This window comes from Gilliamella sp. wkB308 (genome assembly GCF_001690185.1).
GTDB classification, from domain to species: domain Bacteria; phylum Pseudomonadota; class Gammaproteobacteria; order Enterobacterales; family Orbaceae; genus Gilliamella; species Gilliamella apicola_I.
In genome coordinates, this window is sequence record NZ_LZGN01000037.1 from 1 (window position 1) to 57,671 (window position 57,671).

General features: G+C 34.9%; 59 protein-coding genes, 1 tRNA gene, 1 other RNA gene, 1 pseudogene and 1 riboswitch (1 of these 63 running past the window's edge). Of the genes and pseudogenes, 21 read left to right on the plus strand and 41 right to left on the minus strand.

Going from position 1 to position 57,671, the window contains the following annotated elements; translation table 11 throughout:
* The 18 genes and pseudogenes from A9G10_RS06350 to A9G10_RS06435 form a co-directional block, all read right to left on the minus strand.
* Positions 1–417: pseudogene (locus A9G10_RS06350) on the minus strand (hypothetical protein); the annotation flags it as partial.
* Positions 414–1,070: a DUF2612 domain-containing protein gene (locus A9G10_RS06355; RefSeq protein WP_065557661.1), complete on the minus strand. Its 657-nt coding sequence runs from the start codon at positions 1,068–1,070 to the stop codon at positions 414–416. The pseudogene A9G10_RS06350 and the gene A9G10_RS06355, both read right to left, overlap by 4 nt.
* Entirely contained in the window at positions 1,063–2,184 is a 1,122-nt protein-coding gene (locus A9G10_RS06360) for a baseplate J/gp47 family protein (RefSeq protein WP_065558718.1), read from the minus strand. Before A9G10_RS06360 ends, A9G10_RS06355 begins: the two co-directional genes overlap by 8 nt.
* Positions 2,165–2,530, minus strand: a complete 366-nt coding sequence (locus A9G10_RS06365) for a hypothetical protein (RefSeq protein ID WP_065558719.1) — start codon at positions 2,528–2,530, stop codon at positions 2,165–2,167. Before A9G10_RS06365 ends, A9G10_RS06360 begins: the two co-directional genes overlap by 20 nt.
* Entirely contained in the window at positions 2,527–3,195 is a 669-nt protein-coding gene (locus A9G10_RS06370; protein ID WP_065558720.1) for a Gp138 family membrane-puncturing spike protein, read from the minus strand. Before A9G10_RS06370 ends, A9G10_RS06365 begins: the two co-directional genes overlap by 4 nt.
* Before the next feature lie 429 nt (positions 3,196–3,624).
* Positions 3,625–3,912 carry a DUF6694 family lipoprotein gene (locus A9G10_RS06375; protein WP_065558721.1) on the minus strand — a complete coding sequence of 96 codons (288 nt, stop codon included), beginning with the start codon at positions 3,910–3,912 and terminating at the stop codon, positions 3,625–3,627.
* Between the two features lie 60 nt (positions 3,913–3,972).
* Positions 3,973–4,806 (minus strand): phage protein, encoded by an 834-nt coding sequence (locus A9G10_RS06380; RefSeq protein ID WP_442903218.1) that lies wholly within the window; start codon positions 4,804–4,806, stop codon positions 3,973–3,975.
* Positions 4,751–5,107: a phage baseplate plug family protein gene (locus tag A9G10_RS06385; RefSeq protein ID WP_065558723.1), complete on the minus strand. Its 357-nt coding sequence runs from the start codon at positions 5,105–5,107 to the stop codon at positions 4,751–4,753. The genes A9G10_RS06380 and A9G10_RS06385 overlap by 56 nt, the downstream gene beginning before the upstream one ends.
* A 68-nt stretch (positions 5,108–5,175) precedes the next feature.
* The gene (locus tag A9G10_RS06390) at positions 5,176–5,898 is read right to left on the minus strand and encodes a phage baseplate protein (RefSeq protein ID WP_065558724.1); all 723 of its coding nucleotides are present in this window, start codon (positions 5,896–5,898) and stop codon (positions 5,176–5,178) included.
* The gene (locus tag A9G10_RS06395; protein ID WP_065558725.1) at positions 5,898–7,787 is read right to left on the minus strand and encodes a hypothetical protein; all 1,890 of its coding nucleotides are present in this window, start codon (positions 7,785–7,787) and stop codon (positions 5,898–5,900) included. Before A9G10_RS06395 ends, A9G10_RS06390 begins: the two co-directional genes overlap by 1 nt.
* Before the next feature lie 141 nt (positions 7,788–7,928).
* Entirely contained in the window at positions 7,929–8,345 is a 417-nt protein-coding gene (locus A9G10_RS06400; RefSeq protein WP_065558726.1) for a phage tail assembly chaperone, read from the minus strand.
* Positions 8,345–8,779 carry a phage protein gene (locus A9G10_RS06405; RefSeq protein WP_065558727.1) on the minus strand — a complete coding sequence of 145 codons (435 nt, stop codon included), beginning with the start codon at positions 8,777–8,779 and terminating at the stop codon, positions 8,345–8,347. The genes A9G10_RS06400 and A9G10_RS06405 overlap by 1 nt, the downstream gene beginning before the upstream one ends.
* Positions 8,780–8,788: 9 nt before the next feature.
* Complete coding sequence (locus tag A9G10_RS06410) at positions 8,789–10,300, minus strand: DUF3383 domain-containing protein (protein WP_065558728.1); 1,512 nt, start codon at positions 10,298–10,300, stop codon at positions 8,789–8,791.
* Positions 10,297–10,794: a phage neck terminator protein gene (locus A9G10_RS06415; protein ID WP_065558729.1), complete on the minus strand. Its 498-nt coding sequence runs from the start codon at positions 10,792–10,794 to the stop codon at positions 10,297–10,299. Before A9G10_RS06415 ends, A9G10_RS06410 begins: the two co-directional genes overlap by 4 nt.
* Before the next feature lie 300 nt (positions 10,795–11,094).
* The gene (locus A9G10_RS06420) at positions 11,095–11,574 is read right to left on the minus strand and encodes a lysis system i-spanin subunit Rz (RefSeq protein ID WP_081299104.1); all 480 of its coding nucleotides are present in this window, start codon (positions 11,572–11,574) and stop codon (positions 11,095–11,097) included.
* The gene (locus tag A9G10_RS06425; protein WP_065558731.1) at positions 11,571–12,011 is read right to left on the minus strand and encodes a D-Ala-D-Ala carboxypeptidase family metallohydrolase; all 441 of its coding nucleotides are present in this window, start codon (positions 12,009–12,011) and stop codon (positions 11,571–11,573) included. The genes A9G10_RS06420 and A9G10_RS06425 overlap by 4 nt, the downstream gene beginning before the upstream one ends.
* An 11-nt stretch (positions 12,012–12,022) precedes the next feature.
* Positions 12,023–12,349 carry a phage holin family protein gene (locus tag A9G10_RS06430; protein WP_218837354.1) on the minus strand — a complete coding sequence of 109 codons (327 nt, stop codon included), beginning with the start codon at positions 12,347–12,349 and terminating at the stop codon, positions 12,023–12,025.
* Between the two features lie 353 nt (positions 12,350–12,702).
* The gene (locus tag A9G10_RS06435) at positions 12,703–13,239 is read right to left on the minus strand and encodes an antiterminator Q family protein (RefSeq protein ID WP_065558732.1); all 537 of its coding nucleotides are present in this window, start codon (positions 13,237–13,239) and stop codon (positions 12,703–12,705) included.
* Positions 13,240–13,526: 287 nt separating this feature from the next.
* Between A9G10_RS06435 and A9G10_RS06440 the strand changes: the two genes are divergently transcribed.
* Positions 13,527–14,222 carry an XRE family transcriptional regulator gene (locus A9G10_RS06440; RefSeq protein WP_065558733.1) on the plus strand — a complete coding sequence of 232 codons (696 nt, stop codon included), beginning with the start codon at positions 13,527–13,529 and terminating at the stop codon, positions 14,220–14,222.
* 519 nt (positions 14,223–14,741) lie between these two features.
* Entirely contained in the window at positions 14,742–15,026 is a 285-nt protein-coding gene (locus A9G10_RS06445; RefSeq protein ID WP_143425967.1) for a hypothetical protein, read from the plus strand.
* Between the two features lie 96 nt (positions 15,027–15,122).
* Here the strand turns inward: A9G10_RS06445 and A9G10_RS06450 are convergent.
* The 5 genes from A9G10_RS06450 to A9G10_RS06465 form a co-directional block, all read right to left on the minus strand.
* Positions 15,123–15,210, minus strand: a tRNA-Ser gene (locus tag A9G10_RS06450).
* Between the two features lie 71 nt (positions 15,211–15,281).
* The gene (gene cydH / locus A9G10_RS13005) at positions 15,282–15,371 is read right to left on the minus strand and encodes a cytochrome bd-I oxidase subunit CydH (protein ID WP_143425968.1); all 90 of its coding nucleotides are present in this window, start codon (positions 15,369–15,371) and stop codon (positions 15,282–15,284) included.
* Positions 15,372–15,396: 25 nt separating this feature from the next.
* The gene (gene prc, locus A9G10_RS06455; protein WP_081299154.1) at positions 15,397–17,487 is read right to left on the minus strand and encodes a carboxy terminal-processing peptidase; all 2,091 of its coding nucleotides are present in this window, start codon (positions 17,485–17,487) and stop codon (positions 15,397–15,399) included.
* Positions 17,488–17,496: 9 nt separating this feature from the next.
* Positions 17,497–18,459 carry an RNA chaperone ProQ gene (gene proQ, locus A9G10_RS12495; RefSeq protein ID WP_081299107.1) on the minus strand — a complete coding sequence of 321 codons (963 nt, stop codon included), beginning with the start codon at positions 18,457–18,459 and terminating at the stop codon, positions 17,497–17,499.
* Positions 18,460–18,522: 63 nt separating this feature from the next.
* The gene (locus tag A9G10_RS06465) at positions 18,523–18,879 is read right to left on the minus strand and encodes a DNA-binding protein (protein ID WP_065558735.1); all 357 of its coding nucleotides are present in this window, start codon (positions 18,877–18,879) and stop codon (positions 18,523–18,525) included.
* Positions 18,880–19,056: 177 nt separating this feature from the next.
* Between A9G10_RS06465 and A9G10_RS06470 the strand changes: the two genes are divergently transcribed.
* Both A9G10_RS06470 and rnpB read left to right on the plus strand, forming a co-directional pair.
* Positions 19,057–19,398: a helix-turn-helix domain-containing protein gene (locus tag A9G10_RS06470; protein WP_065558736.1), complete on the plus strand. Its 342-nt coding sequence runs from the start codon at positions 19,057–19,059 to the stop codon at positions 19,396–19,398.
* 357 nt (positions 19,399–19,755) lie between these two features.
* Positions 19,756–20,147, plus strand: an RNA gene (gene rnpB / locus A9G10_RS06475) — RNase P RNA component class A.
* Here the strand turns inward: rnpB and A9G10_RS06480 are convergent.
* The 6 genes from A9G10_RS06480 to A9G10_RS06505 all read right to left on the minus strand — a co-directional run bounded on the left by A9G10_RS06480 (position 20,142) and on the right by A9G10_RS06505 (position 26,431).
* Positions 20,142–20,846, minus strand: a complete 705-nt coding sequence (locus A9G10_RS06480; RefSeq protein ID WP_065558737.1) for a DedA family protein — start codon at positions 20,844–20,846, stop codon at positions 20,142–20,144. The genes rnpB and A9G10_RS06480 overlap by 6 nt on opposite strands.
* Positions 20,847–20,872: 26 nt before the next feature.
* Positions 20,873–22,333: a metalloprotease TldD gene (tldD, locus tag A9G10_RS06485; RefSeq protein WP_065558738.1), complete on the minus strand. Its 1,461-nt coding sequence runs from the start codon at positions 22,331–22,333 to the stop codon at positions 20,873–20,875.
* Positions 22,334–22,427: 94 nt separating this feature from the next.
* Positions 22,428–23,903, minus strand: a complete 1,476-nt coding sequence (gene rng / locus A9G10_RS06490) for a ribonuclease G (RefSeq protein WP_065558739.1) — start codon at positions 23,901–23,903, stop codon at positions 22,428–22,430.
* A 27-nt stretch (positions 23,904–23,930) separates the two neighbouring features.
* Positions 23,931–24,416, minus strand: a complete 486-nt coding sequence (gene mreD / locus A9G10_RS06495; RefSeq protein ID WP_065558740.1) for a rod shape-determining protein MreD — start codon at positions 24,414–24,416, stop codon at positions 23,931–23,933.
* Complete coding sequence (gene mreC, locus A9G10_RS06500; protein WP_065558741.1) at positions 24,403–25,245, minus strand: rod shape-determining protein MreC; 843 nt, start codon at positions 25,243–25,245, stop codon at positions 24,403–24,405. The genes mreD and mreC overlap by 14 nt, the downstream gene beginning before the upstream one ends.
* A gap of 142 nt (positions 25,246–25,387) precedes the next feature.
* Positions 25,388–26,431, minus strand: coding sequence for a rod shape-determining protein (locus A9G10_RS06505; RefSeq protein ID WP_065558742.1), 1,044 nt, complete (start codon positions 26,429–26,431; stop codon positions 25,388–25,390).
* 363 nt (positions 26,432–26,794) lie between these two features.
* On the opposite strand from A9G10_RS06505, the gene accB reads away from it, so the two are divergent.
* Both accB and accC read left to right on the plus strand, forming a co-directional pair.
* Positions 26,795–27,259, plus strand: a complete 465-nt coding sequence (accB, locus tag A9G10_RS06510; RefSeq protein ID WP_065558743.1) for an acetyl-CoA carboxylase biotin carboxyl carrier protein — start codon at positions 26,795–26,797, stop codon at positions 27,257–27,259.
* A 41-nt stretch (positions 27,260–27,300) separates the two neighbouring features.
* A complete protein-coding gene (gene accC / locus A9G10_RS06515; protein WP_065558744.1) occupies positions 27,301–28,647 on the plus strand; it encodes an acetyl-CoA carboxylase biotin carboxylase subunit in 1,347 nt (448 codons plus the stop codon).
* Between the two features lie 133 nt (positions 28,648–28,780).
* Here the strand turns inward: accC and A9G10_RS06520 are convergent, their stop codons facing one another.
* Entirely contained in the window at positions 28,781–29,551 is a 771-nt protein-coding gene (locus A9G10_RS06520; RefSeq protein ID WP_065558745.1) for an ABC transporter permease, read from the minus strand.
* Complete coding sequence (locus A9G10_RS06525; protein ID WP_065558746.1) at positions 29,544–30,488, minus strand: ABC transporter ATP-binding protein; 945 nt, start codon at positions 30,486–30,488, stop codon at positions 29,544–29,546. The genes A9G10_RS06520 and A9G10_RS06525 overlap by 8 nt, the downstream gene beginning before the upstream one ends.
* A 232-nt stretch (positions 30,489–30,720) precedes the next feature.
* On the opposite strand from A9G10_RS06525, the gene mog reads away from it, so the two are divergent.
* The 5 genes from mog to cysS all read left to right on the plus strand — a co-directional run bounded on the left by mog (position 30,721) and on the right by cysS (position 35,904).
* A complete protein-coding gene (mog, locus tag A9G10_RS06530; protein WP_065558747.1) occupies positions 30,721–31,290 on the plus strand; it encodes a molybdopterin adenylyltransferase in 570 nt (189 codons plus the stop codon).
* A gap of 205 nt (positions 31,291–31,495) precedes the next feature.
* Positions 31,496–31,954 carry a transcriptional regulator ArgR gene (argR, locus tag A9G10_RS06535; protein WP_065558748.1) on the plus strand — a complete coding sequence of 153 codons (459 nt, stop codon included), beginning with the start codon at positions 31,496–31,498 and terminating at the stop codon, positions 31,952–31,954.
* A gap of 111 nt (positions 31,955–32,065) precedes the next feature.
* Positions 32,066–32,240: riboswitch (Lysine riboswitch) on the plus strand.
* 81 nt (positions 32,241–32,321) lie between these two features.
* Complete coding sequence (gene lysC / locus A9G10_RS06540; protein WP_065558749.1) at positions 32,322–33,683, plus strand: lysine-sensitive aspartokinase 3; 1,362 nt, start codon at positions 32,322–32,324, stop codon at positions 33,681–33,683.
* A 304-nt stretch (positions 33,684–33,987) separates the two neighbouring features.
* Positions 33,988–34,230, plus strand: coding sequence for a GlsB/YeaQ/YmgE family stress response membrane protein (locus tag A9G10_RS06545; RefSeq protein WP_065558750.1), 243 nt, complete (start codon positions 33,988–33,990; stop codon positions 34,228–34,230).
* Positions 34,231–34,512: 282 nt separating this feature from the next.
* The gene (gene cysS / locus A9G10_RS06550) at positions 34,513–35,904 is read left to right on the plus strand and encodes a cysteine--tRNA ligase (protein WP_065558751.1); all 1,392 of its coding nucleotides are present in this window, start codon (positions 34,513–34,515) and stop codon (positions 35,902–35,904) included.
* A 46-nt stretch (positions 35,905–35,950) separates the two neighbouring features.
* Here the strand turns inward: cysS and trmJ are convergent, their stop codons facing one another.
* Entirely contained in the window at positions 35,951–36,637 is a 687-nt protein-coding gene (gene trmJ, locus A9G10_RS06555) for a tRNA (cytosine(32)/uridine(32)-2'-O)-methyltransferase TrmJ (RefSeq protein WP_065559015.1), read from the minus strand.
* Between the two features lie 332 nt (positions 36,638–36,969).
* Here trmJ and raiA point away from each other — a divergent pair, with 332 nt between their 5' ends.
* The 4 genes from raiA to A9G10_RS06575 all read left to right on the plus strand — a co-directional run bounded on the left by raiA (position 36,970) and on the right by A9G10_RS06575 (position 40,773).
* Positions 36,970–37,302, plus strand: a complete 333-nt coding sequence (gene raiA / locus A9G10_RS06560) for a ribosome-associated translation inhibitor RaiA (protein ID WP_065558752.1) — start codon at positions 36,970–36,972, stop codon at positions 37,300–37,302.
* A gap of 100 nt (positions 37,303–37,402) precedes the next feature.
* On the plus strand, positions 37,403–38,554 hold the full coding sequence (gene pheA / locus A9G10_RS06565) for a bifunctional chorismate mutase/prephenate dehydratase (RefSeq protein WP_065558753.1): 1,152 nt from the start codon (positions 37,403–37,405) through the stop codon (positions 38,552–38,554).
* A 15-nt stretch (positions 38,555–38,569) separates the two neighbouring features.
* Entirely contained in the window at positions 38,570–39,607 is a 1,038-nt protein-coding gene (mutY, locus tag A9G10_RS06570) for an A/G-specific adenine glycosylase (RefSeq protein WP_065558754.1), read from the plus strand.
* A 125-nt stretch (positions 39,608–39,732) separates the two neighbouring features.
* Positions 39,733–40,773, plus strand: coding sequence for an NADH:flavin oxidoreductase/NADH oxidase (locus A9G10_RS06575; protein ID WP_065558755.1), 1,041 nt, complete (start codon positions 39,733–39,735; stop codon positions 40,771–40,773).
* Positions 40,774–40,831: 58 nt separating this feature from the next.
* Here the strand turns inward: A9G10_RS06575 and A9G10_RS06580 are convergent, their stop codons facing one another.
* Entirely contained in the window at positions 40,832–42,016 is a 1,185-nt protein-coding gene (locus A9G10_RS06580; protein ID WP_065558756.1) for an FAD-dependent monooxygenase, read from the minus strand.
* 7 nt (positions 42,017–42,023) lie between these two features.
* Positions 42,024–42,197, minus strand: coding sequence for a twin-arginine translocase TatA/TatE family subunit (tatA, locus tag A9G10_RS12500; protein WP_081299111.1), 174 nt, complete (start codon positions 42,195–42,197; stop codon positions 42,024–42,026).
* 658 nt (positions 42,198–42,855) lie between these two features.
* Here tatA and A9G10_RS06585 point away from each other — a divergent pair.
* Positions 42,856–43,548 carry a LexA family transcriptional regulator gene (locus tag A9G10_RS06585; protein WP_065558757.1) on the plus strand — a complete coding sequence of 231 codons (693 nt, stop codon included), beginning with the start codon at positions 42,856–42,858 and terminating at the stop codon, positions 43,546–43,548.
* A 236-nt stretch (positions 43,549–43,784) separates the two neighbouring features.
* Positions 43,785–45,620, plus strand: coding sequence for an ABC transporter ATP-binding protein (locus A9G10_RS06590; protein ID WP_143425969.1), 1,836 nt, complete (start codon positions 43,785–43,787; stop codon positions 45,618–45,620).
* A 45-nt stretch (positions 45,621–45,665) separates the two neighbouring features.
* Here A9G10_RS06590 and dacB read toward each other — a convergent pair whose 3' ends face one another.
* Positions 45,666–47,108 (minus strand): serine-type D-Ala-D-Ala carboxypeptidase, encoded by a 1,443-nt coding sequence (gene dacB, locus A9G10_RS06595; RefSeq protein ID WP_065558759.1) that lies wholly within the window; start codon positions 47,106–47,108, stop codon positions 45,666–45,668.
* A 174-nt stretch (positions 47,109–47,282) separates the two neighbouring features.
* Between dacB and A9G10_RS06600 the strand changes: the two genes are divergently transcribed.
* Positions 47,283–48,314, plus strand: a complete 1,032-nt coding sequence (locus tag A9G10_RS06600; RefSeq protein WP_065558760.1) for a TerC/Alx family metal homeostasis membrane protein — start codon at positions 47,283–47,285, stop codon at positions 48,312–48,314.
* A gap of 46 nt (positions 48,315–48,360) precedes the next feature.
* On the opposite strand, the gene cycA is transcribed toward A9G10_RS06600, so the two are convergent.
* A complete protein-coding gene (gene cycA / locus A9G10_RS06605; protein ID WP_065558761.1) occupies positions 48,361–49,734 on the minus strand; it encodes a D-serine/D-alanine/glycine transporter in 1,374 nt (457 codons plus the stop codon).
* Between the two features lie 192 nt (positions 49,735–49,926).
* On the opposite strand from cycA, the gene mltA reads away from it, so the two are divergent.
* The 3 genes from mltA (at position 49,927) to asmA (ending at position 53,584) form a co-directional block, all read left to right on the plus strand.
* The gene (gene mltA / locus A9G10_RS06610; protein ID WP_143425970.1) at positions 49,927–51,006 is read left to right on the plus strand and encodes a murein transglycosylase A; all 1,080 of its coding nucleotides are present in this window, start codon (positions 49,927–49,929) and stop codon (positions 51,004–51,006) included.
* Between the two features lie 70 nt (positions 51,007–51,076).
* The gene (dcd, locus tag A9G10_RS06615; protein WP_065558762.1) at positions 51,077–51,658 is read left to right on the plus strand and encodes a dCTP deaminase; all 582 of its coding nucleotides are present in this window, start codon (positions 51,077–51,079) and stop codon (positions 51,656–51,658) included.
* Positions 51,659–51,691: 33 nt separating this feature from the next.
* Positions 51,692–53,584, plus strand: coding sequence for an outer membrane assembly protein AsmA (gene asmA, locus A9G10_RS06620; RefSeq protein ID WP_065558763.1), 1,893 nt, complete (start codon positions 51,692–51,694; stop codon positions 53,582–53,584).
* 103 nt (positions 53,585–53,687) lie between these two features.
* Here the strand turns inward: asmA and hslU are convergent, their stop codons facing one another.
* The 5 genes from hslU to tolQ all read right to left on the minus strand — a co-directional run.
* Complete coding sequence (hslU, locus tag A9G10_RS06625) at positions 53,688–55,016, minus strand: HslU--HslV peptidase ATPase subunit (protein WP_065558764.1); 1,329 nt, start codon at positions 55,014–55,016, stop codon at positions 53,688–53,690.
* 26 nt (positions 55,017–55,042) lie between these two features.
* On the minus strand, positions 55,043–55,570 hold the full coding sequence (gene hslV, locus A9G10_RS06630) for an ATP-dependent protease subunit HslV (RefSeq protein ID WP_025316169.1): 528 nt from the start codon (positions 55,568–55,570) through the stop codon (positions 55,043–55,045).
* 170 nt (positions 55,571–55,740) lie between these two features.
* Positions 55,741–56,754 carry a cell envelope integrity protein TolA gene (gene tolA, locus A9G10_RS06635; protein WP_065559016.1) on the minus strand — a complete coding sequence of 338 codons (1,014 nt, stop codon included), beginning with the start codon at positions 56,752–56,754 and terminating at the stop codon, positions 55,741–55,743.
* A gap of 30 nt (positions 56,755–56,784) precedes the next feature.
* Positions 56,785–57,204 (minus strand): colicin uptake protein TolR, encoded by a 420-nt coding sequence (gene tolR / locus A9G10_RS06640; protein WP_065558765.1) that lies wholly within the window; start codon positions 57,202–57,204, stop codon positions 56,785–56,787.
* Positions 57,205–57,207: 3 nt separating this feature from the next.
* A protein-coding gene (tolQ, locus tag A9G10_RS06645; protein ID WP_218837365.1) for a protein TolQ crosses the window boundary here: on the minus strand, positions 57,208–57,671 show its 3' portion. 208 nt of this gene lie beyond the right edge of the window; only the last 464 of its 672 coding nucleotides appear in the window; the start codon falls outside the window, past its right edge — the gene reads right to left on this strand; it ends in the stop codon at positions 57,208–57,210.

The following is a 57,671-nucleotide window of genomic DNA, read 5'->3' on the forward strand; positions in this document are numbered from 1 at the left end:
TTTAAAATCAACATGTTCACCTACCTCATAAATAGGATCACTACCATTCATTATTTTTTGTGCGGGTAAAGCATTAAAATAATCTGCCTGTAATCTTTGCCACTTAGAGGTGTCGCTCGACGGTTGTGCATTGTCATTTTTAACTATGGCTATGTATAAAGCACCATTATATTTTATAATAGCATTTTCTGGATAAGTAACTAACTCACTCCATTCTGGCACACCTTGTTGTAACAGATATAGTATATTTTTATCAATTCGATTAAATGCGCCATTCATCCATTCCATTGGTGGTTTCGAAGCAGTTTGATCGATGGTGATTCCCCAGCCTCGACTTACATCAGGAAAATCCGTAACTTCCCCTTTTTTTGCTGAATCTGCAAAGATTAAATAATCTGGTTTTTTTTGTATAATCATTGAATAGTTCCTATTTCTTGAAGTCGAACAAATTTGCCTAAATTAAAACCGAATGATGCATTGTCATGCGAAAATCCAAACGGTTCATTATTAATTAGAACAATATATTGATACATAACACCAACAGGTCGGGCTAAAATATCCATTTTACTAATTGCATACAAAGTAAGTGAATTGAGTTGATCACTGTTAACTAATACGTTCATTGTCATATTTTGGGAATCAATAATATTTCCATTTCTGCCAATCACGAATTTAATTGATTTTACAATGTTTGATATTTCACCACTTTGATAATTTTTAGTAATTTTTGCCTTAATAAAGAAACGATAATCGCTATCATTTAATACAACAGATGCCGTTAAAGCGTCGCCATGTCGATAAAATTCACCAATATCAAATGATAATGCTGTGTTATCTTCTAACCATCCAAAATATTCTTTGGTGATAGCAGAAGGTAATACACGCAAGACGCCAACATGACGACCAATCAAATCAAGTGCATAACCTGTCGCGTCGTTGATGCTGAGAACATCCGCAATTTGAATGACATTGTTAAACGTGTTACCAGTCTCTTTATTGATAGCTTTGATAGTGCCTAATGCCTTGGGTTTTGTACGATATTGCCAAATGAGGAATTTTTCTCTATTCATCTATTAGCACCTCAACATGCGTTATCTGTGCATACTCTCGATAATCGATATTGACAATGTTGGCACTGTTTACAGCGAGTTCTTTAATATAAAATCCGTCAACTAAGTTAATGCTTGAAATAATGCGAGATGCATACACATTTTCACCAATTTCAAAATCAAGACTTTTTAAATTAGCTTTAATCTGTTCTGAATTGATATCATTAAAAGATTTGTAACGACCAATTGTCATTGAGACATTGATATCGACTTTTTTTGGTCTATCAAAGTGAACTTTTCGAGGTATTTCATCTAATAAATACATCGTCTCAATTTTTCCAAATAGTCCACAACCGCCAATTTTCTTTTTAGTGATCACCTCTGCTATTTGTTCATCATCGCCACCAAGGATCACGGCATTAAATGAATGAGCAGGCACACCCTTTTCATCTGTTTTATTCGTATAGTTTTCATATACTACGCATTTAGTCACACCGGTTATATTCATTAATGCAGACTGTATGCCTTGGCGATCATCATAATTATTGATTGAATGAGATAACATAAAGCGTTTTAATAGTTGAGCATCAGTTTCTTCATCAACTCCACCATAACTTTGGGTGTTGGCAGTAATTTTATCTACACCGATGATAATCGTATTCGGTGTAAATTCATCCATTGCGTTAACGGTATAATGACCTAACTCTAGCGACCTAAATTTTGAACGAGCACTACCTAAATCATTTAATTTTATTTGCTCGGTTGTTACCCATTTATTCTTATTTTTATCAATATAAATAGCGTTTTGAGGGATTAATGTGTTTGGCGTTCCATTAAAAATGACTTCATCGATGTATGAATATGATGCGGTTATTCTGGTTAATCCTGCATACATTGCCCGTTGTTCCAACCACTGCCCCGTTGCTTGATAAGGGTCTAACATCTGAATAATAAATGATACTGCTTGATGTATGTTCGATAATTCCTGAGAAAATAAACCGAGCAATTGCCCATCTGGCGTATCACTATCTAAATTGACATTTTCACCATAAATCGATTTAAAACTTGTTATTAAACGATTTTTAATTGTGTCAAAATCATCAATAACAATTCCTTTATCTGTTATCTGTAACATTGAATGAAGCCTCATTAGAATTGTTGAATTTGTCTGTGTAGGTAATTTGAATGAGAAACTCACGCGTCTCGCTATCCAATAAAATATCGAACTCATCAATACTAATCACACCTTCAATGTTGAAAATTTGTTTTTTTATATCAATTTCCAACTGTTTAGTATTTGGGTTTTTATCAAGATAATCAAACCATGCAATGCCGTCATTACGAGCCAAAAACCAATCTTTTTTCAAGGATAATAATTTAGTTTTTACACACTGGGCTATTGCATCTGACTGATGTAAATAATTAGCCAAACCTTGCCCAAATGTCCAATCATGATTATTGTCTAGCTCTCTTACTTTCATGTTGGCTCTCCTGTCGTGTCATCGCCGCTTTTCACTCCTGTATGTCTATGAGTATTCAAACTAATTCCTTTGTTTGTTATGACATCTTGTGCAGTGATTATGCCGGAACTAATTGTATTGCCATTAGATTGATTGAAACTACCAATTTGGTCATAGTTTCCAAACTGTTGATTATTTCCTTCATGTACAATATTGCCTTTGATATAGATTGTTCCCTCCGTTAGTCGAATATGAGTTTGCCCGTCATCTGTTTGCATCGATACGCCATCATGATAAAAATTAGGAATTTTGTTAGGCACACTGTTACAACCTACGATAAAAAAACCATCGCTTAAGTCATTCATGCGATTATCAAGCGGTTTTGATGCTTCGCCCGATGCAAACCAGCCATCAATGCAACGACTGGAAAAGACCACCAGACCTTCATCACCTGCTTTGATAGGCACCGTCATACAAAAACCGCCGGCGTGAGGAAATTGTGCAGGAACATCAACCAATGGCGGAATCGATATCTCTTCACCATTTGCTAATACTCTATTAATCATCGGTTTACATTGCACTGTATGACCATCAAAACTGATCACCTTTGCAGGCAATGCCGTATAAATATTTGATTGGGCACGTTTAATTTGATTTTCAATTGCTTGGTATAGCGTATCAACCATAATTTACCTACGAATTTAAGCCAATAAAAAACCACCTTTAGCAGGTGGTTAATTTATTGTTGGTTACAGAGTAATTGTCTTGTATTGACTTATATAATGATTATTTTAATTAAAATAACTTATTGTTTTATAAAAAGATATCAGAAATTTAATTTTGATTTGATAGATTAGAAAATATTTGAAACGAATGGAAATAAAAAAATTACGTTGAGATTGCAATCTTTAGCTTCGGGAACGTTAGTGTATATCTGCTAACTTTAATATTACAGTAAAATGTTTGATTCGATTAAGCGTTTAACTTTGTTTTAATGAAGCTTTACTTAAGACATCTAAACAATGGTACAATAACCATAAAACTGACCTGATTCCAAAAATTGCAATCTTTTTTAGATATTAATCAAGAATATTCATTTGATTGCATTAATAGGGTTAATTAATTTGCTCAGCAAGTTTAATCACTTCTGAAACAGTTTTACCATCAAGTTTTTGCTTCATGATTTCTTCCATTTTCTTATTATCGTAATTTGCTTCGGTAGCCGCCTGCATATTAATTTTACTCAAAGCTGCTGTAAAAGATTGCGCTTCACTGAAGTTAAGGTCTTTTACAACTTCAGCTAATGATTCTTGATATTTTTCAGGTGTTGAAGCATCAATCTTTTTATCGCCACAAGCAGTTAATAAAGTTATAGATATTAAAAGTACAAGTAATTTTTTCATTTTTCCATCCTTTTATAAATTATATTGGGATGCTCATCCTATATCTAAATTGATAACAAATCAAATTTTTTCGAAGTTACCAAAAATACACTGTAATTTGCTTTGCCAGTTATTCCCATATAGATCCCCACTATGTTGTAACGCATTAATTTTATAATCTCCATTGAGTTCTGTGAGTTTAGATTCAACTCGAATTAATGCACCTATCTTATAATGCGGATTACATAATGTTGTTATTTCTAACCCTTTATCTGTCTTTTTAGGCGTTCCTATCATGCCCGTCGTTCTTGAAATAACAAATCCTTCATGATTTGAAATAGCCTTACTTTTGGGGATAACAATCAGTTCGTCATCTTGAATAGACCAATCAGCATCATTATTATTTGCTATTTGGTGCATAAGTTCGCGAGTATCACACATGAAAACTTTTCCGCGAGGAAGTGCTTTATTATTAGGAAGATTAACATTGCCTTTTTTTAAACCAAAACTTTTTAACGCTTCATTAAAAAAATCATTGTCAGTTTGTCCTTTTTCTAATGTTTTGATAATAACTTTTTCTGTAAAAGCTTTATGACCATCAGCACACCTTAGGGTCGTGATAATATCCAGTTCAGAAAGTTGATTTTCCACCGTTAAAATATCACCACAAAAAATCATCCGTAAAACATCATCCTGATAACTCACATATAATTCTACATAATCATATTGTTTTGTGCTGATTAAATTTCGATTTGAATCGTTGAGGTTGTATATTGAAATTTCAGCAGTGTTAGGATCGGAAGTAAGTGTTTTATTTACCGAGAAAGTGACTCTAAGATTGTTCAATACAATACTTTCTTTACGATTGCCTATTTTCAGTTCTAAAACTCGCCCGAATTGTCTCACGATATTCATCCTTTGTCATAATTAATAATTGCATTCGATTATGTAAGTCATTTTTCGTTATTGCATTTATTCCTAATCCTGATTTGTCATAAAGGACGAAAACAAAAGGAAGGTCAAATTCAATAAGCGCTGGACTGCCTACAGACAGTCCTTTATTGGTTGTAATATATTGATTATTGTTAATATCAAACAAATCAAATTGGTAGCCGACTAATACCGTATTGAACCTTAATGTTAATCGTAAATTCATATCGTATAATGTAAAGGTTTGCTCTAGCACATCATCATAAGTTGTCTGAATTATATACATACTTAATCTCTCAAATTTTCTTTATTTACCAACAACTAATCACTTTTTTAGCTTTGAAGTTATCTACATTACTTAATAAACCAACTAAAAATCTTATAAAGAATAGATTTTAGTTCTTCGGTTTTTTGTGGTTGTGTTTTACCAAGATTCTGTTTTTTAACCGTTTGATTTAGACCACTGGCAATTTGCGTTTCGACGATAAAAATCTCTCGAAACGTTAAGGCAAACTCACCATAAGTATTTTTTTGTTGAGTCAAACCCACAGAACTTAGAACCATATTATTATATTGCTTAGCATTAGTTTGCAGGATAACAGGTTCACCACTCCGTTGAATTGCCAGCAATTTTTCGTAAGCGTCTGCGATACGATCTGAAAATAAGCTATTTACAATAGGAGACTGATATTCAGGTAAAAAATCGGCCACGACTTGATTCAATTTTTCAGCGCTTGTTTGAAAATGTGATGCAAAACGATTTACCATGTTTTCCGCTTGTGCTGCAAAAGTTTTGATTGGCATCGGCAAAGGGTAATTGGATAAATCTATTCCCAAAAAATGGTCAATCGATAAAGTATTTTTTTCATATCCTACAATAAGACCATTTATTGAAATCTCTTTTGGTTCTAAAACTGCATGATCGGCAATATTAGCACCATTTTCAATGGGATTTTCCGTGACTTTTAATTTTGATGTATGCTGTTCGACAGTATTAATATCTAAACTGAATACAAAATTGTCAGTAACAATTAACCCACTATTTTTTGATGATTTGTTTAAAATAGATTGAAACATCAGTTAGACCCCATCGCTGTAACTGTATTATCATTGATTCGTCTCGCAGCATTGTCGACAATATTGCAAACTTGATCGAGACCATTCTGAGGTGTAGTTACATTCATTGTATTATGAATTATTATTTCACTGTTATTATTGACGTTTTTATTTAATGCAGATAAACCTCCAGCTTTTGCTACATCTGTACTCACGAGTGCAAGATTCTGGGTTGCGGAATAATTCGTGGCTTTAAGATTTTCTTCTTGAGCTTGTTCATCTTTATCACTACCAAAACCAAAAAAAGAAAGTACACCTTTTATTTTACTTTTCATCTTATCGATGACAGCAAAAAACTTGTCTTCAATCCATTTCAAACCATCTTTAAAAGGTTGCGTAATACAGTCAAGAATACCTGAAAACGTTTTTCCTAAATTATCGATAAATGAAGTGACATCAACACCCCAAATCTCAAATAATCCTTTTATAAATTCCCAAGCAGCTTTAAATGGCGCTGTAATAAAATCAGTTATTGCTTCAAAGGTTTGACCAATTTTCTCAGTTGTTGAAGTGCTATCATCCGTCCAAATTGTAAATAAGCTTTTAACCAATTCCCAAGCAGCTTTAAATGGTGCCGTAATTAAGTCTAAAATTGCGTCAAAGGTAGCGCCTATTGCATTGACCGTTTTCTCGGCATTTTCTTCACTCATACCAAAGTACATGAGTATATCTTTTATACCATTTTTAAAAAAATTAGTAACTTTATTCCAAAAATCAGAAAAAAAGGAAACAAGAAAATCCCAATTATCGTAAATAAGATAAGCAGCCAAAGCGATAGCGGTAATAATAGCCAGAATAGGATTAGCTATCATGATAGACGTCAGTGTTTTTATTGCACTGCCAATTGTTTTAATAATTTTAACTAAATTTCCAAGCGTTTTGAGAGCATTACCAATACTTAGAATAGCATTGGAGATTGAGGTAATTAATTTAGCCTTAGCTGATACCCACGCTATTTTTCCACCTAATAAAAGCAAATAGCCCAATACGGCAAAAATAATACTTTTCCAGTTTTTATCTAAATTTTGCCACCAAGTTATTGCATTTTTGATGTTGTCGATACAGGCTTGCCAAAATGGAGCAAATAGACTCTTACCACCTTTTAAGAAAACCATAAAATCATCAATGATCAACAATAATCCAGCTATCAAACCGATGACTAGCCCAATCGGACTAAACAGCATAGCACGATTTAAGACTGCCCAAGCAACACTCAAGGCTATTATGGCGTTTTCCCAACCAATGGTCTTAGAAATTATCATATCGATAAATTCAAAAGCATGTTTTATCACTTGAATAAAATTCGAAACAACACTAATTACAACGTTGATACCTTTGGCAATCAATTCCTTGTTAGCTTTGAGCCATTTATTAAAGCTTATTACAAGATCAGTTACCCTTGGTAATAATCCTAAAGCAATTTTCGTTTTTATGCTATCAATCGCAAGACCGGACTTCTCAAGTTCGATCTTATATTTTTTTACTTGTGCCAGTTCACTTTTTGAAATCGAAAATAAGAGATTTTTTTTGCCAGCAAGTTCTTGTGCTTTATCAATAGCGCTATTAAAAGCGCTAATCAATTTTTCCCCATAGTTTTTGGCTGCAGCCGTAATACTTGTTAAAGCTTGTTTTAAAATCTCAAATTTAGATTTAGCTTTTTCAGATGATTCAGCCGCTTTTTCATTAGATTGACTCGCATCGTTAATCGCATTATTAAGTGTAGTATTTATAACTTTGCCAATGTTAGATAACTTCATTGCACTGATTTCTAAAAAAGTCGTGACTTTAGTTAGATTGTTTACCTGCGAGATATCAACACCAATTTTTATCAAATATTGCTCTAGATGCACTTTAATTCTCCTTTGGCTTTTCAGCCAATCTAACTTCTGCTATCACATGGTGCATATCGATAACATCATCAAGTGAATATACAGTTTTTAATTCGTGGAGTGTTGCATAATTGTTGACAATAACACTCCACATAAACCAATCTATATCGCTTTCTTGGCTATCTCCTCCAAGCTGAGCGTATTTAGATTGGATAATAGGCCACTTGGTAAAAAAGCCAAAAAATGGAACTTCAATCCTTCAATGATGATTTGGTAATAATGACTTCTATGCGCATTAAAAAATTCACTGGCTTCTCTTGGATTTTGGAATAGTATCTTTTTTCCAGCTTCATCTGTGGCAGTGACATAATCGAGAATAAATCGCTCAATTTCTTCAAATTGCTCAGTACCAATATTAGAAGCTAACTGTCCAATATCAAATCCTGATGTAGTATCACCGACAGAAAAACAGCCCTTTAAGAGGGCTGTGAGTTTTTTGAGATATTTATTGGCTTTGTAAAAATCTGCTTGTTTAAAGGTATAAACAACATTATCTATCGTATAATCTTTGTTTTCCATTATTGACCTCCTTTGATGTTAAATTCAGCTTTCGTTGCTTTAAGTGTCCATGTTAAACCATTGTGAGCTGTACCACGTGCAATAGTTGGTGGCGTGGTAAACCAACATCCAGTCAATAAAAATTCATCACCATTACGCAAATCTTTATAGGTAATTAATTTACCTTTAGCTTTTGTAGGATTATTAATTTGGGCTTGTCGTAATTGATTTAATACTTCGTTAGTTTCAGTGTGCTGTAATGTTTTAATCGTGACAGTAGCACCTTTATTGCAAGTGTTAACAAACACCCCTTCACCATTGATACCATAAGTGATATCACCATCATCCCCTATGGGTGCAATACTAATGGAATCTTGAGCATTTTCATAACCAGTTATTTCATAGCCATCTATTGTTAAGACAGCATCTTCTAAAGAAAAAGATTTATTAGACATCGTGTATCCTTATCGATTAAATTGAACAATAATATCAACGCTGTGACCTGCACCAGCAAGTTTTAATGCGCAGTTAATTGGCATCATTTTACGCGCTTCACGATCAGCCGTGTCTTGCGTATCAAAAGAATCAGAATAGAAATAGTATCCATTCACCGTATCGCCAAATTTCAGCTCACCAATATCGCCAAGCGACCATTTACCCATGCCAAGAAAACCGTTATTGACAAATTGCTCACCAATAATTTTTAACTTGCTGATTAAACGTTGTTGTCCTTTATCGGTTTGTGGAATTTTAGTAGGTTCACCTTGTAACGCATTAAATGCTTGTACTTGAATTGCATTGATGAATGCATCCAGTCCTGTGGTTTCATCAATGAATGTCCCACCAACCATAACGCCTTCTGCAAGCATATTAACACCAGCATAATCTGTATAAAAATTGATACCTAAACGACGACATTTCATCGCTTCATTGACAGTGATTTTGTCGTCTGATGTAACACTAGCTTCTTGTTTAAATTTGACTGTTTTAGCTGTATTAATACCTGTCCATACGGTGGTTAACGCAATGCCCATAAGTTCAGCAGCTGCATGGCTATTACCTTTGTTGTTATATTGAACCATCAAGCGCCCGCTGTTTCGTTTTGACAATGTTTTAAGAACATTATCATCACTGTATTCAATATTTTTTTCTCGAGTTTCGGTATAGGCTAATACTTTGGCATTTTCAACCCCTTGAGCAACAACCCAATCATGCGCTTCCACTAATTCACTATCTGTAATAGTATTTGCAAAATACACACCATACCAATTTTGATACTGATTTTGCAAAGCTGTTAAAGCTTCTGCTGGTGACTCTTTTCGATAAGTTGTTGCATCCTCACCTTTGATTAATGAAGCTTTGCCATCAACTAAGTGTGTGAAATTACCAATATAGGTGCCATCCAATTGAGCATCAAATACATAACCAAAGTTGTCGCCTTTACCTTCTTTTCCGGCAACTAAAATAAATCGATTACCAACCGCATCATAAATGATTGAAACACCCAAATCTTTTAATTTATTGTTGATTACCGTTGCAACATCATTCATGCTCGATACATCACTGAAATTCAAATCGGAAATTTGATGTTTGACATCACCTAAATAAAAAGAAAAATAACCATCTTTAATATTTTTAAATTGAATATAATTAACAGCTAATGCAGAGCCGTTAATTTTTGAACTCACCGCTTTAGTGGTAACCCCCTCTTGCATATATTTAGCAATCAATGCCGTTTTCGGTTTAGGTTGAGCAGAGAATAGTGCGCAAGCAGCTTGATATGCATCAGAATCAGTGCCAAATAAATTTGCAACTGTTGTTGCATCTGAAACAACAACATAACGCGTATCTTTGTTGCTGAATTCTTCACACATATCTTTTGTAAAAATAGCCACAACGCTTAGGTCACGTTTTTGTGCCCCTCTTGGCGATTGTTGTAGAGTTGCATCTACGACTTGACTTAATGGTAAACTCATTTAGTAACCTCGAATGTAAAATTAACGCTATCACCGCGTTTAACGCTGGTTTTAACGATTGGATTGATGGAAAAAATAAGATCTACTTGTGCATGTTGAACGGTTTTGTCTGCAGAAGTTGTAGATACGTTTTCAATATCGGAGCATCGAAGATACCCCATTCTTAATTTCTTTAACTGTTGCCAAACAGGCGTGAACTGCATTGACTCTGTTATTTTGCATAGCTGATCATAGGCATCTTTACCGTAGGCTTTGACGGTAATGGTTGCTTCTTTTAGTGTCGATATCACTTCTTCTTCATCTTTACCGTGATATAAAATTTCTTTGCCTATCTCGGTTTGAGACATATTAATAACAGTGATGAATTTATCTAAACGAGAGACATCGGGTATGTTATCCTCCTCAAATATAATTGTTTCGGGTATAGACAGAATTTCCGCTATCAAACGTCTAACTTCAGTCATTTCAAGCTTAGAAACAGTCGTGATTGGCATAATGACTCCATAAAAAAAGATAAGGTTTAGCGATAAGGTGATAATGTAAAACCATGCTGTTGTTGATTTACTATTTGTAATAAATTGATAAATCTTGTTGAATTTATTGTTCACATTATCCATCGTTAAATCACATAAACATGGATTAAGTAGGTTAAAAATTTTTTAACCCAATAGAAAAAACAATTTTGATTGTATAAAGCTAGTTTGATAAAACGTTATAAAACTGCGTTAATGACTAGGATATAATCATCATAACGGCTCATATTATTTAATATTAAATAAAGGGTGATGCGTAACTTATTTATTACACATAAACAGGGTGTTATTATGAGGTGCAATGACCTGACAGTAGTATTGTTGCCATCCTTCGATTAGGGCTTGGTTATAGCTGATTGCGTGGGTGAGACGGTAATAATCTTGTTGAGAAGATTTTGCAAGTCGTAAGGCTTTGTCAGCAATATCGCTGGTGGCGGCACTATTTCGTTCGAGGGTGGCGACTTTGATGCGCAACTCGACAAGACCATTATCCACATCATCACGTAAACTATCTGTTTTAACCTGTTCATCTTTTATTGTCTCAAGAATATTTGACTCAATTAATTTAATGGCATTATTACCTTGTTTATATGCGTTAAATTGTGCTTCTAACGCCACCGTTTTAGCTATTGCCAGTTGTTCACCTTGCCAACAGTGATACGCAAAATAAAGCGCTAAACCGGTTATTACAATGCCACCATACGGTAATAACTTAATCAACAATGTTAATTTATTCATCATGCTAATCCGTTTAAATACACGGTTTTACCACCATTTTTGACAGCGGTCAGCACTATTTGGCGATTATGAGTGGGACTGAATCCGATATGAACCCATTGATTATGCTCCTGAATAAGCTTATCAAACACGACTCCTGCATCTATCAATCGTTGACAGATTTGTTTCGGTGTGCCAAATGGCGAACGGAAGTCAACCGCCAAACCTTGAGTGTGTGCACTACTTGCCACCCCGCCTACCCGCGCATTTAATGCCGGACAACGGTAACCGGAAGTAATGATGATGGGGTGTTCAAGGGCTTTTCTGACCAGTTCAAGTTTTATTGCTGTTAATTGGATATTGGGCATCAGTGCTGCCGGTATGGAATTGTCAATTTTTAATCGACTGGCCGTCAATGAATAGGTAAACTCATCCAGTTTAAAATGTTCAGTCAGTTTCATTAGTTTTCCTTTTAATCATCATGTCCACGTGTTTTTTTTATTAATTGTTCTTCAAGCGCTTTAATTAAGGTTGCGCCCGACCACCCCGCTAAACCGGCAACACCGCCAGCCAGCTCAAACTGCCAGTTAAAATAACTGGCTGCCAACACCACCAGCGCGCCGGCAAAAGTAGAAATAAATATCTGAGCAATTAAAATCATCAGATTAAACTTATTCCCATTAATAATGTGATAGCAATAACTGGCTAATGACCCCAGTAATGTGACAAAAAACAAATAAACGACAACATACCAATTGATATGGTCAGGCTCTTTGATTGGCATAGGTTTCATCTTCATCGTGAGCCTCCTGCTGAGGCAGTTAAAAATAAGAAAGGGTTACGCAGCACTTATGTATAAATTATTTTCTGAGATTGCTCTGCGAACCCGTTAAATTGTGATAACTGATAGTTAAATCGTAGACATAAAAAAACCGCAATGAAGCGGTTGAATAAAAGAGACTTATATTAAAAAAGTTTATTTAATTTATTTTGATTTAATTATTTTATATGAATAAACAGAATGTTAAATAACATATTGCGAATTAAAGGCAATAAAAAAGCCCGCTTAGCGGGCTTTAGTAACAATTCTTGATTCTGAGATAATTATATACTTATTGGCGTACGTTGTCAAGATTAACTGCCCCACTTTTTTTAAAACACTAAATGTTGCAATAACTCGAGTTCAGTGCCGGTTAACATCGTTTGCATCGATAATGCACCAATAATATAACTTTCACCACTACTTTTTATTTTTCGGATATTGCCTTCACTACAGGCTAAATCCTGCGCTATTTCACGTAAATTTTTAGGTTTGATAATTAATGTCGACGATATTTGTGTTTTGCTTGGTTCGATATAAACATGATCATCCACGATCATTTCGTCTCCATAATAAAATTTAATTAAGACTTTTGCTTCTTCTTTTATTTTCGTAATTTTACTGTTTTTCATCGTCGAAATAATGCCATCTATTATTAACCCGTCTTTATCTAAACAGATCTGTTTATATTCCTTTTTTTGGGATTGATATAGACTAAATACTTTGCGTTGTTGATAGGCTTCTTTTCGAGCCCAATTACCCCAACGGGTTAATACTTGAGTGATATCATAATCAGCATTTAAACTCACTTTATTAAGCCATTGTGTCGGGTTTTGATATTGTTCAAAATTGATTTGTTTTGCTAGCATTATTCACCTCAAGTAGTTTCATTTTATTAACATTAAATTAATAACTAGTAAAAGAATTAATTATCAACATGTTTTTATTCATGTTTTATCTCTCTTTCAGTATTAAAGTTATTTTTTATATCTCTATTAGCACTGATCATGACAAAGATATTCTTGAAATATTCCTTTCAAATAACTATTATTATCAATAATAACAATAGTTATCACAAAAATCAATAACCAATGTTATTTGAATGATGATAACTTGAGTTATACAATAAAGTACTTCATTACAATGGGATAAAAAAATGACGACATTTACAGAAAGATTAAATTCAGCATTGAAACAATCTGGTATGTCTCAACATCAATTAGCTGAAAAAGTTAAAATTAGTCAGCCCGCCATTCAAAAATTACTGTCAGGAAAATCCAATACATCAAGAAAAATTGTTGAAATAGCCAACGCGTTAAATGTTGATTTATTGTGGCTGACAAAAGGCATTGGCAAAGCGAAATTAACTAAAAATAGTGCCAATGCGACAATGTTAGGTGCTATCGATGAATGGGATAGTAAAACACCACTTGATGAGGATGAAGTTGAAGTGCCATTTTACAAAGATGTTAGGCTTTCTGCAGGTAACGGATTTGCTGATGATATTGAAGATTATAACGGATACAAACTGCGATTATCACGGTCAACAATGCGAAAATACGGAATTGATAAAGACTGTGCCGTATGTTTAACGGTTTATGGAGATAGTATGGAGCCTGTTTTTAGAGATGGGTCAACTGTCGGTATCAATCAAGCAGACACCAATATTCGAGATGGAAAAATATACGCAATTAATCATGACGGGTTATTAAGAATAAAAATATTGGAAAGATTGCCTGGTAATCAAGTCAAAATCCGAAGTTACAATTCAGATTATGATGATGAAACTGTTTCTTTGGATGATATCACCATTCTAGGAAGAGTCTGGTGGCAATCATCGATATTGGATTGATCGACACATAACATTTACCGCTTCGGCGGTTTATGTTCCTACCATTATGTCCTAACATTTTAATTTTTTATCGCAACCTCATTTTTTATTACTTTTGTTATTGACTTTTTTGATAACTTATATTATCATCATAGTTATCAAAACTAATCAACTTACCATAAAGTTAGCAATACCACGAGTTACTAATGGGGTAACAAGATTCAAGTAGCTAGCAGAGGCTTACGAACATACTGCGGTTTTGATGAGATATTCAATACAAGTTTGTGTAAACCAATTTATTGAATATCTGACAACTGGAAAGACAGTAATATTCTACACCTTTTTGCCCCGAAATCGGGGCTTTTTTAGAGGTTAATATGACGAATAGAGATTTTGTTAAGATGAAAATAAAAGATCGTTTTCATCCTGATTATCAATTAACGAATAGCGAAATCAAATTTTCTTTATTTGGTATTTTTATTTTAATCTTGTTTGGATTATTGCTTTTTTAGTTGGAATAGATAAACAGCAACGAGGTACATGATGCATCAATTACACCAATTAGTTGAAAACGCCTATGAAGCTGATTTTTGCAAAATGCTTGATAGAATTGAAAAACAAGATGCAAGAGATGAGTGGATCGATAAACGGGCAAGCGAACTTATAAAAAACTTTAGCAATGAGAATGATTGGCAACTTCTAGAATTAATTAAACTGAAACTTGATAATCACGCAGTTGACGCTGAGATTTATGATCAGTTCGTTTCGGATATTTGCTATTCTCAAGCAAGAGAAGAATCAAAAGCACAATTTAGTAACGTATAGATAATAAAAATTGATACTTTATAATCAATATTCTAAAAACTAAAATGTTGGATAACGCTGTTTTAAACGGTAAGTCCAGCAAAAATCGGGAAGAGATGGCGGTGAGGAAGGGATTCGAACCCTTGATACGTTGCCGTATACACACTTTCCAGGCGTGCTCCTTCAACCACTCGGACACCTCACCTAAATTATAAAGCCTGCTTTTCAAAAGCAGGCGCATACTATAATCGTCACAAAACAATTTTTCAAGTATTTTTAATTCATACAAACAATCACACCAAATGCAGCAATTAAACTGAGTATGGCGACTGTACTAAATAATGCATATTTTAAATTTGAACACATATTTTTATCTCCAATTTTAATTATTCTATTGATCAACCGAAATGTTTAATGGAATGACATTACTGTTTACTTGTTCTTTCGCAATTTTGGAATATTTAGGCGCAAAATCAAGCAATATTTCAACAGCTTCGTCTAAATAAGCATCGGGTCGTTTATAATCTTTTGGTAAGTCTTCTAATTTTGCAATTGGAGCCAAACCAGCACGACTCAAACGCTCATTCATGCGTTTCAAATCTCGGTCATCATCGCTCTTCTGTTCTTCTTCACGATATTGTTTATTTAAAGAAACAATATAACGACTATCCTTTTTATCATTAAACCGTTTAATATCATCTTGAATGTAGATAAACTCAGGATTTTTGGCAATTCGAGCTAAATGGTTGGCTTTAAGTTCTGAAAATAAAGGTGCGATATTTGCAACTTTTGAATATTGCGCTGAAGGTATTTTATCCCATGGCAAAGCATTATCTAAATATCTTTCACCGGTTTCGTCAACATATTTTTCATTGATCATATCAATGTCAGGATCAACCCCTTTAAGTTGCGTACTCCCACCATTGATTCGATAAAATTTTTGAACAGTATATTGCACACCACCTAATTCAGGCCAGTCCGGATGTAATCTTGCATCTACCGGATAAGCAATATTTCGAGAGGTTTGCACCGTACCTTTACCATATGTCGTTTCTCCAACAATCAACGCTCGACCATAATCTTGCATTGCGGCAGAAAAAATTTCAGAGGCAGAGGCACTGTAGCGATTTATCATCACCACGATTGGACCTGAATATTTGATACTTTCATTTTTATCATCATAAACATTGATTTTTTGTAGATTGTCACGCACTTGCACCACAGGCCCTGTATCAATAAATAGCCCTGTTAAGGCGATAACTTCTGCCAGAGAACCACCGCCATTATCGCGTAAGTCGATAACAAGCCCTTGCAGATTATCTTGATTAGCTTGCGTTAATAGTGAATTGACTTTTTGAGTTAATCCTATATAAAAACTCGGAATTTCGATAACACCAACCTTCCCTCGTTGATTGTCGATAATTTTTAGTTTAGCTTCCCTGTCTTCAAAATGAATTTTATCACGTGTTAGTTCAACAATCTTAGGTTTGCTACTATTGCCTGCCGGTAAAATTTCAAGTCTGACAACAGTTCCTTTTCGCCCCCGAATTTTTTCAACAACATCATCGAGACGCCAACCAATAACATCTTCAATAGCTGAATTACCTTGTCCGACACCAATAATTTTATCACCAATGGTTAGTTGTTTACTTTTTTCAGCCGGTCCACCCGTTACAAAAGACATAATCTCGGTGTAATCATCTTTTTGACTTAAAGTGGCTCCAATACCTTCCATTGATAAATTCATCTCAGCATCGAAGTCTCGTTTCTTTCGTGGCGCCAAATAGCTGGTATGAGGATCAATTTCGCGTGCAAATGCATTCATAAACACTTGGAACGCATCTTCTGTTTTGGATTGTAACAATGTTTTTAGCACACGATTGTAACGTTTAGTTAAAACTTCCCGTATTTCTTTCTCATTTTTACCGGATAATGAAAGACTTAACTCATCATATTTAACTCGTTTATCCCAATAATCATCAAGCTCTTCTTCAGTGCTTGCCCATGAAATATCTTCTCTTTTAAAATCAATATTTTCATTAGTTGAAAAATCCATAGGGCGTTGTAAAACTTTTAAAGCATATTGAAATCGGTTATATCTTTTTTGAATAGAAAGATTATAAATGTCATAAGCCATTTTCAAATTGCCATCTAACAGCTCTTGACCTATCGACGCTTGTTTATCTCTAAAACTATCAATATCACGCTGAATAAAAAAAGATTTATTGCCATCTAATAGTTTAAAATAGCGGTCAAAAATTTTGGCTGAAAATGCGCCATCTAAATCAAAATTGCGGTAATGAGCTTGAGTAAAATAGTTAGTAACCCTATTTGCCACAATTTGATGAATTTGATCTTGTTTTAGCGTAGGTAATTGTTCTGTAACTGACGAATTAGTCTGAACTGCTTGGCAAACGATACTTGGACTAATAACACAAAGAACAAGTAACGATTTTCTTATACCTTTAAATAAATTACTCATTGCCATTCTCTATTGATTAATTATATGCTCTGGTTTAACTGTTAGTTGCATACCTGAACCAACTTTCACTTTGATATGTTCTTTTTCAATATCAATGATCTGCACTTTTAATGGTTTATTGCCCATTGTAACCTTAACAAAATCACCAATTTTTAAAACTCTATTTTTTTTAGGTGGAGTATAAGCTCTTTTAGGTTTCGATTTGTTTTGTTTTTTAAAGTGCTCTTTAGCTTTACTTTTGCTCTCTTTAAGCTGTTGTTGTGCATAATCCATCTGTTCTTGGGTAATGACTTCATCGAGATTACCATCTAAATCAACACGATGCGAGCCAACTTTTATACTATATAAGTAACGCCAATTATTGGTATAAACACGTAATGCAACACGTAGTTTCGTTTTGCTTAATTCTTGGTTTCCATCAAGACGTGAGAGTATGTCTTGAAATATGCCTATTTTCAGGGGTTTTGCTTCGCCCTCAATAGTAAAACAATTAGGAAATTGTTGGGCTAAATATACAATAATTTCTTTACTATTTGTCAATTGAAACTGTTTTTCCATCTGTTCTGCCGTATTAATTAAACTGTTGGGTTGTGAATGAATTGCGTTATTTTTTACTTTGGGTTGTTCTTTAAAGGATTCTATCGTTTTTTCTTTACTTTCTATTTGTTTTTGTTTAGCAAGATCCATCTGTTCCTGAGTTATGATTTCATGGGGATTACCGTCTAAATCGATCCGATAAACCCCAATTTTTATACTTTCTAAATAATGCTGACTATTCATGTAGAGGTCTAATGCATCATTGAGTTTCGCTAGGCTTAATTTAGGGGATTCATTTAATCGGGAAATAATGTCGTGAACAATGCCCTTTTTTAAAGGTTTGACATTACTCCCAAACGCAAAAGATTCTGGAAATTGCTTAACTAAATAAGCAATAATTTCGTCATTTGTTGTTAATTGAAATTGTTTTTCCATTTACTTTTCCGTAATAACTAAATTTTATAAGCGCTAAAGTATATATCAGCTAAAGCAATAACACTAATCTTCTTTATTTTGTTTATTGATGAAACTGATGAAATCTTTTATACCATTTCGCATGAGCCATGAAGAGACAATCGATTGCTCATCGGGTGTCAATTGTTCAAAAGCAGTCATCCAAAGTTGAAGAGGTTCAATAGGTGAAATAACATAACTTGCACTCTCTTCCTCAATGTATAATGCTTTTTTGACATCTGACGGTAAACTTCCAATATGATATTCGACAGCTTTACCTCGAACACCTGAACGTTTACGCGCAGTCCATTTTTCAGCTCTTGCTTTTCGATTAATACCTTGTATTGTTGTAGGCATCCCTGCAATGCTTGACAGCTCTTTAGATGAGAACCATTCTTTCATTTTAACCATCCTAATTTTAAATAACCAGAAAAAAATACAGAAATTAAAGAAATCTTGTTATACTAAATAAGAAACGAGTTATTATTACAAATTAACTTGAATAATGAAATTACTCGTTTCAGTAATTTTAGAGCATAGCATAGATAAAATAAGTTATAAACTAAGAGGGAACAAAAAATGGAAATAAAATTCAGCGATTGGCATCACGCTGATATTATAGCTGCACTAAAAAAGAAAGGGACAACACTATCTGAATTATCCCGCCAATCGGGTTTTAGTTCGTCAACTCTTGGTAATGCGCTTGTTCGACCATGGACAAAAGGGGAATTTATCATTGCTAAAGCCCTTGATTTAGATCCGGCAGAAATTTGGCCTAGTCGTTATATTGATGCAAAGACAAATCAGCCAATTAAGCGTGTTGTTTATGAAAAGAAATTGAATTTTGAATCATCCGGTTTAAACCAAGAAATGATTGAAGAAATGATAGAAAAAATAAATAAAAATAATCAGGAAACTTAAGAAATATTTTAATGAGATATATAAAGATTAAGTTCATTTGTTTCTAAATTTTATGTATTAGCTGATATTTTCAACAAAATTAAATTATTAAACTATTTTAATTTTAAGTGACTTCTTATTTTTGTTTAAAAATAGTTTTTTAATTTAATTAGTGAATAATTTAGGAAGAGTATGATGACTCAATCTTTTATTGTGACTTCGCAAGTTGCATCATTATTTTTAATTTAGTAAAACTAGAGATAAAAAATAGTTTAAATGAGTTTAAAAACCTTTCTTTTAAACAGATATTCTTATTAGTGATGCTAAAATTAGGATGCTGTGCTAGACAAAATGATACTTTACGCTATACTAATCTGCGAAATTAACCAGACAATCGCTGCTTTGTTGTAGTCCTTGTTAAAGAGGAGACAAACAAAGGGGAGGAAAGTCCGGGCTCCATAGGGCAGAGTGCCAGGTAACGCCTGGGGAATTTTGGCGTGAGCTAAAATTTACGACTAGTGCAACAGAGAGTATACCGCCGATGGCTTATAGTTATTAAGATCAGGTAAGGGTGAAAGGGTGCGGTAAGAGCGCACCGCGCAACTGGTAACAGTTGTGGCACGGTAAACTCCACTCGGAGCAAGGTCAAATAGGGATTCATTGGCGCGGCCCGCGTTGAATCCGGGTAGACTGCTTGAGCTAATGCGTGAGTATTAGCCTAGAGGAATGATTGTCCACGACAGAACCCGGCTTATCGGTTAATTTCAATTTTCTTCTTTTTTATTCTCGATTTCAGCAACATTAACTTGCTTCTTTTTGTTTAACCAACGTTTTAAAGCCAGCCAAATAGAGAAGATCAAACCTAAAAGCAATAACAATACTGGGATTAACATTAAAAGTGACATGATCTGCTTCTCATAGGTTTTGAAAATCGGCGACAAACCGAATAGATAACCTAAAGTCACAATTAAGAAAATCCATAATGTTGCACTAATCCAATTATAAATATGAAATTTTCTACTATGTAGATTGGATAATCCAGCCATCATCGGTAATAATGTTCGTACAAAAGCAATAAAGCGACCGATAAACAACGCTTGTAATCCATATTTATGGAATAAAACTTCGGATTTACGGTGATATTTTTCAGGCAGGTGCTCCATCCAACCTTTTACAATTTTGGTATTACCAAGCCAAAGCCCTTGTATATAACCTAACCAAGTTCCTAGGGCTGCTGCTGCAATTAAGATGACATTGATTAACCCAAAATGGAAAACATCAAGACTAATTAGCACACCAGTTAAAAAAAGCAAACTATCACCCGGTAAAAAAGCTGCCGGTAAAACGCCATTTTCTAACAATATGATGACAAATAACATACCATATAATGTCCATAAGACATTAGGGTTTGACAGTGTTGCAACATCCATATTAATAAAAGCTTGATAAAGAGTAATGATTGTTTCCATCTATTTTAAAATCCTATTCATCTAAGTTATTGGTGATTAATAGTACCACCTACAGTTAAATTATTCACTTTCAATGTTGGTTGCCCAACACCTACCGGTACACTCTGCCCTGCTTTACCACAAGCACCCACACCAGAATCTAATTCAAGATTATTACCGACCATTGATATTTGTTGCATGGTTTCAATACCGGAACCAATTAATGTTGCCCCTTTTACTGGCGTCGTTATTTTGCCTTTTTCGATTAAATATGCTTCTGATGTGGAGAAAACAAATTTACCAGAGGTTATATCGACTTGACCACCAGCAAAATTTGGTGCATATAAACCATAATCGACACTACTGATAATCTCATCAAACGTTGAATTGCCAGACAACATATAGGTATTAGTCATACGAGGCATCGGAAGACAATCATAGCTTTCACGGCGTCCATTACCTGTAGATTGAGTGTTCATCAATTTTGCATTGAGTTTATCAAACATATAGCCTTTTAAAATGCCATTTTCAATCAGCACTGTTTTTTGACTTGGCGTTCCTTCGTCATCAATCGACAGTGATCCGCGTCGATTTTCCATTGTACCGTCATCCACTATAGTACAAAGTTCTGAGGTGACTTTTTCACCTACTTTTCCTGAAAATACTGAGCTATTTTTACGATTAAAATCACCTTCTAAGCCATGCCCCACCGCTTCATGTAATAAGACTCCCGGCCAACCTGCGCCAAGAACAACTGGCATTGTTCCTGCTGGTGCTGGTTTAGCAGATAATGAAACTAATGCTTGGCGCACGGCTTCACGTGTGTAACTATCGGCAATACTTTCCCCAGTTTTAGGGTGAATAGTTAAAAAGTAGTCGTAACCAAAACGACCACCGCCACCACTACTACCACGTTCACGCTTACCATCTTGCTCGACAAGAACAGAAACGGATAATCTGACTAACGGTCTGATATCTGCACAATAAGTACCATCAGTAGCCGCAATAAGGATATCTTCATAACTGCCAGTCAAACTTGCCGAAACTTCTGTAACTCGAGAATCAAGTGCACGCGCTAACTGATCGACTTGCCTTAATAAAGCTATCTTTTGGTCTTGATTAAAGCCGTTAATTGGATTAATAGACGAATATCTTAAGCTATTTTCCAATGTTTTAAGAGGAGTAATTTTTATTGGTGTTTGTAGAGTTGTAATGGAATTTGCCGCCAAAACACTCTGCTCTAAGCGATTTAAAGCAAGTTGATCGGTATAGGCAAACCCTGTTTTTTCGCCAATGATAGCTCTAACCCCTACACCTTGATCACGATGATAAGAAGCATTTTTGATAATACCATCTTCGATTGCCCAACTTTCATAAAAGCCCGATAAAAAGTACAAATCGCCATAATCAATTTTTCTTGAACCTAACATATCCAATAAACGCATAATATCCGAATGATTTAGGTTATTTGGACCAAGTAGTCGTTCACTTACTTCAGTTACAATCATAGATTCCTTAATTAATATTTCAAACTTAATAGCTTTTAAAGCTTACTTATTATCAATATATTGTTAATTTCTAATATCTCAAGGTTTTTGAACTTTACATTAATACCACATCATATTGTTCTTGAATATAAAGCGGTTCAACTTTGACTTCAACACGTTTACCAACAAACACTTTCACTTCTGCTAACGCATGTGATTCATCATTATTTAAAGCATTGGCAACCGCTGCAGACGCATAAACCAATAAGTATTCAGAACGATGTGCTTTATGAACACGAACAATTTCACGCAATATTTCATTGCATACGGTTTCTACGGATTTGACGATACCGCGACCCTTACAGGCTGGACACTCTTCACATAAAATATGTCCCAAACTTTCTCGAGTACGTTTACGTGTCATTTCCACTAAACCTAAAGTGGAAAATGAATTTACGGTCGTTCTTGCTCTATCTTTGGCTAAAAAATCTTGCAGTGATTGAAGCACGCGTTCTCGATGGACATCTTCTTGCATATCGATAAAATCGATAATAATAATACCACCTAAATTACGTAATCGTAATTGACGCGCAATAGCAATAGTTGCTTCGATATTCGTATTAAAAATTGTCTCTTCAAGATTGCGATGCCCAACAAATGCGCCTGTATTAATATCAATTGTCGTCATGGCTTCGGTCTGATCGATAATTAAATATCCACCTGATTTTAATTTAACTTTACGATCCAGCGCTCGTTGAATTTCGTTTTCTGTATCATAGAGATCGAATATTGGCGCACTACCTCGATAGTGCATTAATTTATCGGTAACTTCAGGCATGAATTCTTGCGTAAATTCAACTAATAGATCATACGTTAATTTTGAATCAACCAAAATGCGCTCAATGGGATCGCCAACAAAATCACGTAATACACGCTGAGAAAGTTGTAATTCTCCGTAAACCAAATTTTTACTGATTGGCCTAGCCATACGCTCTTGTATTTTTGACCAAAGTCGTTTTAGAAAATTAGCATCTTGTTCTAATTCATGTGCACTTGCACCTTCAGCAGCCGTACGAACAATAAAACCACCTTGATCGGTGACATACTGTTCAACAATTTTTTTAAGCCTATCTCGTTCTTCTTCACTTTCAATACGTTGAGACGTCGCCACGTGGGCTGAGTTTGGGCCGGGCATTAATACTAAATAACGAGAAGGCAATGTAATATCGGTAGTTAATCTTGCCCCTTTAGTTCCCAATGGATCTTTAACAACTTGTACCATCAAGTCTTGTCCTTGACGAACAAGCTCAGAAATATCTTTAACTTGAAATTGCTCTTGCTCACTATCCGATACGCATTCCGTATGAGGCATAATGTCTGAGGCATGTAAAAAAGCTGCTTTTTCAAGACCAATATCAACAAACGCTGCTTGCATGCCAGGTAAAATACGGATCACTTTACCCTTGTAGATATTCCCAACAATACCACGCCGAGATTCACGATCGACATGAATTTCTTGTAATACACCATCTTCAATATAAGCGACACGAGTTTCAGAAGGTGTTACGTTCATTAATAGTTCAACTGACATAAAGATTCCTGTTAAATAGATCGCTAATTAATTGATCGCAAAGCTTCGTCTCACTAGTCGTAAAAAAAGGTAAATTACTATCCATAATACTCCGTCAACCAAACTTGATAGTAAAATTAATGGGGACATTGTTATAGTATGATAAATACTGACCTGAAATAAAAACATCAATAAATTATAACAAATTGATATGCCAAAAATGATAAAGCATTGTTGCCATAGTGCTAAATTACGAATCAACTGGTATTTAAAAATCAGTAAATAAGCAATAATAGAAAAAATAAATGCATGGATACCGATTATTGTACCGGAAAAGAGATCCATAATAATGCCTAGAATAAATGCTGTCCCTATACCAACACGATGTGGAAGCGCAATTAACCAATAAGCTAAGAAGAGCATTAGCACATGTGGCTTGTATATATTATAAGATGGCGTCCAAGGTATAATTTGTAAACATAAACCTAAAAATAACGTTATCCAAATAACTAGTATTCCTCTAGGGTTTTTCATGTTGTTCTCCTTGATCGCCCCATAATAGTAATAGATAACGTAGTCGTTTTAAATCAGCAGTCGGGGTGGCTGAAATAATGGGTGATGAATCACTGATATCAATTTTAACTGAACTTACTACCGCAACAGGATAGCCTTCGGGAAATCGACCATCTAGCCCCGATGTGACAAGAACATCACCGACTTTAATATCAACATTATTCGGTAAAAAATCGAGTGTTAAATCGTTATTACATCCATTACCGACAGCAACCATAGCAATATCATTTCTTTGCACTTGAACAGGTATAGCATGTTGAAAATCACAGACTAAAATAGCTCGACTCGTGTTTTGAGCTGTCTCATAAATCTGTCCAACAATACCTTTTTCATCAATCACAGGTTGCCCAACATATACTCCTTCATGTTGCCCTTTATTGATAACGATCTGATAGGCATAAGGATTAGTATCAGCTAATAAAACTTGAGCAGCCATTTTATGCTCTTCATGCCATAAAGGTGCTTTCAATAACTCCCGTAATCGATTATTTTCGTGTCTTAAATGTGCAAGTAGTAGCAGATCTGCTTTTTTATTTAATAATTCTTCAGATAATCTTTCATTCTCATTGACTAATTCTTCTCTGGATTTCGACATTTCATAGAGTGAATCATACGATGCTGCCGGCGAATTAGAAATGTAATAAAGTGGCGAAATAATAGTATCGAGATAATATCGAATTTCTTTAAATGGACGATAATTAACATCAAAAACTATTAAAATTAAAGCAAGTGCCATAGAAATAAATAGTTGCACACTAAGCGGTGAACGATTAGAAAAAAGTAATTTCATTGTTCAATACTTACCTGTTATATACTTAAGCGCTATTGATACAAAGATATGACTCCGTCGACAATGTCGACGGATAAGAAAGTATGATATTGAATAATTTACCACTTTATTGCACTAAATGAAATGGTAACTAAGACAAATCTTAATCTTCACTGAAAAGATCACCACCATGCATGTCAACCATATCCAGTGCTTTTCCTCCACCTCGTGCTACACAAGTAAGCGGATCTTCTGCGACAACAACATGGATACCCGTTTCAGCGGCTAACAACTTATCGATATTACGTAATAACGCACCACCACCTGTTAATACCATACCATGTTCAGAAATATCAGAAGCAAGCTCTGGCGGACACTGTTCTAACGCGACCTTAACCGCACTCACGATACCACTTAATGGTTCTTGTAACGCTTCTAAAATCTCATTTGAGTTCAACGTAAAGCTACGAGGAACACCTTCGGCTAAGTTACGCCCACGAACTTCAATTTCAAGCACTTCATCACCTGGGTATGCACTACCAATAAAATGTTTAATTTTTTCGGCTGTTGCTTCACCAATGAGTGCACCATAATTACGACGAACATAATTGATAATAGCTTCATCAAATCGGTCACCACCAATTCGAGCAGAAGCAGAGTAAACCACACCATTAAGCGAAATTACTGCAACTTCTGTCGTTCCGCCGCCAATATCAACTACCATCGATCCCGTTGGTGAAGAGACGGGTAAGTCTGCACCGATAGCGGCTGCCATTGGCTCTTCAATTAAATAGACTTCACGAGCACCTGCCCCTAATGCCGATTCCCGAATAGCACGACGTTCAACCTGTGTTGCCCCAACAGGCACACAAACAAGAACACGTGGGCTAGGTCTTAAAAAGCTATGGCTGTGCACTTGGCGAATAAAATACTGTAACATTTTTTCTGTCACAGAAAAGTCAGCGATAACACCATCTTTCATGGGTCTAATAGCTGCAATATTACCCGGAGTACGCCCTAACATCTGTTTCGCAGCCTGTCCGACAGCAGCAACACTTTTCGGTGTTCCAGAACGATCTTGTCGAATGGCAACAACGGAAGGTTCGTTTAACACGATCCCTTGCCCTTTTACATAAATAAGTGTATTGGCTGTACCTAAATCAATAGATAAATCATTTGAAAACAAGCCGCGAACTTTTTTGAACATAATAAAAACTTTTCCTAGAATTAATCTTGTTTAAGTATATTTAGAGTTTGAAGCAAGCTAATTATAAAATATAATTTTCTTGTAAGATCGGTCAAAATAATATCTTATTTAGTCTGTCAATTCCATAGCAAGCCTCAATAATAATTGAGTTATAATATTGTATCGCAATTATAAAATAATACCTAGAAAATAGTATAGCAATAGATTGTAAAGGAGATATATAATGACAAATTATATTTTACAGTGTATCCTGCGGCGTTAATGTTGAGTTACTGCCTTATTATCACCTTAAAAGATTCCTTTTAAGATATTAAGGATGCATTAATTAATTGTTACTTATATCAAATAAACACGGTGTAATTCATGGATATACGCAAAATTAAAAAATTAATTGAGTTAGTTGAAGAGTCAGGAATTTCAGAACTTGAAATCTCTGAAGGTGAAGAATCAGTACGTATTAGCCGTTCAGTGGCAACAACAAGCTATTCTGCGCCTGTACAAAATATTCAAATTCCTCAAGCTGCTCCTGTTGTAGTAACATCAGCTTCTTCTAATGGAGAAGTGGCTAATGAAGTTGAGCCTGTTGCTGTTTCTGGAACAACAATAAAATCCCCAATGGTTGGTACTTTTTATCGTACACCTAGCCCTGAATCAAAAGCGTTTGTTGAAGTTGGGCAAACAGTGAATGTAGGCGATGTACTTTGCATTGTCGAAGCGATGAAAATGATGAATCAAATTGAATCAGAAAAAGCTGGGACTATTAAAGCTATTTTAGTTGAAAATGGTCAACCCGTTGAATTTGATCAACCATTATTCATTATTGAATAATCAGAATTTATTAATTAATTTTTACGATTAAGAGATTGAATATGCTTGATAAAATTCTTATTGCTAATCGCGGTGAAATTGCGCTACGTATATTACGTGCATGTAAAGAACTTGGCATTAAAACGGTTGCTGTTCATTCTTTGGCAGATAAAGATTTAAAACATGTCTTACTTGCAGATGAAACTGTCTGTATCGGGCCTGCGGCATCTGCCAAAAGCTATCTTAATATACCGGCATTAATTTCAGCGGCGGAAGTTACCGGCGCAGCTGCGATTCATCCTGGATATGGATTCTTATCAGAAAATGCTGATTTTGCAGAGCAAGTTGAACGTTCTGGTTTTATTTTTGTCGGTCCAAAACCAGACACGATTCGTTTAATGGGTGATAAAGTATCTGCGATTGAAGCCATGAAAAAAGCAGGTGTGCCTTGTGTACCTGGTTCTGATGGTCCATTGAGCAATAATATTGATACAAATAAACAGATAGCCAAAAAAATAGGTTATCCTGTCATTATTAAAGCCTCAGGTGGCGGTGGTGGTCGTGGTATGCGTATTGTTCGTGATGAAAAAGATCTGGAACAATCCATTAAAATGACCAAACTAGAAGCCAAAACTGCTTTCAATAATGATATGGTTTATATGGAAAAATTCCTTGAAAATCCACGTCATATTGAAATACAAGTGCTTTCTGATGGTCAGGGTAATGCAGTTTATTTAGGTGAGCGCGATTGTTCAATGCAAAGACGTCACCAAAAAGTGGTAGAAGAAGCTCCTGCTGTTGGAATTACGCCAAAAATGCGTAAATTTATCGGGGAACGTTGCGTTAATGCTTGTATTGAGATAGGTTATCGTGGCGCAGGTACATTTGAATTTTTATTTGAAGATGGTGAGTTTTACTTCATTGAAATGAACACGCGTATTCAAGTAGAACATCCTGTGACTGAAATGATAACTGGCGTTGATTTGATTCGAGAACAAATCTTAATTGCCGCTGGCAAACCACTATCAATCAAACAGAGTGATATTCACATTAAAGGTCACGCGATTGAGTGTAGAATTAACGCCGAAGATCCAAAAACATTTATGCCATCACCGGGCAAAATTACTCGTTTTCATGCGCCGGGTGGGTTTGGTATTCGTTGGGAATCTCATATCTACGCTGGTTATACCGTACCACCCTACTATGATTCAATGATTGGTAAATTAATTGCCTATGGTGAAACTCGTGAAGTGGCGATTGCTCGGATGAAAAATGCGTTAGCTGAACTCGTTATCGATGGTATTAAAACCAATATTGATCTTCATATTGAAATTATGAATGATAAAAACTTCCAAAAAGGTGGAACAAATATCCATTACTTAGAGAAAAAACTAGGTATTTATGAGTAGTCCTTTAATGTCTAATCTCGACAATAATATTGTTATTTTAGCGTGTTAATTGTTTGATATTTCATATTATTAACAAAAAACTTGATGGTTCTACTTATCCGCCGACTTACGTCGGCGGTGTTATTTTTACGGCTTAACTTCTTAATCCTTTACCACTCTCAATCAAACGCCACACAGCGACATATAAAATCACCACAAACAAGATAAGCATTGAAAAAGTTATCCATAGTGAAACATCTGTAGTACCAAGAAAACCATAACGAAAACCATTAATCATATAGACAATAGGATTTAATTTAGATACCCACTGCCAAAATGTGGGCAGCAACGTGATTGAATAAAATACCCCCCCAAGATAAGTTAACGGCGTTAATACGAATGTTGGTACAATACTAATATCATCAAATGTTTTAGCATAAACTGCATTTAAAAGCCCAGCTAATGAGAATAATATTGACGTTAATAGTAGTGTAAAAATAACGAATACCCAAGAATGAACTTCATAAGTCACAAAAAAAAGGGATACTATTGTCACTAAAGCGCCAGTTAAAATACCTCGAATAACACCTCCACCAACAAATCCCCAAATTAAGATATGTGTTGGCACAGGTGCGACTAAAAGCTCTTCAATATTGCGTTGAAATTTAGCACTAAAAAATGATGAACAAACATTCGTATAAGAGTTGGTAATTACCGACATCATAATTAATCCCGGAACAATAAATGCCATATAACTATGACCACCCATATTGCCAACTCGTGACCCAATTAGATTCCCAAAAATAATAAAATAAAGTGACATAGTTATAACAGGAGGAATTAAGGTTTGAATCCAAATTCTTAAAAATCGTATCACCTCTTTACGCCAGATACTTTTTAGGGCTATCCAGTATAAATTATTCATTATCGGCTCCTTTTGTTTGAGTATCATTACGCACTAAATCAACAAATAACTCTTCAAGTCGATTGGTTTTATTGCGCATACTGATAACTTTGATTTGTTGTTGATTAAGTTGCTCAAACAATTGATTTAATCCATGCTGTTTATCGACTTTAACTTCCAATACGCCTGGCTCTAAATTGGTAAATGCATAACCGTTTAAAACTATAGGCTGACTGACTGGTAAGTAATCGATAATAATCGTTTCAGATTGACTATTCGCCAGTAAATCACGCATAGAAGAATTAGCAATGAGCTCACCATGTTGAATAATACCAATATGCCGACATAACATCTCTGCTTCTTCTAAATAATGTGTGGTCAAAATAATCGTGATACCCTGACGATTGATTTCTCTCAAAAAATCCCACATAGAACGCCGTAATTCAATATCAACCCCTGCCGTTGGTTCATCAAGAATTAATAATTTAGGTTCATGAACTAATGCTCTTGCTATCATGAGTCGTCTTTTCATACCACCTGATAACATACCTGCCCGGCTGTTACGCTTATCCCAAAGATCTAAAATACGTAAATATTTTTCAGCACGTTCAAGTGCTAATTTACGGGGTAATCCGTAATATCCTCCTTGGTTTGCAACAATTTGTAGTACTTCTTCAAACTGATTGAAATTAAATTCTTGAGGCACTAACCCTAACTGCCTTTTGGCGTTGACGATATCTTTATCTAAATCAAATCCAAAAATGTTAACTTGACCCGATGTTTTGGTAACCAAAGAACTTATGATACCAATCGTTGTGGATTTTCCAGCACCATTAGGCCCAAGCAGAGCATAAAAATCACCAGCTTGTACAGTTAAATTAATACCTTTTAATGCTTCTACACCATTTTTATAAATTTTTTTGAGTTCAATTAACTCAAGTGCAGGAATAGATGACATGAATGTATCCTAGTTGAATATTTTATAATTAAATTGCTATAAAATCCTATTTGATGTGAATTAATATTGACAATATAATTATTCATTGTAAAGCGCTTTTTAGCATTATTTGAATTGATTTTATGACACCCGATTAACAAAACATAAAAAAGATTAATTTTTGTTAAAATCAACTCACTAACGCTTAAAATAAATTTAGTTCAAATAAATCATGAATTAAGGAAAGAATATTATGATTAAAATTGGGTTGGTTTCGGTATCAGACCGTGCATTTAATGGTGTCTATGAAGATGAAGGAATTCCATCTTTAATTACATGGTTGACAAAAACATTAAAAACCCCGTTTGAAACCCTACCGCGTATTATCCCTGATGAACAACCATTAATTGAACAAACTTTATGCGATTTGGTAGATAAATTACATTGTGATTTAATACTGACAACTGGCGGAACAGGACCAGCTTTAAGAGACGTCACACCCGATGCAACAATCGCGATAGCCGATCGTATTTTACCTGGCTTTGGTGAACAAATGCGTCAAATTAGTTTGCATTTTGTACCCACCGCAATTTTATCCAGACAGATTGGTGCAGTAAGAAACAAATGTTTAATTCTGAATCTACCTGGCCGACCTAAATCTATTCAAGAAACATTAGAAGGTGTGAAAGATAATGCAGGGAATGTGATTGTAAATGGTATTTTTGCCAGTGTACCTTACTGTATTGAGCTATTAGAAGGACCATACATCGAAACATATGAACATGTTGTTAAAGCTTTTCGACCGCATAAACCTGTAAAATAGAAACTTTAGTTTTATGCAACTTTGATGCATAATTATCTAATAAAATAAACTACATTTATTTCTCAATTCGATAAAGTTTATTTGTAATAAGATATAACATCTGACTTCTATATTGTTATATCTGATTGGTTTTAAACTTTTTAAGCAATGTTTATAAATAAAATTGAATGTCAAAACAGTAAAACATTTAATCCAAAGGAACACTATGAAACAAGATGATTTCACTCGCGTATTCAAAGAGATGCTAAGTCAAGAAAAATTCAGTTCACAAGTTGAAATTGTTCAAGCTCTTCAAGAGCAAGGTTTTGACAATATTAATCAATCTAAAGTATCAAGAATGTTAACTAAATTTGGCGCCGTAAGAACACGAAATGCCAAATCGGAAATGGTTTATTGTTTACCCGCTGAAATCAGTGTTCCAACAACAAGCAGCCCATTAAAAAATTTGGTTTTAGATATTGATTATAATAGTTCTATGGTCGTCATACGCACTAGCCCAGGCGCTGCGCAACTTATCGCAAGATTACTTGACTCAATTGGAAAATCAGAAGGTATTTTAGGTTCTATTGCTGGCGATGATACAATTTTCAGTACACCAACGAAAGGATGTACGGTGAAAAAATTATATCAAATTATTCTTGAGCTATTTGAACAAGAATTATAAAAACTGATCAGTTAACTTTTTTGTTATTATTTGAATTTTTTATTATTTAACCTATTGACACAATTAACAGAATCGTTAATTCTATACACACTGATTTTGTAATTTAAATCATAAGAACGAAGAGGCGCATTACTCAGGTAGATTGTTTTAGGGGCTGGAACCGTTAATAAATGATTGAGGGGATGTAATGCCGAGATTTAATTGTTAATCCAGAACTCAATTAGATCGACTGCAAGGGCTGAATCCCTTGGGTTGTCACCCTAACAGGTGGAGCGCTTCAGGGTTTTACTCATTTTTCTTAACGGTAAATAAGTCATGACCTCGCTCTAACTCTGTTAAAAATAATTATTTTTAATATGAGGAATTCATGGAAACATCATTTGTAATTGCTAAATTTGGTGGTACCAGTGTTGCCGATTACCAATCTATGGTAAACAGTGCAAATATCGTTATCACTAATCCGAATGTCAAAGTTGTGGTATTATCTGCCTCTGCAGGTATTACAAATTTGTTAGTAGCTTTAGCTGAAGGGCGAGATGCTGAAGTAAGAGCACAACACATTGCGAAAATTCAATCTATTCAATATAGTATTTTAGAACAACTTCCTCAAAATCCTACATTACGTGCTGAGATAGATCAGATAATTGCTAATATTGCCTCTTTATCAGAAGCCGCTAGTCTAGCGACATCATCCGCCCTAACCGACGAACTTGTCAGTCATGGCGAAATTATGTCTTCTAAACTTTTTGTAGAAATATTGAAAGAAAAACAGAAAAATGTGTTATGGTTCGATGTGCGTAAAGTCATGCGGACGGATAATAAATTTGGCAAAGCCACACCAATAATTGAAGACATTAAACAACTCTGTTGTGCCCATTTAAAATCATTGTATGCCAATAACATTATTGTTACACAAGGATTTATTGGTTCAGAAAGCACCGGTAAAACCACTACCTTAGGTCGTGGTGGTAGCGATTATACTGCCGCTTTGCTTGGTGAAGCGTTAAATGCAACACAAATCGATATTTGGACAGATGTTGCAGGTATCTATACTACCGATCCTCGAATTGCGCCATCCGCTAAACGTATTGACGAAATTTCTTTTGCTGAAGCGGCGGAAATGGCGACATTTGGTGCTAAAGTGTTACATCCTGCAACACTGGTGCCAGCTGTTCGAAGCAATATCCCAGTATTTGTCGGGTCGAGTAAAGCGCCACAAGCAGGCGGAACAATTGTTTATAATACCAACAGCATCAAATCAGATCTGCCATCATTTAGAGCATTAGCACTGCGCCGCAAACAAACCTTACTTACGTTAACTAGTTTAAATATGTTACATGCACAAGGCTTTTTAGCGAATGTGTTTACTATACTGGCTAAACATAATATTTCTGTTGATTTAGTCACAACGTCAGAAGTCAGCATTGCATTAACTATTGATACAACAGGAACCAACACCAATGGCACCAGTTTATTAACTAAAGCACTATTTGATGAGCTATCCACACTTTGCCATGTCGAGGTTGAAGAAGATTTAGCTTTAATAGCCATCATTGGTAATAAACTGACATCAACCAAAGGTATAGCCAAAGAAGTATTTGGTGTCTTAGATGATTTTATTATTCGACTTTGCTGCTACGGGGCTAGCACGCATAACCTTTGTTTATTATCAAGAAGTAATGATGCAGAAGACATCATTAAAATTCTCCACAAAACAATTTTTGAATAATACGCTCTATGAGGAAGATAATCTCTTCCTCTTTTATTAGTTAGAAAAGTAACAAATCCAATCCAAAAAATAAATTGTAAAGCCAAATAAAATATCTAAACATTTAATAAAAAAAATTATAGAATATAGACAATCTACTTTATATAGTTCGTTCATAAAACTATTCTTTATATTTCAATATAGTCATCAATCTTCATATTGTTTGTTATTAGTGATTTATACGTTTAAAAAATGTATTGCTTTTAGTTCAATTTACTACATCAGTAAGCTAACATTAAACACAACAAAATAAGGGTAAATTATCATGGGTATTATAAGTTGGATTATTCTAGGATTAATTGCCGGTTGGATTGCTAAATTTTTTATGCCGTTAGGCAGTGTTGGGGTGGTAAAAACTATTCTGCTCGGTATAGCGGGTGCCTTGGTTGGAGGGTATATAAGTACTTTCTTCGGCTGGGGAAGCGTCACTGGATTTAATTTCCCAAGTTTGTTTATCTCAGTATTAGGGGCAATTTTATTAATCTATCTTTATCGTCTTTTCAGATAAAAATTTCGTTTCAAATCAAATTTGGCGGATTTCTTCCGCCAATTAATTAATGCAATTATCAACATAATTGTTATCAATAATTCAATGAATCTTATTTTTTGGTTTAGCATCAATAACCATACTCAACCGCTCTTAAACCTACGCCTGTGGCATCAAAAACCGAATGGCATAAATTAGATTCCTTTCATTTTCGTTGTAAAGATGTTAATAAGTAATTTCGTCGTATGACGATTTTTGTTATATTAATCGCCATAATCTCTTATTAATAAATAGTAAACTAGAATGCTTAAAATATTCAATACATTATCTCGAGAAAAAGAAGTGTTTCAATCTATTACTCCCAATAAAGTCGGACTTTATGTCTGTGGGGTGACGATTTACGATCTTTGTCATATTGGTCATGGGCGCACTTTTGTCGCATTTGATGTTGTTTCTCGTTATCTGCGTTTTTTAGGTTATGACTTAACTTATGTCCGTAACATTACCGATATTGATGATAAGATCATTAAAAGAGCCCTTGAAAATGGCGAAACCTGTGAACAATTAACCGAACGTATGTTACAAGAGATGTATGCTGATTTTGATGCATTGAATATTAAACGTCCTGACGTTGAACCTCGTGCAACTCAACATATGCAACAGATTATTGAATTGGTTGAAGAGTTAATAAAAAAAGACCATGCTTATATTGCTGATAATGGCGATGTGATGTTTTCCGTCGATAGTGATCCTAATTATGGTATTTTATCTCGTCAAAATTTAGAACAACTACAAGCGGGTGCCCGTGTTGATATTGTTGATGTAAAACGCAATCCAATGGACTTTGTGTTATGGAAAATGTCTAAACCAAACGAACCAAGTTGGGATTCGCCATGGGGGAAAGGTCGCCCTGGTTGGCATATAGAATGTTCAGCAATGAATAGCTACCAATTGGGTAATCATTTTGATATTCATGGTGGTGGGTCTGATTTAATGTTCCCACACCACGAAAATGAAATTGCTCAATCAACTTGTGCCCATGATGGACAATATGTGAATTATTGGATGCATTCAGGTATGGTAATGATTGACCAAGAAAAAATGTCAAAATCACTAAATAACTTTTTCACGATTCGTGATGTATTAAAGCATTATGATGCAGAAACAGTTCGCTACTTCTTATTATCAGGTCACTATCGCAGTCAACTCAACTATAGTGAAGAGAATCTAAAACAAGCTCGAGTGGCACTAGAGCGTTTATATACAGCTTTACGGGATACTGATCCTAATCATCCTCATACCACACCAGACAGTGATTACTACCGTCAATTCTGTCAAGCAATGAATGATGACTTCAATACACCAGAAGCTTATTCCACACTATTTGATCTTGCACGTGAAATTAATAAAGCAAAAGCGGAAAATGATATGGCGCATGCCAATGAATTGGCAGCCGAATTACGCTATTTATCCGCTGTTCTAGGTCTATTAGAACAAGATCCAGTCAAATTTTTACAAGGCGAATCACAAGACGATGTTGATAGCAGTTTAATCGATGCTTTGATTCAACAACGTAATGAAGCCCGCGCCAGTAAGAATTGGGCGTTAGCCGATGAAGCTCGAGATAAATTAAATGCTTTGAATATCGTGCTTGAAGATGGGGCAAATGGCACGACTTGGCGCAAAAAAAGTTGATGATATAAGTTAAAACACCCATTTAAAAATGGGTGTTGATAATCATCTATCTTAATTTTTTATCCACTGACGTTAAAATACCTCGTAAAATATTTAACTCTTGTTGTTCAATCCGTGCGCGAGTAAATAACCGACGTAAACGCCCCATAATTTGACCGGGATGATTAGCATTAATAAATTCAGTCTTCAATAAAGTTTGTTCTAAATGCTGATAGAAACGTTCGATGTCTTCATCTTTTGGGAACTCAACACTATTTATATCAGCCTCATGTTCAGTTAGAACAGTTACCAAATTTAACATTGACATTCGTATTTCATAACAAAGTACTTGTACTGACATTGCCAAATTCAATGAGCTATATGTTGGATTTGCAGGGATACCAACATGATAATGGCACTTTTGCAACTCCTCATTGGTTAATCCGACTCGTTCACGACCAAAGACCAAAGCAACTTTTGCATCACTATTCGATGCTTCTTGAATAATTTTATCGCCACATTCTTTCGGTGTGAGATTCGGCCACTGTAAGCTGCGAGGACGAGCACTAGTCCCAATCACTAGCCGACAATCTGCAATCGCCTCGTCCAAAGATGAAAAAATTTGGGCTTGTTTAATAATATCACTCGCCCCAGCTGCTAAAGAAATGGATTGAGAATCTGGTTTTATCACAGGGTTAACCAAACAAAGATGCGTTAATCCCATTGTTTTCATCGCTCTAGCGGCTGATCCCATATTACCAGTATGCGAAGTTTCAACTAAAACAATTTTCACGTTATCTAAATAATTCACATTATCCTCATTAAAAAGTATCGAGTTCCTATTAGAACCAAATAGTTAACAGTATATAGGAAAAAGATTGCAAAATGCAGATTTGAAATCTCATTGATTAAAATCAGCAGAAATTATTTTGAATGTTAATCACAAAATTTACAGAATAAATAAATAACTGATTGACGAAACTGCAATAATTTGCCAATGTAGAGGTAGAAATCCACCATTGAGTTAGCTCAATTTGTTAGCGAATTTTTTAGTAAACTTTATAGTAAACATAGTGGAGGTCAATCATGACGTTAAGTATTACCAGTAAACAAATGGACATTACTCCTGCAATTCGTCGTTATCTTGAAGATAAGTTTTCAAAATTAGATAAATGGAGAGCACTGTTAATCAACCCTCACTTTATATTATCGAAAGAACCTGATGGATTTATTATTGATGCCACCATTGCGACCAAAGGAACACCTTTAGTTGCTTCAGCTAAACACATTGATATGTATGCGGCAATCAATGATCTTATTGGCAAACTCGAAAAACAACTCAATAAGATTCAGCATAAAGGGGAATCTCGCCGAGCCTTTGATAGCATCAAAGGAGCCGTACTCGAAGAGCAAGTTTAAAAATAGATGATCACAAATAAATTAAAAGGCACTTTGATAGTGCCTTTATTTTTTAGCTTGTTATAATATTACACATCTATTTTTTACTTAATTAAGCCAAATGACTGTTAATCCTTTACTACCCTTGCGAGATAAAATTAATGAAATTGATGCGAAAATATTAGAGCTTGTCGCTAAACGTCGCCAAATTTCAACACAAGTCATTCAAACAAAAATTGAAGCCAACATTCCTGTACGTGATTTAGAACGTGAACGCTCATTAATCAACTCACTTATTCATCAAGGAAAAGCCTATCATCTGGATGATTTTTTAATAAAACGTTTATATCAGGTGATTATTGAAGATTCCGTTCTACTACAACAGAAGATCCTACAAGAAAAACTAAATCACAATACCATAGCGACGGCAAAAGTTGCTTTTTTAGGGCCAAAAGGTTCTTACTCCCACTCTGCTGCGCGACGTTATGCGAGTGCTCACTTTGAAGAAATGACGGAATCCAGTTGTTCAACCTTTAAAGATGTTTTTGAGCAAGTCGAAAAAGGAATGGTTGATTTTGGTATTTTACCTATCGAAAATTCAAGCTCTGGTTCGATTAATGAAGTTTATGATCTTTTACAAAAAACCAATTTACATATCATTGGTGAACTTTCATTACCTATTGATCACTGCGTACTTGCTATTGCTGATGCCAAACTAGAGCAAATTGATACTATTTATAGTCATCCACAACCATTTCAACAATGCAGTAACTTTTTAGAAAAATCACCTCATTGGAAGATTGTCTATTGTGACAGTACCTCATCAGCCATGGAGATAGTTGCCAGCCTCAATAAGCCAAATGTTGCTGCAATGGGTAACAAAGACGGCGGTGAATTATATGGACTTCAAGTACTTGAACATGATTTTGCAAATCAAAAAGAAAATATCACCCGCTTTATTGTGTTAGCACGACAACCCGTTGATGTTTCAAATCAGATTCCAGCTAAAACCACTATCCTAATGAAAACAGGTCAACAAGCTGGGGCCTTAGTTGATGCATTACTAGTATTGCGCAATCACAACATTGTCATGACAAAGCTGGAGTCTCGACCAATCCATGGTACACCATGGGAAGAGATGTTTTATATCGATCTACAAGGCAATCTTCATTCTCATGAAATGCAAACCGCGCTCAAGGAACTCTCAGCTATTACTTTATACACCAAAGTGCTTGGCTGTTATCCAAGTGATTCAATTTCATCGCTCATATAATTAATCATAAACACTATGCAAAAATTTTCCAATGCCGTGCTCAAGTGGTATGACGAGTACGGCAGAAAAACGCTACCTTGGCAAATTGAAAAAAGTTCTTACCATGTTTGGTTGTCGGAAGTGATGCTCCAACAAACTCAAGTTGCAACTGTCATCCCTTACTTCAATCGTTTTATTGCGCATTTTCCGAAGATAACCGATTTAGCACACGCCCCGATTGATGATGTATTACATTTGTGGACTGGACTGGGTTACTATGCTCGAGCCCGTAATTTACATAAAGCAGCGAAAATGGTTACTGACAAGTTTAAAGGTCACTTCCCTACTCTATTTGATGATGTCGTTGCCTTACCCGGTGTTGGGCGTTCAACCGCTGGCGCAATTTTATCGCTATCTCAAAACCAACATTACCCTATTTTAGATGGTAATGTAAAACGGGTTTTAACACGCTTTTTTGCTGTTGAAGGTTGGCCTGGCAATAAAAGCATTGAAAACAGACTTTGGCAATTGAGCGAACAGGTCACACCAAAGCATGATGTAGCCAAATTTAATCAAGCGATGATGGATATTGGCGCAATGGTTTGCACTCGTACCAAACCTAAATGTAACTTATGTCCACTGCAAAGTGATTGTATCGCTTTTCAAACAGACAGTTGGCAACAATATCCTACCAAAAAACCAAAAACAACCATTCCTGAAAAATCGGCATATTTTTTGATGCTTGAATACAACCAGAGTATATGGCTTGAAAAACGACCGCCATCGGGTATCTGGGGTGGTTTATATTGCCCACCACAATTTGCTACAAAGCAAGCATTAATCAATTGGCTAAACGATTGTGGAATTCAAACAACTCCACCACAACAATTGATTTCTTTTCGCCATACTTTTAGCCATTTTCATTTAGATATCATACCGATTCATTGCATCATAGTTAACAACACGAAATGTTTAGATGAAAGTAATAGCTATTGGTATAACTTAACAACAGAAAATGCGAAAATTGGCTTAGCAACACCTATTTACAATTTATTGAAGCAATTGAATTCATGATTGATTAAATGAGCTTAAAATTGATCGGTTTGTTAACTATCGGTTAAATTAGCGATATTATAGCTTAATTATTCTTCACAAAAAGTTGAGAATATATTGTTCACCAGTAATTTAAGGAATTCTATATGGCTAAAATATCTTATTTAAATACGCCCTTTACGATCAAAAGATTATCATTAAAAAATCGTATTGTTATGCCTCCAATGTGTCAATATCAAGCTAAAGATGGTCTACCAAATGATTGGCATTTTGTTCATTATGTTTCAAGAGCTGTTGGGGGCGTTGGGTTAATTATTGTTGAAATGACGAATGTTGCGCCAAATGGACGAATCTCGCCAAATTGTCTGGGTTTATGGAATGATGAGCAACGAGATCAGTTCAAACGTATTGTTGATGCCGTTCACGCCCAAAATAGCAAAATAGCCATTCAAATTGCCCATGCAGGGCGTAAAGCTTTAGGAGCTGATGATGTGGTATCTTGCTCTCCTCTTCTTTATGACGGCACTAACGAAGCCAATAAACAGTGGCAATATCAAACGCCAAGAGAATTATCAAAAGATGAAATCGCTGACATTATTCAAAAATTTAAAGAATCAACCCAACGGGCCGTTGAAGCAGGTTTCGATGCAATTGAAATCCATGGCGCACATGGTTACTTAATACATCAATTCAGTTCACCTAAAACCAATTTACGAACCGATGAATATGGTCAAGATAAGTTACTCTTTGGAGAACAAGTCATTAAAGCCGCTAAATCGGTTATGCCACCTGATATGCCGTTAATAATTCGGTTTTCAGCGCAAGAATATGGTAAAGATGGATATGGTGTTGATTATGGATGCAAAATAGCTAAACGTTTTGCCGATGCAGGTGCAGACGTTTTAGATGTGAGTGGTGGCGGTGACGGACAGCTTGATCCAGCAAACACCCCTGATTTTCATGCCGGTTATCAGGTTTACTTGGCTAGCGCTATCAGACAATCGATAGATTTACCAATAATAGCTGTTGGTATGCTTGAAGATCATTACTTAGCCGATTACGTTTTAAGCCGAGGCGATGCAGATTTGATAGCGATTGGTCGAGGTTTACTCAGTGATCCATATTGGCCTTTACGTATTTCTTCATCGCCATTTGTTCCGACATCATATCAAATAGCATTCAAATAATTTATCAAAATTGTTATATCCTGTAGCACAAGTTACAGGATAATTAACATTAGCTAAATTATATCTTCATGGCATATTTGATTAACTGTTTTTTTAATGGTGAACAATAATCAATAGTATTCATTCCTACCGTTCTTAGTGCCTTCTTAAATAAGTTATCCCCATTAAACATATCTTGAATAGTTTGCATAGCCGCTAACATTACCATCGTATCTTTACGACGCGTAAACTGAAATGATTTTAGATTACTGACCAAGCCAATATCCTGATTCTCATCGATTAATTTTTTTATTGTCGACACTAACAAGGCCGAATCTTGAAAACCTAAGTTGACGCCTTGCCCAGCTAAAGGATGAATTGTGTGCGCTGCATCGCCAACTAAAACTAAACGATGTTTAACAAACTGCTTGGCAAAGCGTGCTTTTAAAGGAAAAATCATTCTTGGGTTAATTAACTGACAGTGACCTACTTTATCACCTGTTAATTGAAATAATTGATATGAAAACTCCGTTTCAGATAACAAAGCTAAATTAGCTGCATAATCGGGTTTAGTAGACCATACTAAACAACTTCTATTAGGATGATAAAGCGGAAGAAAAGCAACAATACCATTGGGATAAAAAATTTGTTTTGCACAAGCGTGATGAGGATATTCGGTTTCAACGGTTGTAATTAATGCGTGATGAATATAATTACGTTCTAAAACAGAAATGTTTTCATGCTGACGAATCCAAGAATTTGCACCATCTGCACCTATAATAAGTTTAGCTGGTAAAGTAACTTGATCTGCCAAGGTCAAAAAAGCACAATTATCATCAAATACACTATCTATCACTTCTTGGCTATAAAGCGTTATGTTGTTACTAGCTAAAGCATAGTGATAAAGATAATGAGACATAACGTGATTTTCTATGATATAACCTAAATTTGGATAACCATAGTCCTTAGCCTGTGCTGATAAATGAGCCTGCCCATTCTTTTCCCAAACATCAATTTCGGTAAACTCTTGTACTCGACCACTTGAACAAAGGTCATCCCAAATACCAATTTGAGTAAAATAGCGCTGGCTAGCACCATTTAGCGCTGAAGCCCTGATCCCAATTTTATCCGCTTGCAAACATTCATGTTGGTGAATATTTTTATCAATAATGGCAATATTCAAATCATAATCACTTAAAGCACAAGCCGTTGCTAAACCTACTAAGCCACCCCCAACAATGGCTACATCAAATTGAATACTCATAGTTCAATTATTTATTATCTAATTTAGGATCATTTTTGGATTCAATATCTTCATTCATCTCCTTTTTAAACCCTTTCAACGCCGAACCTAAATCAGATCCTAAATTTCGCAGTTTTTTAGTGCCAAATAACAATACGACAACAGCAAGAAAGACTAAAAGATGCGGGATACTAAATGACATAATAAAATCCTCTTAATTAAATTTTATTAATTCGTCTAACAATAGAATTGTAAACAAATGGTATATATGTTTATACATTATACCTTTTAAGGGATGAATTCATAAGAAGTTTAAGCAAAAAAAAAGACCTGCATATAAATATACAGGCCAACATGAAATATAAGGAATATAAGGAAAGAAAACAATGAAAAATCCTTACACTGCTTATTATCCATTTTTTTTCGTTTCAGTCAACGTTTTTATTTGTTTTTTTATTTATTTTAAATTTTAAAAGAAAAAGGGCAAAAACAAGAATTAAGTCTTTTAAAATCAATGGATAAGCAAATTTAATGTAAGTAACTCATGAAAGTAAATTAATTTGATATATATCAAATATAAAATAAAAAACATTTAAAAAGCAGACAAAAATCTTTTTTTCTCGTGGAAATAAATAAAATTTCAACAGAAAAACAAAAATAAAATATTTTTTTAAAAACACTATATTTTGATTTTTTAATACGCAAATTGATATAATTAACATGCTATAAAACGAACAATTCAAACAAAATTACAAAAAATTACTTTTTTATATTAGCTTTTCATTTAATGTTGGATGTAAAACTTATAAAATATCTACTATAATTTGAAAAACGGATGTAATAGGAGAAACAAATCAGAAATGAATATGATTAAAAATAAGAATGTAAAAACATTTAAAGAAAGATTACATAGCTCAATGCAAGGTTTATCTGTCTCCGCCTTCGCTAAAAAATGTGATATGTCTGAAACAGTGATCAGAGATTATTTATCAGGAAAAACTTACCCCTCTTTGACACGGCTGGAAGTGATTGCTGAAAAATGCAATGTTTCATATAACTGGTTAGCAACAGGCTATAAATTAGAAGTTTTAGATCCCAAAGAAGATGAAGCAGATGTCTACAACGAGAATATATACCGTATTCCCGTCTATAAAAAACAGTTACCAACCAAAGAAGAAGCACAATCACAACGATATATTCGAGAAACACCTCCTGTCATGAACTATCCCGTTGTTGAAGGTTGGGCTTCTCATCGAGGATTAGATATCAAAAAATTAATCATTTATTGGGCTAAAGGGGATCTCATGTCGCCTGAAATCAACAATAATAATGGTTTAATTATTAATACGGAAATCGTTGAAATTATTGACGGAGCAATCTATTTAGTTGAATATGAAGATATTACCTTTTTACGTAAAGTTCGATTAACGCAAAATGGTTGGGTTTTAATGTGTAACAATAACCAATTCCCTACCATTGAAGTCTCTAAAGAAAATTTTGATAAGTACCATTTTGTGGGACGAGTTGTACAAATTATCAAAGATATTTTTTAGTCAAAAAATAGGCAAATATCGTTATTCAAGATATAATTAAAGCAAGGGAGATTCAAAAATGAGCTCTTCCTTGCTTTAGTTATTAATATTTTAGAATCTGCAATAATAGGTATTCAAATGTTGTTAAATTTCAGAACTATCCATCAGTTTTAGGATATCTAACGCTATTCATTTTACTCACAATGTTAATATCAACGATTCAATTCAATGAAAAATAGCAAATAATTAGGTCAATTATGTATCGATTTTTTGAAAAATTGGTGTCACCTTATCCTAAAAGTGAACCGCAACCAGCAGCTAAAAATTTTCTAGGTTTTATATGGCAATCAACCCAAGGCACTCGAATATTCATACTGCTTTTAATTCTATTTAGTGCACTCAGTGGCGCATTTGAAGCTTTTCTATTTGCTGCGCTTGGCAAAGTGGTGGATTGGCTTGCAATTGTCGAACCTAATGAGCTTTGGCAAAAAGAAAAAACATCGCTATTAATATTAACCTTAATCATTTTATCCAGCACTTTGATTATTGGATTACAAACAATCATCAAACATCAATGTTTAGCGGGAAATTTTCCAATGAGAATGCGTTGGAATCTACATCGATTAGTGCTTAATCAAAGTATGCGCTTTTTTCAAGATGAGTTTGCCGGAAGAATATCGGCAAAAGTTATGCAAACTGCATTAGCTGTTAGAGACACCTGCTTTCTTGTTGCTGATATTTTAATATTTGTATTGATTTCGTTTATTACTATGGCTGCGGTAATCGGTCAATTAGCACCTTGGTTATTGCTGCCATTTTTTGGATGGTGTGTCCTTTATGGCTTAGCCATGTACTATTTTATTCCTCGCTTAAGTAAAGTTGCAAGTATGCAAGCAGATGCACGCTCTACCATGACTGGACGTGTAACGGATGCTTATACAAACATTATGACTGTCAAACTATTTTCTCATGCCGGTAATGAAGCAAAGTATGCCCAAGAATCTATGGATGAATTTTTGATTACTGTCAATAAACAAATGCGATTAGTCAGCAGTTTTGAAATCGTGAACCACTTATTATCTATTCTACTTATTTTAACAACGACTGGCGTTGCTTTGCTGTTATGGACAAATCAATTAGTTGGAATCGGTGCTATCGCAACAACCACAGCATTAGCGCTTCGTTTAAACGGCTTATCGCATTGGATTATGTGGGAGCTGGCAGCTTTATTTGAAAATATTGGGGTTGTGAAAGATGGTATGAATACATTTTCAACTGCAACAACTATTGTTGATAAACCTAATGCCAAAAATCTAAATGTCACTAATGGAAAAATTGAGTTCAAAAATATTTATTTCACCTACGATGAAAAGATTCGAAATTCGGTAATTAACGATCTCAATTTAACCATTAAGCCCGGTCAAAAAATAGGGTTAGTTGGACGCTCTGGCGCCGGAAAATCCACATTAATTAATCTGTTATTACGTTTTTATGACTTACAACAAGGTAAAATTCTTATTGACGGACAGAACATTACCGAGATTAATCAAGAAAGCTTACGGGCACAAATTGGTATGGTTACACAAGACACGTCCTTATTACATCGAACTGTTCGGGAAAATTTACTTTATGGTAATAATCAAGCGACTGAACAAGAGATGATAGACGCGGCTAAAAAAGCACATGCAGATAAATTTATTCAAACATTAATCGATGCTAATGGCAGAACCGGTTATGATGCTTTTGTTGGTGAACGAGGTATAAAACTATCGGGAGGGCAAAGGCAACGCATTGCCATTGCTAGGGTGATCTTAAAAAATGCACCAATATTATTACTCGATGAAGCAACCAGTGCATTGGATTCAGAAATTGAACAAGCCATTCAAGAAAGTTTATATGCACTAATGGAAGGTAAAACTGTTATCGCTATTGCTCATCGTTTATCAACTATTGCCGCAATGGATAAACTGGTTGTTTTGGATGAAGGAAAAATTATCGAACAAGGTACTCATCAAGAATTACTGGATAAAAATGGCTTATATGCTCAACTTTGGAAACATCAAAGCGGTGGTTTTTTACCAGATAGTTTATAAGCGCGTTTAAGGTTTGGCACCAACAATAGGTGCCAACATCATTTTTTATTCACCAATCACAAATTTTTTATAAAATTCAGATTCGAAACGCATTATCGCACTATTTTTAGGCTCATCCCGCCTTTCAGGATGATACCCCGAAAGTAACTGGACAAAAGCGATAATTTTTCCATCTGATTTTTCAATAAATCCAGCTAAATTATAGCTGCCTTGTATATATCCCGTTTTTGCCCGTATGGTTTCTATAAAAGGCGGTTGATTAAAGCTCTTACGATATTGTAAAGTTCCATCCTTCCCTGCAACTGGAAGTTTTTCAATAATTTTGAGATCGCGATCATGAGCTGAAATATATTGCAGAATTTCCATCATCTTGTCTGCACTGACCAGATTCAATCTAGATAAACCTGAACCGTCAACAATCACCAAATTTTCGAGATCAATACCGGCTTTTTTAAGTAAAATTTGTTTAACCGCATCCCCACTATTTCGCCATGTACCTTGAATTTTAAAGTAATGAGCCCCAATCGTTCTAAAGATAGCATCAGCGTACAGATTGTTTGATTTTTTCAACATTACAGTTAACAATTCTGAAAGGGGTGCAGACTGGCTTGAAACTAATAATGAAAGTTTGCTATTTATGGGCTCATTACGTGCTGAAATCGCACCATTAAACGAAATTTTCTGTTGTTTTAACTCATTTTTCAAAACACTTGAAAAATAATCCACACCATTAAGTACAGCAAATTTTAATGCTATTTTATCTGATCCTGACGCAATACATCCGGATAATTGATAGCGATTTTTGTCAATATAACTGGCATCAAGCTCACAGTATTTATCATTCAAATCTTTACTGTTTTTAGCTATAGTTTTAACATTACCAGTCACCGTGACAGGAATATTTGCGGAAACAGAAATGGAAGCTTTAGCCCCAACTTTACCAGGTTTGATTGTCACATAAAAACAATTATCATCAATTATTGCAGCTGACGGCGGTGCATTGTAACAAGCTGTTAAATTATTCCAAGACCAACCTTCTGCTTTATCGTGACTGGTAAATTTAGAAGTATCTAAAATAACTTTGCCCGTTATTTTTTCAACACCTTTCCCACGTAAACTTGCCAGCATATTTTTTAACTGTCCACGCGTAAAAGTAGGATCACCACTCAGTTGAATAATCAAATCACCATTTAATTGTTTATTGGCAATTGAACCATTAGTTAACATTTTAGTTTCAAATCTAAAATCTGACCCTAGTTCAAGCTCTGCTGCAAGTGCAGTGATCACTTTTTGGGTGCTGGCTGGCTGTTTAAATTGATCGCTTTTATATTTAGCTAATGTTTTGTGTTTGTCATCAACAGATTGAACCAAAATTGATATATCACTACCTTTAGGTAACGACGATACATAAGACTCAACAGATTGAGCTTGCAATATACCGGAAAAAAAAGAAATAATAAAAAAACTTACTACTTTGAAATTTTTCATCAAAATCAGCTCAAAATATTTTTAATTAATGGGAAGGGATATTGAAAACAAATATATCTTTTTTTGTTATTGCTATCAATATATACTCAACTACTTTTATAAATATGTTCTGTAAAAATAGTTAAATTTTGTTATTAAAAGATCATGACATAACTACATACTAGGCGATAAATTATGATTCACAACTCATTAGGCTTTCCAATTGAAACGGTCATCGTTTTTATTGTATTAGCATTAACAGCTATTATTATCGATTTATATGCGCATCATAACGATAAACCCATAAATTTAAAAAATGCTGTTAAATGGTCACTATTTTGGATTGCTGTAGCGTTAGGATTTACGCTCTATCTATATCTTCATCATGGTAGTGCAATAGCAAGCTTATTTATCACTGGTTATGTACTTGAAAAGGCTCTCTCTGTTGATAATTTATTTGTAATTATGGCTATCTTTTCATGGTTTTCTGTACCTGAAAATTATCGTCATCGCTTGCTTTATTGGGGGGTAATAGGCGCCATAATATTCCGTGCTATTTTTGTTATCATTGGCACGGGTTTATTAGCTTTAGGGCCTTGGATGGAACTCGTTTTTTCCGTTATTGTTGCTTTTACGGGTTTTATGATGTTAAAAAATCAAGGTGAAAATGAAGAAATAAAAGATTATTCAAACCATTTCGCTTATCGAATAGCAAAACGTATTTTCCCCGCTTATCCTAAAATTGTCGGGCATCACTTTTTATTAACCTCAAAACAGTTAGATCAAGAACTTGCAAAACCTGAAAACAGTGACTTAATTGGCAAATTACCTAAAAGAGCTTTATACGCAACCCCGCTTTTTTTATGTATTACTGTAATTGAACTTAGCGATGTGATGTTTGCCTTTGATTCTGTCCCTGCTGTCATCGCCGTTAGCCAAGAACCACTCATCGTTTATAGCGCCATGATTTTTGCAATTTTAGGTCTTAGAACCATGTATTTTGTTTTAGAAGCCATGAAACAATACTTAGTTCACTTAGGAAAAGCGGTTATTTGTTTACTGTTTTTTATAGCAATCAAATTAGCATTAAATGCAAGTAACCATTTATTTGGGCATGGCATTGATATTAGTCCTATAACAAGCCTTTATATCGTATTAGGCATATTAGCAATCGGTATTATTGCCAGTATCATTTGGCCTGAAAAAGATCACCATAAAGCAAATTAATCTTCAGACAATGAGTAGGAATTCATCCTACTCATTATCTTAATAATTATTGACGTCTTAGCGAACGTATGAAATAGCTTATCCCTAAAATCACAAACCAAATTGGTGTCGCAATCAATGCTTGACGAGTATCTTTTTCAAAAGTAAGTAGGACGATAACAAATATAAAAAACATCAAGCTAACCAAGCACATCACATTACCACCTGGCATCTTAAATTGAGATTGTTCGTGCAAATTCACTTTTTTTCGTCGATAAGCCATATACGATATCAAAATCATCGACCAAATAAACATAAATAATATGGCGGAAATCGTCGTTACTATGGTGAAAGCTTCCATCACATTAGGAACTAAATAAATTAGAACTACACCACCAAACAGACAAGTACATGAAAAGAGCAAACCATTGGCAGGAACTGAACGACGTGATAATTTTCCAAAAGGCTCTGGTGCATCTTGCTTTTTAGCCAAACCAAATAACATTCGGCTGGTAGAATAGATACCACTATTAGCCGACGAAGCAGCCGATGTTAATACCACAAAATTAATAATGCTTGCTGCCGCCGGTAAACCTATTAGGGTGAATAATTCAACAAATGGACTCTTATTTGGTGAAATAAATGACCATGGTGTCACACTCATAATGATAATTAATGCAAACACGTAAAAGAAGATAATACGTGCGGGCACAGAATTAATGGCACGCGGTAAATTTTTATTCGGATCAACTGTTTCAGCGGCGGTAGTACCAACCAGTTCAATTCCCACAAAAGCAAAAATAGCTATCTGAAAACCGGCAAAGAATCCCATAAAACCATGAGGAAAAAATCCACCATAATCCCAAAGATTCGAAAATGCAGCTGTAGTATTCGTTTGGTCTGAGTGGTATGCAGTGAAAATTAATCCTAATCCAATACCAATCAAAGCTAAAATCGCAATAATTTTAATCATTGAAAACCAAAATTCGGTTTCGCCAAACATTTTTACTGTTAATAAATTAAGTGTTAACAGTAAAACGACAGTTAATAACATCGGGATCCAAGATTGCAAATCAGGAAACCAATGCTGTGCATAACCAGCAATAGCAACCACATCAGCAATACCTGTTACCACCCAACAAAACCAATAAGTCCAACCAGTAAAAAATCCTGCCCAAGGGCCTAATAGATCATTGGCAAAATCACTAAACGATTTATATTTCAAGTTTGAAAGCAAGATTTCACCCATTGCTCGCATAACAAAAAATAAGATAAAACCAATAATCATGTAAACAAAGATGATAGAAGGTCCAGCAAGGCTAATTGTTTTTCCTGAACCCATAAATAAGCCTGTACCGATTGCACCACTAATTGCAATCAACTGGATATGCCGATTAGAAAGATTTCGTTTTAGGTCATTGTTTGAGGATGTATTGCTCATCACTATTATTACCTTTTATTCCGTAATTTTCGATTTTTTTGAGGAATATAGGACTATAAATTCAATATTGCTAAATCGCAAGCTGATTTTTTATGAAAACTTTTTATTGTCAGTGAATAATTATGAGTAGTTTCTTATAATATAATTGTGTAGCATATTCAATACCGTTTATTATTGATAATAACTAACAAGATGAAAAAAAAACAAAATCATTATCTTTTCATTGTTTTTATTGCCTTTTTTACTCTTTCGCTATTAACCAGTTGCCAAGATAAACCCATTCAACAGGGTCAACAATATTTGGACGGGCGATTACCTTTATCACTTAATATCAGCTATCCAAATTTAGATACACCTGTAAACATCACAGACTACATTATGCAGGTGGAACAAATAAAAACCGCATCGCCCGCTTTGTACAAACAAAATGAACATATTTATAAAGCTGTTGATGATTGGATTAATGGCTTACTTGCTTCTAATGAATTTCACAAAGTAGGATTAAATAGTTATGAAATGTCTGGTCAAGATGGATTTGGAAACGTGCACTTAACTGGTTATTATACCCCGATTATTAAAGCCAGACATAAACCTACGAAAGAATTTAAATATCCTATTTATAAAATGCCGGTTAACCATAAAGGTCAATTACCAAGTCGTCAACAGATTTACAAAGGCGCTTTAGCTGGCAAAGGACTTGAAATTGCTTATGGTAATTCATTAATTGAAAACTTCATTATGGAAGTACAAGGTAGTGCCTATATTGATTTTGAAGATGGTGAACCTTTGGTCTTTTTCAGCTATGGCGGTAAAAATGGACATGGCTATTCCAGCATTGGAAGAATTTTAATTGAACAAGGTGAAATTGAAAAAGAAAAGATATCACTACAAGCAATCAGAGATTGGGCAACAACCAAAACTGAAAAACAGCTCAAAACTTTACTAACTGAAAACCGATCCTTTGTCTTTTTTAAACCCCGATACAATGCTGATGTCAAAGGAGCAGCGGCTGTACCTTTGGTTGCTAATGCATCGGTAGCATCAGATAAGTTACTTGTTCCTCTTGGTTCGGTAGTGTTAATGGATTTACCATTACTTGATGATGATGGTCAATATAGTGGTAGACGAGAAACTCGTTTAATGGTTGCGCTTGATGTAGGAGGCGCTATAAAAGGCCATCATTTTGACCTTTATCTTGGCGTTGGAAATGACGCAGGTAAACTAGCTGGATACTACAATCATTATGGTCGGGCATGGGTAATTAAACCTTAATTTACGAACATCGACGGCATAACAAGAAACTGCTAAAATAGCAGGATAGAGGCTCAATTAAGGATAACTCATGAGATTATGCGATCGAGATATTGAAGCATATTTACAAAACGGTAAATTAAAAATAACCCCTCAACCTGCACCAAGTTCAATAAATGGCGCAACAGTTGATGTCAGGTTAGGTAATCAATTTCGGACTTTCCGAGAACATACAACTCCCTATATCGATTTAAGTGGACCCAAAGAAGAAGTTTCCGCAGTATTAGAACGTGTAATGAGTGATGAAATAGTACTATCAGAAGGTCATGTTTTTTACCTTCATCCAGGAGAACTTGCATTAGCCGTTACACTTGAATCTGTGACGATTCCTGATGATTTAGTTGGCTGGCTTGATGGACGTTCTTCATTAGCCAGACTTGGTCTTATGGTGCATGTAACTGCCCATCGTATTGATCCAGGTTGGCAAGGACAAATTGTCTTAGAGTTTTTTAATTCTGGAAAAATCCCATTAGCACTTAGACCTGGGATGACTATCGGAGCCCTAAGTTTTGAGACTTTAACAGGGCGAGCGGCGAGACCTTACAATCGTCGACAAGATGCAAAATATAAAGACCAACATGGCGCTGTAGCCAGTCGTATTGATAAAGACTAATTCAGCATATAACCTTACTATAGGAACACTAATATGATAAAAAAAATATTGGTTACTCTTTTCATTTTAATTCTGATTATCGCTATTGGGATCATTTCACTGATTGTTTTTGTCGATCCTAATAATTTCCGGGGATTTATTTCTGATAAAGTAAGAGATAAAACAGGTTATGAATTAACTATTGAGGGTGATTTACGTTGGCATATTTGGCCACAAGTCAGTTTATTAACCGATTCGGTAAAACTGAATGATGCCGGTGCGCAAAAACCCATTTTGACCGCAGATAATATGCGACTAGATGTTGAACTGCTACCTCTTTTTTCGAAAAAGTTGGTGGTAAAAAATGTTTTTGTTAAGTCGGCTGTCATCAATATTACCGATGAGAGCAAAGGTGAAATGGCACATAAAAAAAACGCCAACAATATACCTAATAAACCTGATGAAGATAAGCAAAAGAATGAAGAGCAAAGCAAATCAAGTTGGCAATTCACATTGAACAAATTTGAAGTTGCAGATAGCACTTTAGTACTACAACAAAAAGATACGCTAATCAATTTTAGGAACATTAACTTAACGGTTGAACAAAAAGCGGATAAAAATCTCAATGTTGATTTCAAAGGAAATGTTGACAAAAATCAACAGGATTTATTCTATGTTGCAAATGCCAATATTGATTTAAGCCAATACCCTGAACAAGCGACAATCGATCTGAAAAAATTTGATTATACGTTAACAGGTATCGGTGTTCCTAGTGGTGAAATAAAAGGTAATTTGAAAACTGTTTTACATTATCAAAAAAATCCACAAAGCGTGAACACTCAAGATCTTATATTATCCGTTAATGATAATACATTTACAGGCAATGTTAGTCTCAATTTAGCTAACAAGCCATATTTAGCGTTAGATCTCAATTCTGATAAATTAAATTTAGATCCGTTTATTGCAACCAAAGAAAAGCCTAGTGATAATGAAAGTAGCCCATCACAGCAAACGACACCTGTTGTATCAACAGTTCAAAAAACTCATAATGAACTTGATTTCCTAAATAGTTTCAATGCGAAAGCTAAGTTGAATATTAAGCAAATCGTCGCGAATCAAATAACACTTGATAATGTGCATGCAGATATCAGTAATAATGATGGTATAGCAACGTTTAATAATCTGAATTTTGATTTTGCTAAAGGGCATATTACGGCAAATGGTTTTGCCAGCGGCAAACAAAAAAATGCATTAATTAAGCTGAACAGTAAAATCAGTAACATCGATTTAAACGAATTCTTCAATCAAATCAATACACCAAATGATTTAGTAGGCGTATTTAATGCAAACGGAGAATTAGAAGCAAGCACCATATCCACAGCTAACTTGCTATCAAGTTTACGAGGAAACGTTGCTATCAACATAGCTAATGCCAGATTGGATAATATTAATATTCAAAATATCATTCAAAACGCGGCAGCAAAATATAGTAAAGATGTGCTGACAACCGAAAATCAACAAAAATACACCGAGTTTCATCAAATTTCTGCTAATGGGAATATAAATAATGGTAATTTGGATGTCACGACATTAACCGCGAATTCAGAAACATTAGATATTATAAATGGTTCGGGAAGAGTAGGACTAGTTCAAAAAGACCTCGATATCAATTTAAATGTCAAGATGTTAGGTGGTTGGAATGGAAAAAGTGAAACCATTGCCAAATTACAACAATTAACGATTCCACTACGAATTTATGGTGAATTTACAAAACTTCATTATCAAATTGATATTAGCCAAGTTTTTAAAGATGTTCTTAATGATAAACTACAACAAGGATTAGATAAACTTCGAGAAAAACTCGAAAATCGAAATTCAAAAGATGATTCTAAATCAAAATCGAAGCAAAAAGCGGCGGATATCTTAGGTCAGTTATTCAAAAAATAGTGCTTAATCTGCACGTTAAATTGATTGTTATGACTACTATCAATGATGTTAATAAAAAAGGTGAGATTAACTCACCTTTTTTTATTCGATAAAGACCATTTATTTATAGAATAAATTTACTTAAATCTTCATCCGCAACCAGTTTATCTAAGTGATCGCCTACATATTTAGCATCAATAGTAATAGTTTGACCACCTAATTCACTTGCATCAAACGAGACTTCTTCCATTAATCGTTCTAACACTGTATGCAAACGACGAGCACCAATATTTTCATTTTGTTCATTCACCTGCCAAGCAGATTCAGCTATTTTACGGATACCATCAGACGTAAATTCGATATTAACACCCTCTGTTGCCATTAATGCTTTGTATTGTACTGTAAGCGAGGCATTTGGCTCAGTTAAAATTCGCTCAAAATCTTCAGTTGTTAACGCCTGTAATTCAACCCTTATAGGTAAACGCCCTTGAAGTTCAGGGATTAAATCAGATGGATTAGCGGTTTGGAAAGCACCCGAAGCAATAAATAGAATATGGTCGGTTTTTACTGCACCATGTTTAGTTGAAACAGTACATCCCTCAACAAGTGGTAATAGATCACGCTGTACACCTTCACGTGAAACATCAGGGCCCGACGAATTACCTCGTTTACAGACTTTATCAATTTCATCAATAAATACGATGCCATTTTGTTCCACAGCTTCGATAGCTTCATGTTTAAGATCGTCAGGGTTAACCAATTTAGCAGCTTCTTCTTCAATCAACTGTTTAAATGCATCCTTAATTTTCATCTTACGTGGTTTGGTTTTTTGTCCACCGAGATTTTGAAACATTGATTGTAATTGATTCGTCATCTCTTCCATACCCGGAGGAGCCATAATTTCGACGCCAATATTAACGCCAGCAACTTCAATCTCTATCTCTTTATCGTCAAGCGCACCTTCACGTAATTTTTTTCGAAATGCTTGTCTTGCTGTAGAGTCATTGTTGTTTTCAACTTGACCCCAGCCATCTTTAGCCGGAGGGACAAGTACATCTAAAATCCGTTCTTCAGCCAGTTCTTCAGCACGATTACGATTTCTTTCCATCGCTTCTTGTCGAATCATTTTTACCGCTGAATCCGTCAAATCTCGAATAATAGAATCGACTTCTTTACCAACATAACCCACTTCAGTAAATTTCGTCGCTTCAACTTTAATAAAAGGTGCATGAGCTAATTTCGCTAAGCGCCTTGCAATTTCTGTTTTACCAACACCAGTTGGCCCAATCATTAATATATTTTTTGGCGTGACTTCGTGACGAAGTGCTTCATCTAGTTGCATACGACGCCAACGATTACGTAACGCAATTGCAACGGAACGTTTAGCTTTATCTTGTCCAATAATATGTTGGTTTAGTTCGCTTACAATTTCGCGAGGAGTCATTTCAGACATAATATAATTCTCTTAAATCAGTTAAATTAATAATTAAGTTCTTCAATTGTTTGGAAATTATTGGTATACACACAAATATCGCCGGCAATCGATAATGATTTTTGTACAATATCATGGGCAGATAACGAAGTATTATCCAGCAAAGCTCTTGCCGCAGCTTGAGCATAAGGCCCACCAGAACCAATTGCAATTAAATCATCTTCTGGTTGAATTACATCCCCTGTACCAGTAATAATAAGTGAAGCACTTTCATCAGCAACAGCAAGTAACGCTTCTAATTTGCGTAACATTCTGTCTGTTCGCCAATCTTTCGCTAGTTCAACCGCTGCCTTCGTCAAATGACCTTGATGCATTTCTAATTTACGCTCAAATAATTCAAAAAGTGTAAAAGCATCAGCAGTACCACCAGCAAAACCTGCAATCACTTTGTTATTATAAAGACGACGAACTTTACGTGCATTTCCTTTCATAATAATACGTTCGCCTAGTGTGACTTGACCGTCTCCACCGATTACAACTTGCCCTTCTCGACGGACACTGACAATTGTTGTCATATTCTGCTCCTTCTCTTACATAAATATCTTAATTTGGAATGAATAGGTTATATATTGGGATGATAAATTGGTTTTCAACATCTTTTATACAAAGATGTTGTCGATTTATTGAATGAATAGATAATCAAGATTCATTTCACATTGTAAAATCAATTGAAAATCCATATTTACTATGGCTCAAAGTTGATTATCATCTTTTTGACTTCAGGATAAAGTATTTGAGAAGGTTCCGGAATTATGGCTAACAATGTAGCAGCAACGGCTTCACGGCATAATGCATCATCGCCACTTAACACTTTATGATCTAATAATAGACCATCCGGTGCGATTTGAATTTGTAATTGACAACGCTGTCCAACATAAAGTCGATTTGGATTAATAAATTTATTACTTATCGCGGTTTTAACTAAAAATTTATATTTATCTAATTCGCCGTTAGAAACACCCTTTCTTGTTGCTGGTGCGCTTGATCCGCCTGTTGTAAGTTCACCTAATAGATCATTAACAGCTTTATCATTTGCTGCCTTTTGTTGCGCTGCTCGTTTAGCAGCTTCCTTTTTTTCGCGTGCTGCTTTTTCTTCAGCAGCTTTTTTTTCTGCTTCCTGCTTTTCTTGTGCTGCTTTTTCTGCAGCAGCTCTTTTTTCTGCTTCTAACTTTTCTCGTACTGCTTTTTCTTCAGCGGCTCGCTTTTCAGCTTCTTGCTTTTCTTGTGCTGCTTTTTCTTCAGCGGCTCGCTTTTCTGCTTCTAACTTTTCTTGTGCTGCTTTTTCTTCGGCGGCTCGCTTTTCAGCTTCTTGCTTTTCTTGTGCTGCTTTTTTCTCAGCCTCAAGCTGTTCTTGTTTAAGTTTTTCAGCAAGTTTTAAACGTTCTTTTTCTAAATCCTTTAAATACTGTTGCTGTTCTAGCTGCTTTTGCTGCAACAACTGATTCTGTTTTGTTATTTGCTCATCAACCTGTTGCCTTAATTGCTGTTGATTTTTTTGACTTTGTGATTGCCTATTATATTGTTCAGTCATAATGGATGGATCAACCATAATTGCATCAATTGATTGACCATTGACCGTACCATAATTATCACTATCATCTTGTATAGCTTTATAACATAAAAAAATGATCAATAGCACATGAAACAAGATTGATAGAATTATTGCTAAACTGAATTTTGAATTTGAATTTTTAGACATTGCTGACATTTTAATGTGTTTTATTCTAGTTTACATTGGTTGTGTCATTAAACCAACAGATTTAACACCTGCCGATTGTAATAAGTTTAAAGCTTTTATAATTTCTTCATAAGGTACATTTTTAGCTCCTCCGACTAAAAATACCGCCTTTTCATTCAATGCTAATAACTGCTTAACTTCGGCAATGATCTGTTCTTGCTGTAAGCTTTCTTGTGGCACACCATCAATTCTAAGTGTATAAACGCCGATATCTGCCACTTCTAAAATTATGGTTTTATTTTCAGAGGCTGAAACCGTCTTAGATTCAGTTGATTCAGGCAGATCGACTTCAACGCTTTGGCTAATAATAGGGGCTGTTGCCATAAAAATAAGTACCAATACTAATAGTACATCGAGCAATGGTACAATGTTAATCTCTGATTTAGTTGAAAAACGTGAACTTCTGCGCATAGTTTATTTCCTGACAGCCACAGCTTGACGCTGTAAAATAGCTGAAAATTCATCAATAAAGTTGAGATAGCTTTGCTCAATACGGCTGACTTTCAACGATAAACGATTAAATGCCATAACCGCTGGTATTGCAGCAAATAAACCAATCGCTGTTGCAATTAAAGCTTCAGCTATACCTGGCGCAACAAGTTTTAATGTCGCTTGTTTAGCAGCACCAAGAGAAATGAAAGCATGCATGATTCCCCAAACGGTACCAAATAACCCAATATAAGGACTAATAGAACCTACCGTACCTAAGAAAGGAATATGCTGTTCAAGATTATCAAGTTCACGATTCATAGCAAGGCGCATAGAACGAGATGCACCGTCTAAAGCTGCCTCTGGCATATTTGGATTGATTTGATATAAACGGGTAAATTCTTTAAAACCTGAATAAAAAATATGTTCTGTGCCTGTAATTTCATCTT

Coding starts and splice junctions, on each gene's coding strand:
- A9G10_RS06355 (WP_065557661.1), bottom strand. CDS start 1,070: ATGAATAGAGAAAAATTCCTCATTTGGCAATATCGTACAAAACCCAAG.
- A9G10_RS06360 (WP_065558718.1), bottom strand. CDS start 2,184: ATGTTACAGATAACAGATAAAGGAATTGTTATTGATGATTTTGACACA.
- A9G10_RS06365 (WP_065558719.1), bottom strand. CDS start 2,530: ATGAAAGTAAGAGAGCTAGACAATAATCATGATTGGACATTTGGGCAA.
- A9G10_RS06370 (WP_065558720.1), bottom strand. CDS start 3,195: ATGGTTGATACGCTATACCAAGCAATTGAAAATCAAATTAAACGTGCC.
- A9G10_RS06375 (WP_065558721.1), bottom strand. CDS start 3,912: ATGAAAAAATTACTTGTACTTTTAATATCTATAACTTTATTAACTGCT.
- A9G10_RS06380 (WP_442903218.1), bottom strand. CDS start 4,806: ATGAATATCGTGAGACAATTCGGGCGAGTTTTAGAACTGAAAATAGGC.
- A9G10_RS06385 (WP_065558723.1), bottom strand. CDS start 5,107: ATGTATATAATTCAGACAACTTATGATGATGTGCTAGAGCAAACCTTT.
- A9G10_RS06390 (WP_065558724.1), bottom strand. CDS start 5,898: ATGTTTCAATCTATTTTAAACAAATCATCAAAAAATAGTGGGTTAATT.
- A9G10_RS06400 (WP_065558726.1), bottom strand. CDS start 8,345: ATGGAAAACAAAGATTATACGATAGATAATGTTGTTTATACCTTTAAA.
- A9G10_RS06405 (WP_065558727.1), bottom strand. CDS start 8,779: ATGTCTAATAAATCTTTTTCTTTAGAAGATGCTGTCTTAACAATAGAT.
- A9G10_RS06410 (WP_065558728.1), bottom strand. CDS start 10,300: ATGAGTTTACCATTAAGTCAAGTCGTAGATGCAACTCTACAACAATCG.
- A9G10_RS06415 (WP_065558729.1), bottom strand. CDS start 10,794: ATGCCAATCACGACTGTTTCTAAGCTTGAAATGACTGAAGTTAGACGT.
- A9G10_RS06420 (WP_081299104.1), bottom strand. CDS start 11,574: ATGATGAATAAATTAACATTGTTGATTAAGTTATTACCGTATGGTGGC.
- A9G10_RS06425 (WP_065558731.1), bottom strand. CDS start 12,011: ATGAAACTGACTGAACATTTTAAACTGGATGAGTTTACCTATTCATTG.
- A9G10_RS06430 (WP_218837354.1), bottom strand. CDS start 12,349: ATGAAGATGAAACCTATGCCAATCAAAGAGCCTGACCATATCAATTGG.
- A9G10_RS06435 (WP_065558732.1), bottom strand. CDS start 13,239: ATGCTAGCAAAACAAATCAATTTTGAACAATATCAAAACCCGACACAA.
- A9G10_RS06440 (WP_065558733.1), top strand. CDS start 13,527: ATGACGACATTTACAGAAAGATTAAATTCAGCATTGAAACAATCTGGT.
- A9G10_RS06445 (WP_143425967.1), top strand. CDS start 14,742: ATGATGCATCAATTACACCAATTAGTTGAAAACGCCTATGAAGCTGAT.
- cydH (WP_143425968.1), bottom strand. CDS start 15,371: ATGTGTTCAAATTTAAAATATGCATTATTTAGTACAGTCGCCATACTC.
- prc (WP_081299154.1), bottom strand. CDS start 17,487: ATGAGTAATTTATTTAAAGGTATAAGAAAATCGTTACTTGTTCTTTGT.
- proQ (WP_081299107.1), bottom strand. CDS start 18,459: ATGGAAAAACAATTTCAATTAACAACAAATGACGAAATTATTGCTTAT.
- A9G10_RS06465 (WP_065558735.1), bottom strand. CDS start 18,879: ATGAAAGAATGGTTCTCATCTAAAGAGCTGTCAAGCATTGCAGGGATG.
- A9G10_RS06470 (WP_065558736.1), top strand. CDS start 19,057: ATGGAAATAAAATTCAGCGATTGGCATCACGCTGATATTATAGCTGCA.
- A9G10_RS06480 (WP_065558737.1), bottom strand. CDS start 20,846: ATGGAAACAATCATTACTCTTTATCAAGCTTTTATTAATATGGATGTT.
- tldD (WP_065558738.1), bottom strand. CDS start 22,333: ATGATTGTAACTGAAGTAAGTGAACGACTACTTGGTCCAAATAACCTA.
- rng (WP_065558739.1), bottom strand. CDS start 23,903: ATGTCAGTTGAACTATTAATGAACGTAACACCTTCTGAAACTCGTGTC.
- mreD (WP_065558740.1), bottom strand. CDS start 24,416: ATGAAAAACCCTAGAGGAATACTAGTTATTTGGATAACGTTATTTTTA.
- mreC (WP_065558741.1), bottom strand. CDS start 25,245: ATGAAATTACTTTTTTCTAATCGTTCACCGCTTAGTGTGCAACTATTT.
- A9G10_RS06505 (WP_065558742.1), bottom strand. CDS start 26,431: ATGTTCAAAAAAGTTCGCGGCTTGTTTTCAAATGATTTATCTATTGAT.
- accB (WP_065558743.1), top strand. CDS start 26,795: ATGGATATACGCAAAATTAAAAAATTAATTGAGTTAGTTGAAGAGTCA.
- accC (WP_065558744.1), top strand. CDS start 27,301: ATGCTTGATAAAATTCTTATTGCTAATCGCGGTGAAATTGCGCTACGT.
- A9G10_RS06520 (WP_065558745.1), bottom strand. CDS start 29,551: ATGAATAATTTATACTGGATAGCCCTAAAAAGTATCTGGCGTAAAGAG.
- A9G10_RS06525 (WP_065558746.1), bottom strand. CDS start 30,488: ATGTCATCTATTCCTGCACTTGAGTTAATTGAACTCAAAAAAATTTAT.
- mog (WP_065558747.1), top strand. CDS start 30,721: ATGATTAAAATTGGGTTGGTTTCGGTATCAGACCGTGCATTTAATGGT.
- argR (WP_065558748.1), top strand. CDS start 31,496: ATGAAACAAGATGATTTCACTCGCGTATTCAAAGAGATGCTAAGTCAA.
- lysC (WP_065558749.1), top strand. CDS start 32,322: ATGGAAACATCATTTGTAATTGCTAAATTTGGTGGTACCAGTGTTGCC.
- A9G10_RS06545 (WP_065558750.1), top strand. CDS start 33,988: ATGGGTATTATAAGTTGGATTATTCTAGGATTAATTGCCGGTTGGATT.
- cysS (WP_065558751.1), top strand. CDS start 34,513: ATGCTTAAAATATTCAATACATTATCTCGAGAAAAAGAAGTGTTTCAA.
- trmJ (WP_065559015.1), bottom strand. CDS start 36,637: ATGGGATCAGCCGCTAGAGCGATGAAAACAATGGGATTAACGCATCTT.
- raiA (WP_065558752.1), top strand. CDS start 36,970: ATGACGTTAAGTATTACCAGTAAACAAATGGACATTACTCCTGCAATT.
- pheA (WP_065558753.1), top strand. CDS start 37,403: ATGACTGTTAATCCTTTACTACCCTTGCGAGATAAAATTAATGAAATT.
- mutY (WP_065558754.1), top strand. CDS start 38,570: ATGCAAAAATTTTCCAATGCCGTGCTCAAGTGGTATGACGAGTACGGC.
- A9G10_RS06575 (WP_065558755.1), top strand. CDS start 39,733: ATGGCTAAAATATCTTATTTAAATACGCCCTTTACGATCAAAAGATTA.
- A9G10_RS06580 (WP_065558756.1), bottom strand. CDS start 42,016: ATGAGTATTCAATTTGATGTAGCCATTGTTGGGGGTGGCTTAGTAGGT.
- tatA (WP_081299111.1), bottom strand. CDS start 42,197: ATGTCATTTAGTATCCCGCATCTTTTAGTCTTTCTTGCTGTTGTCGTA.
- A9G10_RS06585 (WP_065558757.1), top strand. CDS start 42,856: ATGAATATGATTAAAAATAAGAATGTAAAAACATTTAAAGAAAGATTA.
- A9G10_RS06590 (WP_143425969.1), top strand. CDS start 43,785: ATGTATCGATTTTTTGAAAAATTGGTGTCACCTTATCCTAAAAGTGAA.
- dacB (WP_065558759.1), bottom strand. CDS start 47,108: ATGAAAAATTTCAAAGTAGTAAGTTTTTTTATTATTTCTTTTTTTTCC.
- A9G10_RS06600 (WP_065558760.1), top strand. CDS start 47,283: ATGATTCACAACTCATTAGGCTTTCCAATTGAAACGGTCATCGTTTTT.
- cycA (WP_065558761.1), bottom strand. CDS start 49,734: ATGAGCAATACATCCTCAAACAATGACCTAAAACGAAATCTTTCTAAT.
- mltA (WP_143425970.1), top strand. CDS start 49,927: ATGAAAAAAAAACAAAATCATTATCTTTTCATTGTTTTTATTGCCTTT.
- dcd (WP_065558762.1), top strand. CDS start 51,077: ATGAGATTATGCGATCGAGATATTGAAGCATATTTACAAAACGGTAAA.
- asmA (WP_065558763.1), top strand. CDS start 51,692: ATGATAAAAAAAATATTGGTTACTCTTTTCATTTTAATTCTGATTATC.
- hslU (WP_065558764.1), bottom strand. CDS start 55,016: ATGTCTGAAATGACTCCTCGCGAAATTGTAAGCGAACTAAACCAACAT.
- hslV (WP_025316169.1), bottom strand. CDS start 55,570: ATGACAACAATTGTCAGTGTCCGTCGAGAAGGGCAAGTTGTAATCGGT.
- tolA (WP_065559016.1), bottom strand. CDS start 56,754: ATGTCTAAAAATTCAAATTCAAAATTCAGTTTAGCAATAATTCTATCA.
- tolR (WP_065558765.1), bottom strand. CDS start 57,204: ATGCGCAGAAGTTCACGTTTTTCAACTAAATCAGAGATTAACATTGTA.